Below are 57,671 nucleotides of genomic sequence, written 5' to 3' on the forward strand. Positions count from 1 at the left end.
TCAGGCCATCCATGCTGCACGTTCTGCGTGATAGGAAGTACAATAACAGCCAATACGATGTTGAGCTGTGGATCATTGTCAGACGCTTGTCTTTAAAATAAAAATCAGCACTAATGATATACAGGCACTCAATGCAATAAATGCCGCATAAGCACCCAGATTGAAGAAAGTACCGTCAGCCGAACTGACTGTGAGATGGCAAGATATTATACATTGTAATAAGCCATATACCGACTCAATTATACCCGCCACAGCGATTGCATAAAGCACAAACAAGTAATGCCGCCAATTGCACCTGCGTAGTACCAGATAAAAAGCCGCTAAGCTTATCAGCTCGATCATCCGGATAGATAAGCTCCCTTACTGCGGAGAAAGATATAAATGACGAGTAAAGTGAAAACAGGTCGATCCGCGAATAGCTTCCATATGTGTTTGTCGGAGATCAACCATATTGCACTTCCGATCACCAGCAACAGCTAACGCCTTCTACGAAAAGAAGGTCTTGGAGACTGTTACACACCATTTGAAGGGCTGTATATTTTGTAAAGGGGTCAGGACGAACAATGATAACAATACAATATCCCGCACCACCCTACATAAGTTGGCAGTTTGCTTTGCGTATCATAGAATAGTTTTAAACAGACGGTTCCATAAAAACCCTTTTTCATTATAAGAGTAAAGAGAAGGCAACCTTTCCTACATCTTCCTTTCGGGGATAAGTCCCAGATACCTTGAATCTTCTGAGTAAGGCTTATTATCTCCCATCATGAAATAGTAATTATCTTTAAACACATAGCTTTCCGGTGTGTTATTACATTCCCAAGTTCGATGGTATTACTGTACAAAGCAGCATCAGAACGGTCCATCCTTTATAAGGAATCGTCAATGGACCAAGGTTTGTAATGGTCCATATATCAGGCGGAAATAGGCGTTTTTTCCCGCTAATAGTTTTATTCTGTAAGCGGGTAATCTGCAAGGCATGCTGCGGCAGATCTCTTTGTGTAATATTGGCAACCAATATATTTGAATCGATATTCCCGAATCTATTGCAGATCGCGGGATAGATGAAAGATATCCTCTCAGACCGGCATGGTCACTAATTTTAAAAGATACTGACTCTGGTGATATGGCGAGAAAGGCGCAAAGCGGTTATTTATAATGCCGTATCATTACTGATCTTTAAGTTATCTCCGGGTAATCCGGCACATCTCTTCACCACAAAGTAAGCAGGAAAGAGTTCGTAGATAAAAACATCATTTCTTCTGATATGCTATAACCACTCTTTCTGTTGATAAAGGACAGGTTTCATCCTGCGGGATATTACGCCGGAACAGCTTCACCCATGAGATGCTGTTTGCATGTCAATTTCCTGCGGACCGTAAGCCAGTTTATTAATGAACAGCACATCTCCTTTTATCAGCGCGCCCTCCATCGAGCTGCTATTGACCTGATAGATGTCAAAACATAAAGTTTGCAGATAATCGTATATACGATCAACAGAAGGCTTTAAACCAGTATTGACGACAGACTGAAACTGCCCTTTCAGGAATCTGCGGGAGAGATACAAACCTGTCAGTACAGAAGAAAAGGAATAATCAGCAACACAGATAGCCAGCCCATGCCAAACGCAATCGGGATCAACATGCCGGTCAGCAGTAGCAGATAGTAACGGTGGGTTAAAAACAACATTTTCATTTTACATTATTACATCGTTATATATCCATAAAGATCTGCACCCATGATGAAGTCAATCTGAACCGGGGCAGGATATCCATCATCGATTTTTTATACTGCTTATTATCAACGGGAACACTTCTTCCCTGCTCAGGAAGTTTCAGGCTCTCCGGCGTAACAGGTTGGCGATCTACGCGCTTTGCAAATATTGTAATATGCTCGTGTGGAAGGGCTACACCCAATATCATTCCCGGGAGACCGTTAAAAGACTCGGGACCACCTCTGGCAGGGATTTCTTCTGCATAATAAGCAACAATATAAATAGAGTCCGACAGCAACGCGTTAGCCCTGCGACATTGAAAACCGGCTATTTCCCGTGTTTCTTCTGTCAGCTTCCAGCGAATATTCCGGATAGTATCTTTAATAAAGAAGGTTTGATCGAATGCCTGTTTTAACGCAAGCGCTTCATGCGATGTCAGGTTATTCAATACTTTATTGTTGTATGATACAGCACCGATGTATGCTGTTCTGGCACTTATGTCGGCTTGTTGTGGTTTGTACAAGGTATACGTACTATCGAAATATAACTCGAAATCATCCGTCCAGAACTGTGGATTATCATTCCGGTAACTCAGCATATAAGCATACACCTGCGAAGCAGGTATGATATTCGCTTCCTTTACAAATCGCTCAGTCACCGCATAAGTATTCACCCTTCTCTCAAATACGATCTTACCGCTATTAACGAAAGTGGCCTGCTGTGCAGACAATACATGAGAAAAGACCATCATTGACAGTAAAAAGGATAATCTCTTCATTTGCTATTCTTTTATAGTTCTGAATCTGGTAAAATTCCATGTCGCACCCAACATAAAAAATCGTCTGATGGTCGTATATCTGTTCTCTGAAAAGAAGTTATTATTGGCAGTACGGGAATAGCCATTATTCTGGTTCAGGATATCATTGCAGGACACCTTGATGGTCAACTGATCCTGCCTGAGAAAAGTCCGGCCTAACCACGCATTCCAGATCACACGGCTGAAATCGTCACTAAACGCCTGAGACTTCTGTTGCCAGAGATAATTGGCATCTGTATGTATTTCAAACTTCTTAAGAAAATAAATCGCCAGACTCGGTTTGATTTCAATGAATGGAAAGTTATTCTTAATAGCTGGTTGCAGAGAAGACTTATTATGTTATATCCTGCTTTTACCAGCAGATAAGTACTGTATTTTTTTTGTCTGGATTTATACGTTTCCAGTCCTGCGCCATATGTATGATATGTCAGTTTATTCACATTATCATCTGTCAGATTGAAAGACTTTCCACCACTGGTATTCAGGGCAGCAATCATCTGTATATTAAATGGCAGCTGGCGACCATAATAAGCCATCAGATCGTAGTTCATGTTGGTATAGCCTGACATATTCACAAACCTGTAAATATACTTACCGGCAGCCGTCACATTAATAGCCTGCGCAATCGGGTTAGTAATAAAAGTTACACTTCCGTTACCACCGGTATATACGTTTGAAACGACTTTCGCCGTGTTGTAATCACCACTTATCTTATGACTGAAACTATTATCAAGGTCAGGATTAGCCAGATAAGTAACAAGCTGACCATTGTTAAACTTCAACGGCAATAACTGTGTTCTCTCCGGATTGATACTGTTACCGGTATAGTTTAGCTGAAGTACTGAATACTGCTTCACGGTATATTGTATACCGCCACTGGGATTCCAGTTCAGAAAATTCCTTTTTAACTTGTAGTTATCAAGCTCACTTTCGAGATCCATCGCTATCGAGCGGACATTATTACCTGCTTTCAGCACAAATTTTGGCGCCACATAATTAATAGCAAGGCCTCCCTGATTCGACCAGATATTACTATTCATCTTACTGCTAAACGCCCCATCCTGATCTTTTCCTGCCGGGTTTTCTACCAGATTATAAGATCGCTTATCATCGTGACTGAGATTATTCTCCACCTGATAGTTAACGATCAGCGAGAGTTTTCCCGATATCCGCTCTGTGTAAATCACTTTCAGCGTATTGGTACGCCAGTCGTCATTCGTTCGTCTGCCCAGATACAAAATGGCAGTACTGTCTTGTCTGCCGGTTGAATCATAATAGTCACTGCGTGACAGATTTCCCCTGATGAATGATCATTTGAAAAGTTATTATTCAGATAGAGTGACACCGTACGACCGGGCTTTTTCAGACGTTTTTCCCACGCAAGGTTTACATTATAGGATCTGAGGTGATAGTCATTATGATCGCTGGATTCGTTGTTATATATCATACTGCTATCTCCCCGTAAATTCTGTGCGTTTCCGTAACTGGCAGTCTTGTTATCAGTAACTGCCCCATCTGCATATGCTGTAATTGTAGCAGTTGTATCTACTTTGAAAATGTACTTTCCGTTGGCTGACTGACGGGTATTCCGGTTATCAAATCTGTTCGTGGAATTACCGAGTATCAGGCCTCCGGGAAGGTTATTCTGAGATACGACGATATCTTCACCATTCAGATTCATTGTATTGAACTTGTAATTGCCATTAAAAGACTGCTGATCGTTATTCCACTTATTATCATAATGTGCACCTGCGCTAACGACGCTGGAATACCTTTACCATCATAATTCTCAGTACATCATTATCGGTGCCTATCTTTTGTCTGTCTGCAGCGCCCAGACCTGTACGGCAATATTACCGGTGGTACCGTACACCGATAATCGGCGTTTCCCCTTAAAAGCATTCAGCATGCCCTGCGCATTATAATGTTCATCTGTACCGCCACCCAGTTCGACCTTACCAAAGACGCCATGATTTTTATCCTGCCTGATCTTCAGATTAATGGTCTTATCTTTCACACCGTCATCTATACCGGTGAAGACAGCGGCATCCGACTTCTTATCATACACTTGTACTTTATCGATCATATCGGCACGCAGATTACGGGTCACCAGTGTAGGATCATCACCAAAGAACTCTTCTCCATCCACCAATACTTTTTTTACTTTCTTTCCCTGAACAGTGATATTGCCATACTGATCTACCTGCAGACCCGGAAGCTGTTTCAGCAGGTCTTCAACAGATGCATTCGCCTCCACCTTAAAACTATCCGCTGTAAATTCTGTTGTATCTCCTTTTATTTTGATAATAGCTGTCTGAGACTTTACGATCACTTCCTTCAGCAGTTTCTCTTTCAATAGCAGGCCTACCGTTCCATATCCAATACGCCATTTACAGGTTTCTCCGTAGTGATCTTATGAGAATAGGCTGCGTAACCCGGATAGGAGAAAAACAGGATATAGCTGGCGGTATCGGCAAGGTGGTTAAATACAAAACGACCTTCTTTATCGGCACGGGTATCTGCAACGATAAAAGAATCACGTGCCTGCAACAACACAACGGAGCCCTTATAAAGCGGGAGCTGTATATTCGTATCCTTCAGCACTCCTTCAGGTAAAGGACTGCGCGAAGGAAGTCGTATGACAGAGTAAAGTTATGATCAAAACTATTACGCACCTGCGCATCTTTATACCAATTTATCTTACGCCAAAACTAAATGTACCTGTACCTAAATATCCTGTTCCACTCACGCCTTCTGCCACACCCAGAAATCCACTTCGTATATCGGAACAGAAAAACGGATCGTAGCTTCTCCCGTTCGTCTGTTACTATCAGGGATTCCAGTAAAGGGCGTTGCGTGTATCGCTCATCCGTTTGTCTTCTTTTCATAGTCCGGAGAGTAGAAGGGAGCATGCTGATAGAAGCCTTTGGTAATAACCATTTTAAACTTCTTCAACAGTTCTTCTTCCGTATATTTCGGATAGTGATAAGGTTCCTTTTTCATGTCATTTGCACCGAAGGAAAAGGGGTGACTGCCTACCTGACTTCTTTTGGGTTCTATGAGTTCTGAGTACGCTACCCCTTCAATTGGCCGGGTGCCACTTCCACAGGCCGGACAATTCAGCCAGCCACACTGACCTACATAATCCATATTGCCTTCAACCGGGCTATGCTGTCCAGATATCCCAGATAGCGATCGCCGAAGCCACGGCCTTTACTTTGTACAATCACCTCTTTGAGCATATTGCCGTATTGCAGCCTGTTACTATCTATCCCTTTTTCTTCAATACAATGTTCCTTTCACTTAACATATTCACCGTATGCTGTCCGGCCTCCACGTACTAATAGATTTAAACGGATCTGTCACATTAATACTGTGTTCTTTTTCAGAAAAATATTTAATAAAAAGCGTTGGCCAATGGAAAGATTTTCGGCACTAAGATAAAAGGTACCCTCACTGTCTGTTATCCCTATCTGATTAACGCTCTTGCTGTAATCAAAGAACATCAGGGATATCGGGTTCTTCTTTTTACCGGACTTATTAATTGCAGTAACTGTTGCTTTCAGGCTATCCGCCAGCACCATTTTCTTAGCGGTATAATCCAGTCTCATTCTGTCGTCGCCCAGATTGTACTGGTCAGCTTTGTGTGTCAGCAGCAAAATATCCAGTGCTTCCCTCCTGTCGCTATGGGTACTATCAAAGTAAAAAGACGGATCATAAAGCGTATCACTTAACTGGGTAGTTAACTGATAATAGTTGACGATATCACGCGTATGCTTACGATTGCCAAACAGGCGATCATACACCCGCAGACTAAGTGCTGCCGTACTGGTTGCCCCTGCTCGTCTGTAGTACTGATTTTAAGGGTTACCTGCTCTTTCGGGGCATATGTTTCTTTTAATTGGCTGAAGCGCACATAGAGCTTCTTATCATGATGCACATATACCAGCGGGAAGCCAATATCCCTTGTTGTTCATTGAACAGTGTGACCTCTGCGACTCCGGAGGGCAGCTCTGCAATAGGTATCTTCATCAGCAGACTATCTTTTAACACTCCGGCGGCAATCACCTGCACCGCCCCTCTTACCTGTATTCTCAGCAGGACCTGTTGTTCTTTGGGTCGGGGAGAACTGAGTTTAAACAGTAAACTATCCCCCTGATTGCGCACAAGATGCAAGCCGATACCATCCTTTGCGATGGGTGGCAATTTAAAGTCTTTACCTTCATGCCGGAGCACATAAGCTCCATCTGCTTCAGGAGTAAACCGGATGATGCCCATACCACCATGCTGCGTCTCTACAGCTGACACCGGCTTACCATCCTTATATAACTGCCCTTTGAGGTCAACAGGTTCATTATCTTTATTAAGTGCTTTAAACGCGACAGTGTTTGCGATACCGGCTATCAGTACATTTCCTTCCGGAAAGAACTCCAGCCGTAATGGCTCACCCTGACGAAGAGACCTTGACTGGGCAAGTTGCCAGTTATTCCTGATAGCACGCGGATCCTGCACAATCTGTATGGGCGCTACTGCAAAAAATGGGGTTGCAGGGAAAAAAGGAATGCGCTGTATAAGCTTTTAAAAGATATCTGCCCTCTTCCAGAGTTTGCGGAAGATATACGTGTCCGGCAGAGATACCATGTGTAACCGGTACATTTCCTTCCAGATAGCCGTGTCACTTCCTTCTTTTTTAGTTGCAGGTATAAGATACTTTCCTGTTCTGCCAATCCGAAAGTTTGCTGATCCAGTACGAAAGCATTGTACCACAGATCTTCTCCTGCTATATAAATTTCCTTGTTGCTGGCCAGATAAACGCTTGTTCCTCCCGTTTTAGAATAGGGTTCCATGCGGTGGGCCAGACTATCAATCAGCGCGCGTCCCGGCTGGGAAAATGAGCTGATTGCCGTACAAAGCAGGCTAATGACAAAGAAGATGCGTATGGTACAATTCATTCGTGGATATTTACTTATTCAATTTGTGTCTTCAACAACTGAAAAGCCTGTCCGTTTGCTGGTGACTGAAACTGGTGCTGGACAGCTTTTCCTTTTTCGAGCTGCACAATACAGGGATAAATAGTATTGTTGGTTGGAATATCAAAGAAGCCTTGTTTATCGATATAGACATTGCCGCGGCTGTGCAACTCTTTGCCTATTTTCTGCTCCAGCATCTTCAGGGACTGCACCTTGGTCAAAACAAACAGAATATGCGGTTTATCGATGTAGTCCCGCATGAAGGCTTCCGCTTCCTGAATACAACCTCTGCAGCCGAGCCCGGGTAAAATGACCAGCCAATTGTATTCCGGCTTCAATTTAATCTCTTTTATGCCTTCTTCAATAACAGTATCTTCCTTATTTCCTTCAGTTTGTTCGCAAGATAATGCAATCATAGACAGTATGAGACAACACAAAATAATTCTTGATTTCATTATAACAAGTTTTAAATGTCTTTTAATCTGAAGATCCTGAACGTGAGGAATTTCTCTTCTACATCGTTTGGCGCTACGTATTCCACATTCAGGCCTTCTTTGGTGACGAATGAATTGTCAGGATAAAACTCGTTCAGGTCGCCCAGCTCTGTTTCTCCCAGATATTTGAAGTCTTTATCCATTACGACTACGGCTACCTTTTTATTCTCCCAACGGAGCCGCACACCTTTTTCGGGAAGCGCTTTTCTCAGGAAGCGGTAATAAACATCTCTGTATTTATCGTAAAGGATACCACCATAAAGATCGCTGGTACAGGCCTTCTGATAAATGTATTCATTAGGAGCTGCGGACTTCTTTTTAAACTTATCTGCATCAAGCGATGTGATACTGGCAGCTTCGTTACTACCACCATATACAGTCGTTTCTTTATCTGCATCAAGATCAGATATAACAAGATCATGAGATACCGGGAAACTGTATACCATCTTTTTGTTGTCAGGCATTATATCATAGTATACGCCGGTAAACATCGGTTCATCCCAAAGGTATCCGTGACCATATATGTTATAAGGGTATTTATGCACATAGTTCACTTTGTTACTATTGACATCAATAAGTGAGGTGAACCTGAACTGTTGTGCGATCGTATCCGGAAGTGTCCAGATAAATTGTCCGGGAAAGACCAGTTTTCCTTCATGTTCAATAATCGCATTCACGCCATGCGGCACATACTGCGGATATCTGTTGGTCCAGGACAGATCCTTCATATTCTCATTATTGATCAATGAGACTTTTGAAACGATCTCGGATTTATTGTTCAGCAGAATCATCTCCATCATTTTATCATTATAGACATAGATGGAATCCATATTTCTGATATGGAAAGCCAGTGGCATCTGTACGGTACTGATAGGTATCTGGTTGACAGGATTATTAGCCGAATCGTAATTATATATGAAGATGTTCTTTGAGTATCCGCTCAACATGGCAAGATATTCGTTTCCGTTGGCATCGTTGTAAAGCTGTATATAAGGGGGACGGGGAGCAGACAGACTATCCAGTGAAAATTTCTTATCACCGTTCAGCGCTAACATCTTTGCCGCTTTCAGGCTTCCGCGTTTATCATTTTTTATTTCAATGCCGGCACTATTTTTACAGGATATAAAGCAACAGATGATAATGGCATATGCAATACTGTGTAGTATTAAAGGCATTCTGAGAGACATAAGGCGCTTTTTTCATACATTTTTAAATAGATAGTTGTATCAGGTAAGGGCTACCTGCCCCGGATACTGCCATAGCCAATGCAGATCCGGTCAGATAGCCCTGTTTACTTAAAATCAGCAATTACCTTTTGTAGAATCGCAGTTATTATTAGAACCACCAGCATCAGGGTAACAGTTACCTGTTAATGAGCTACAACGGCCATTGTTGATAGGGGTACTGCAACATTCTGCGTTTGCAGCGTTGATTTTAAATAAGCTGAACAACGTGGTATCAGATGCTGAACTTGAAGTGTTAGTAGTGAGAAATGCAGCCAATGCGATTGCCGCTACGCCGAGCGCGCCATAGATTTTTTTCTTCATGGTTAACGATTTAAAATGTGGAAAATTGGTTAATTGCATGCGATGGTCTTTACTGAGGGATATGATCGCTACATACCTCAGATACCCGGCTAACAAAGTACCTATTCATTACATTTACGTAATGACCTCAATTATTTTATCCTTTATGCATTAATGGATTTTAAAAATCAGGACATTTTCTTTCGCTGTTTTTTTAAATGTTCAGGAGATACTCCTGCTGGTAAGTGATTTAATGGGTATGACCATCAGAATGTCGTGTCCGTTTGGGATTCCGTGGAACTGCATGGACTTCTCTTTAGCACATCTGGTCTTAAAAAATCAATGGTATCGTTTACGTTGGAAAGGGGCTATGCTTTCCACAGGGTTTTAAAATCAGATTAAAAGTAGGTAACTAATTTTAATTAAACAAGTAGATAATTTATATTTTTTGAGCAATTTTGTCTCTAACCACGTAGAACATATGAAAGGCTGATATTTTTTTTTCTCACAAATAAAAAAATATCAGCCTTTCATTTCACCCTTTACAATACCTGAAATGAAAAAGACACTCGCGTTTGTTTACTTACTATGCTGCACGCTGACGCTATCTGCCCAATCTAAAATGGCACGTTATTCAGGCTCCATCAAAGGATACAATCCGGACATGGGATTTAAAAGTGTGCAGTTAGCTGTTAATAATGCTGTTACCGGACTGTATAACAGCTATTTTATCAATATAGCCCCCGATGGAAAGTTCACCATCGACATCCCTTTAGCAAGAGAACAGGAAGTATGGGTCAGCTTTCCATTCTTTCACAGTCCTATCTATATTGAACCGGGCAAAGAACTGATACAGGATTTTGATATCACCAGTATGCCTGATGTAAAGTCTGTTTTTAAGGGCACCCGGCCACGGTCAATAATGACATCAACAAAGTCAGGGATATACTGATGGAGTTTGATTGGGACGCGATTGATCAGGCGATATATGGCATGACGCCGGAACAGTACAAAGCATATTTTCAGCAGATGCAATCCCGTAAATTGTCCCGGATTGATAGCATAGCGAAGAAAGGCACATTCGATAAAACAGCATATGACCTCGCTCAACGGAATATAAATATAGTACAACAGATCTGTTGATATTCTATAAATATATGATGGAGTCTGCTTACCGCCATGTCAATAACTTATCCTTCGAAAACAAGAAACCTTTATCAAAACCTGTTAAACCCGACAGCAGTTATTATACTTTTCTCAAGGACTTAAAATATAGTGATCCGCTGGCATTGAGGTCTTATAATTACGCGATACTCATCAACCGGTTGATGTATATGGACCTGTATATGATCAGGCGCGCAAAGAAGGTGTAGACTATGAAAAAGAACTCGCACTGCTCAAAACAAAGGATACTTCCGATCCGGCCATTAAAAATACCATCAACCATTATCAGGATATGCTTGACCATAATGCAACGGTGCCCGGTGCACTGGAAAAAGCAAGGCCACTGGTATTACAACGTTTATTATCCGGTGCTTCCATGGAAGCTGATATCATGTACCTGCAATCAATAGCGCATGAGCTGGATGTCAATAAAGATACTTTGTCAGCAGAAAAACTGGCGACCATCAAATCAAACATCAAAAATCCTTTTCTCTTATCAGATATATATGCATTGGAGAACAGTATTAAAGAAAACATCCGGACTGCCAAAACACAAAAAGGTTATACCTACATCAGTTAGCTGCAACAACAACAACTGACAGTACACTTGTATCGATATTGGAGAAATATAAGGGCAAAGTTGTTTTATAGACTTCTGGGCAACATGGTGTGCACCTTGTATGGATGCCATTAAAAAAATTGCACCATTAAAGAAGAACTGGCTAATGACAAAAACATCGTTTTCTATACATCACAAATACCTCTTCTCCGGAGAAAACTTATGAAGTCGTTATGCCCGGTATCAAAGGAGAACATTATCGCTTAAGCACGGATCAGTTTAATCAGTTGTCCGCCATGTTTAAGATAGTAGGTATTCCCCACTATGCCATCGTAGATAAACACGGAGTAATCGTCAACAGCAACTTTGGCTGGACGCAAAATGATCAGGTGAAAGAACAACTGCTCCGTCTGGAAAATGAATAAAACAGTGTTCAGTTGTTATTGAGCGACATACCGGGTAAGTCTGCCAGTAAGGAGTTTTTCTTAAAGAAACGCTGAAATGCGGATGATTGCCGCAGCAATACCATCATACTTATTTCTGTCTTGCTCATATCCTGATTGCACAGTTTAAGGCTCTGATCTGTGCCCGGTAGTAAGATGCCTGTTTATTGAGTACCTGCAGGTTCTTCGTAAATGAAGGATACCCTGATAACTGCTCCTTTAGTATATTGACGTTTATAAAGTAATCGCTATCTGTCCGGATTTTCCGACAGATAGGCGTAACTGATTTACAGACTGCCGCAATTCCTGTGAGAAGAAAGGAAGTGTGCAGCTGCCTGCAAGGTATCAAGATAACTATCATAACTATGCGTTATCTCTCCGGTGACAGTAATTGGTTTTTCGGAGAACGTTCTGAACACATCATCTTTCAATACCAGCATCAAAGATGCGATGTGCAGCTGCGGCATCCACTTTCATCAGCTCTTTCGCATACGCTGTTCATCAACGATCAGCCTGTTCAGCGAACGCAGGATCCTTTTCTGAAGCAGATCATCCACCCTGCGGATCTTTTGCTGTATATGCGTATCATATTTATAAAGCAGGTGATTGTCCTGTGCAAACGAAGGGCTTGCCAGCATAGACAGTATCAGGAATAAAAGCTTTTCAAACATATGCGGTTATCGGGATACCTGTTTCGGTATACTGTAGGTGTAAACTGTAGATTGGTCTGTTTCCGGGATGGTTGCTGGGTTAATTGGGTTAGATATCTAACAGCTGATCGTCCGATAATGTTTTAGACAGGCGGTTTATATGAAAAAGGATTAACAGCAGGTAATAAGAGCGAAGGGAGCAGGCCTCGAACCTGCATGCCCGACGAATCGGGTCGGTACTTCCAATTGAGCTATCCCTTCGATGTGATAAATAAAGATGATACTATTATAAAGTTGGACCGAGGTCAATCTGTGGAGGAGCACATGTGATGCACAGGGAGATGATAAGACCCGAAATTATTTTCCCTCGTTGCAGGAGGGCGTCGTTCCAGATTCGACCACATCTCAACCTGAGCAGGGCAAAATAGATTAATAAAATTATATATCAATCCTTATATCTTACCTGAGAGGGATATCCATAGTCTTCAGTTATCAGGAAACAAAATCCATAGATTCATCTATAGCCTATGATATTATTATTCCTCTCCATAATCAGCCGACATGCGCTAATATTGCCTTAAATCATCAGACCATGGACAATTCGAAGCAGCAAGAACCAACAATATAGCAGCCCTCGAAGGCTTTCTACTCCTGAACAGATCAATGCCAAAGACTCCCGTGGCTCTACAGCCCTGACATTGCCAATATACAACACGCAGCGGCGTAGCGCCTGTTGGCTGCAGGCGCCAATACAGAGATACAGGATACAATGGGAAATACAGCGCTGATGGGTGTCTGTTTCAAAGGCTATACTGAAATCGCTAAAATACTGTTGGAGCACGGTGCCGCAGTGGATGCTGAAAATGGTAACGGAGCTACGGCACTGACATTCGCGGCCACTTTCGGCAGAAACGAATTGATACCGCTACTACTGAGCCATGGTGCATCGCCGCTCAAGAAAGACAAATTTGGTAGAAATCCGATTGACTATGCCCTGCTGCAGGAAAATCCTGCAGGGTATGAAACATTGGTTGCCGCCACCAGACAATAAACAAAGCTGCATTTATTGGCAACCATTTTACACTTTTTGATATTCCCTTTTTGGGGACTATCAGGAACTTTGCAGCCACGGGGATCGTATTATTTCCCGGTAAATGACAGATCATATATGACCATCGTTCAATTTGAATATATCGTTGCCGTAGATACCTACCGCAGCTTTAACCTTGCAGCAAAGAACTGCTATGTTACACAACCTACGCTGAGTATGCAGATCCAGAAACTGGAAGACTCACTCGGCGTAAAAATATTCAACCGTAGTAAATCGCCGGTTACACCGACGGAAGTAGGGATAGAAGTCATCGCGCAGGCGCGTGTATTGCTGGCAGAATATCAAAAGATACAGGATCTTGTTTCCGACAGGAATAAAGAACTTTCCGGCGAACTGAAGATAGTATCATTCCTACTGTTGCTCCCTACATCGTTCCGAAGATCATAACCCGCTTCATAGAAAAATATCCGGCTGTCAAACTGCTGGTATGGGAACAGAATACAGAACAGATTACACAGCAGTTAAAATTGGGTTTAATCGACTGTGGTATCGTATCGACACCGCTGCATGACCCGCAATTGAAAGAGACTACCCTGTTCTACGAGAATTTTGTCGCGTACGTATCTGAAGAGAGTCAGCTGGCCAAAAAGAAGAAACTCAAACCGGAAGATATCAATGTGGAAGAACTGTGGATACTCAATGACGGTCACTGTATGCGCGATCAGGTATTGAATATCTGTCAGCACAGAAAGACCACCCGTGGTTCTCAACACTATGAATACAACACCGGTAGTATAGAGACGCTTAAACGTATGGTAGACGAAACAATGGCGCTACGATTCTTCCGGAACTCGCGCTGGATGATCTGAGTGAGGAACAACAACAAAAGTTAAGGTACTTTCAGTCACCCGAACCTGCAAGGGAAATTGGTCTGATTACCATGAAGAACTTTGCGAAGAGAAGAATGATCGAGGCCTTAAAAACAGAAGTCACTTCATTGGTACCTCCAGATTAAGAGCAAGACGAAGAAGGAACTCATAGAGGCTTAATAAAGTATTTTAAACATATTAAGTATATTAAAGCCCGCATTATCAATGCCGGGCTTTTTACTATCCTGCGACCATAGTCTTCATCACATTTATAAAAATGTTCAGCATCGTTGTTGAATAGCCGGGGTTGCATCTTTTAGTGTATCTGCCAGATTACTGATCAGGTCTGCTCTCTCCCATTCTTCAATGAACGGTAACGCTCTCCGGCCTGCTGATAGTTGTTCGTGCGGTCAATACTCTGCCGTACGATCCTTGCTGCCGCATAACTCGGCTCATATACTACTTCCGTCTGTGGCGCTTCCTGTAAACCATTCAGACTGGAAGGCTCATAGTTCACATGCGATTCACACCAACCGGAGATCTACCTGATATGTCATATTACCATCCCGTTGATTCGTACCATGTGTTTTTGCAGCATTGATCGGTAACTGCAGATAGTTCGTACCTACACGGTAACGTTGTGTATCAGAATAAGAGAATGTACGTCCGATCAACATCTTGTCATCAGAAAAATCAAGTCCGTCCACCAGTACACCCGGTCCGAATGCAGACTGTTCTACTTCTGCGAATAATTATCCGGATTTTTATTTAACGTCATTTTACCTACCGGTAGCCACGGGAATTGTTCCGCCGGCCAGATCTTCGTATCATCCAAAGGATCAAAGTTCAGTTCAGGATGCGCATCATCACTCATGATCTGTACAAGCATCATCACTCATGTTCAGGATGCGCATCATCACTCATGATCTGTACAAAAATTCCCACTGTGGATAGTTACCTGCTTCAATCGCTTCATATAGGTCCTGTGTAGCATGATTAAAGTTTCTGCTTCCTGCCGGTCAGATTTCTGACACCTGCCACAGGCTCCCAGTGATATTTTACCAACACGGCCTCTCCTGCCTTATTCACCCATTTATAAGTGTTCACACCTGAGCCTTGCATCTGACGGTAGTTAGCCGGAATCCCCCATGGAGAGAACAACCACGTGATCATGTGCATTACTTCGGTGAATTGCTGAAGAAGTCCATTACACGACCTCCGTCCTGACGGTGATGTACAGGATCTGGTTTCAGTGCATGAATAAAATCGGGGAACTTTATAGCATCACGGATAAAAAAGATCTTCAGATTGTTACCTACGAGATCCCAGTTACCGTCTTCCGTATAAAACTTCACGGCAAAACCTCTTGGGTCTCTAAGGGTTTCTGGTGAATGTCCGCCGTGAATCACGGTAGAGAATCTTACAAACCGGTGTCTGTTTTCCTTTCTCCTGAAATAACTTTGCACGGGTGTACTTTGAGGCAGGGTCATTACCTACGGTGCCATACGCTTCAAATACACCATGCGCACCGGCTCCACGTGCATGCACCACTCTTTCAGGTACCCGTTCACGATCAAAGTGAGCGATCTTTTCGAGGAACTGATAGTTTTCCATTACTGCAGGGCCACGATTGCCCAGTGTCCGCATACTTTGGTTGTTGTGTACCGGTTGGCCCTGACGCGTGGTAAGGTTGTGGTTTGCACCTGCCTGTCCATTGTTCTTTGCTTGCTGATCCTGATTCATAAAGCGCTTTTTTGTGTGATTATTTTTAGACAAAAGTATCCCGGCCCATACATGTGGGAAGGGAATAAAGAAATAAGATCACCAATAGATTGTCTCTATCAAGACGGCATTTGTGCGGTTACCAGAGCGGGAATGAGATTGTAACACATCTCTTTGGATAAAGATAGTTGTTTCAATGTAAAACTGATTCAACATCATACACCTTTATAGAAATAAATCCCAATAGACAAAATCTATCGGCTATGATATTAATTTATAAGATGTAAATACATCCATATAATGAATAATATTGCAATCCGATAGCATTACCAAAGGGTTCAAATGTCGCTTTAGCCTTGCTTATTAATGGTTATGCTATAGTCTGACTATAGTCAACCTACGTTAATCTTACGCTCAAAAGGTAGCATTAACGTATGATCACTATAGTCAGACTATACCCGGACTGATTATAATCAACTGAAAAGATTTGTTATGATGATAGACGTATTCGAAGCAGCCAGAACTAATAACGTATCTCTCCTGAAGGAGTTTGTAGCAGACGGATTGCTGAATGCAAGAGATGACAGGGCATCGACCCCACTCATCATTGCCGCCTATTACATCACAGCGAAGCAGTCGCTTATTTGTTGAAAGCAGGGGCTAAAATTGAATCAACAGACAATCTCGGACATACTGCATTGATGGGCGCCTGCTTCAAAGGACATGCTGACATTGTAAAGCTATTGTTGAAAAAAGGCGCATCTGTAGCGACGGAAACAGACCACGGAGCAACGGCATTAACATATGCTGCCACTTTCGGACATCAGCACATTGTAGATCTTTTACTCGACAATGGCGCTAATCCGCTTAAGAAGAAATTTAGTATGAAAATAAAAATGGTCATGGGATTGTTCTCCCGTATGTTATCTCCGAAAAAGACGGCCATCCCCAAACCTTATTAATGCTCACAAGGACACAGGACACAGAAACATAGGACAAAAAAACCAGGACACAACTAAAAAGGCGTTGCTACTCAGGCAGCGCCTTTTACCTGTTCCCCCATCTTATTAGTTGTATAAAAACTTTTATACCCTGCTATGAAATGCACAGACTCCTTATTATATTAGTGTGTGCAAACCCGCCCCGTAGCTCGCAATAGCTGAAAACTATCTCTACCCATTCCACTACAAGTTCAGGTTATTTCACGTTCAGTACTCATGTAAGCAAAAGCAAAACCCAAATTAATTCCATCATGAAAAAGAAAATCCTTTACACGCTACTTGTCGTATGCCTGCCCGTGTTATTTTCACAGGCACAGACACTACGTGTACCCGGCAGCCCCTATCCGTTATCTGCTGTACCCGACAGTGTATTTCTCACTTCTGAGAACTATTCCGTATCCGAACGGGTCGCACTGCAAACCCTTCAGGGTGTGACTGCACAAACGAAGCCCGCTATCCTGCGCGATCTTTCAGGCCATCGTGCTCTGATAGAGAAAGCAGGTGTTAAAGTCAATGATTCTTATTACAACAACTTCCCCGGATTACTTGGTTTCTTCGCCAACAGACTTTCCGGCTACATTCTCTGTAATCAGAAAGACCGCTCCACCAATGTGGCCATTTCTCTCGCAGGTGTGATGAATGCGGTAGCTATTCCTGCGGATATTGAGCAGACAGCTATTAACGCCGGACTCACAAGGTTACTGGATGCCAGAGCCAGAGATGAGGCATGGGCACTCGCTAACTATGGCACCCTGTTTAGTAAACAGATAGCCACCTATCAGCAAAGCTCAGATGACCGCGTATCATTTATGGGTGATTACAGCGCCTTTACAAAAGCTTTCCAGTTCTGGGACAGCTCTCCTTCCGGTACTATCGCTACCAGCGCGTATAATCGCATGAACAAGGGAGCTACCTTCTTCGGCTGGGGACCGGAAGAATATGGCACCGTAGAACAGCTTTCCCTGAAATCTATGTCCATCATTCCTTCTGACTGGGCAGCCAACCTGTCTACGCTCAGTAACATCCCGGCAAAGACGAAAGTCTTCAAACAGAAAGAACCTGTCAAACCATTCGAAGTAAAAACAGGTGTACACACCGTCTGCTTCGTAATCACTGATGGTGACAACGTACAATGGTTGCTGGGCTCCCACGACAATATCAACAACTGGAATAACCCCGCCCGTGCACATGTCAATCTGGGATGGACGATCTCCCCTTCCCTTGCAGAACTGGCGCCAACGGTTTATGAAAAGTATGTAGATAACTGTCTCACTACACCAGATGGCAGAAACGTACTCATTGCCGGCCCCTCCGGAAAGAGTTATTTCTTTCCCGGTCGTATGCCGGATGCTGACCTTGAAACGGAATCTAAACTGCTGAACAGCTATATGAAAAAAGCAGACCTCCGTATTGTCAATATCATCGATGCTGACGACAGCGACAATGATCCTTCTTCTTATCTTAAACAGGATAATATCGACGCATTATTTACTACAGTTATGGTGCAAACTATACCGGTCGTCACGGACAGATAGACTGGTACAATGACAAACCTTCTATTGGTGGCAGATATACTCTCTGGGGCACTTTATCTTCTCCTCAGTCACTTGCCAATCAGCTGAATCAGGCTTCTACCAACATTAACTCCGCTGATGGTTATAGTCTGGTATCAGTACATATCTGGTCAAGAGATGTGGATGATGTACAGGACTGTATCAATCGCCTTGGTCCTAATGTGCGCGTGGTAGCACCCGATGAATTTGTATGGCTTATCCGTAAAAACCTCAGAAACCTGCCTGTGGGTACAGGTAACGGATTGAAAGCGGAATACTATGCAGGCTATCATAAAGATGTGCTCAAGTATACACAGACAGATGGAAATGTGGATTTCGACTGGGGTACCGGTTCTCCTGATCAGGCACAGCTGGGCGTTAATCAGTTCTCTGTAAAATGGTCCGGACAGGTACAAGCATTGTATTCTGAACCTTATACCTTCCATGTTTATTCAGATGATGGTGTAAAACTGACGGTCAACGGACAAACCCTGATCAACGATTACGAGACACAAGGTGCTTACACCCGTACAGGAACGATCAACCTGACAGCAGGACAAAAATACAATATTGAATTAGAGTATGGCGAAGGTAATGGTGATGCATTCTGCCACCTGCAATGGTCCAGTACGTCGCAGATGCGGCAGGCGATTCCCAAAGCACAGCTATACAGCAGACCAGATACCAGCAACGGTCCGGTAACCGTATATGAACATGCTCAATACGGCGGCTTTCACACCGGCTTACCTATCGGCGCCTACAAACTGGCCGGACTGCAATTGAAAGGTGTACAGAATGATGAGATATCGTCCATCAAAGTAGCAGAAGGTTACAAAGTAGTGCTCTTCGAACACGAGAACTTTGCAGGTGATTCCATTGTACTGACGGCCAGCAGTCCTGCGCTGGGCAGTAACTGGGATGAGAAAGCCAGCTCTGTCAAAGTACTGGCTAATGGTAACACTGGTCTTGCCGGTTCTTATACCATCAGAAACGCAGCCAGTAATTTATTCCTTGATGTACGTGGCGGCTTAGGAGGTACAGGCGATGGAGTCGCTATACAATTGTGGCATGGCACCAATGCCGCTAACCAGACCTTTACACTGAAACACCTCGGAGACGGACGTTATACTATCACAGCTTATCATAGCGCGAAATGTCTTGATATTCCACAATCCAGCACGGACGACGATGTAAGTCTCTGGCAATGGACGGCACAGGAAGCCAGCAATCAGCAGTTTATTGCAGTAGCAGCTGATAGCGGCTATTATAAATTCATCTCTGTACGCAGTGGTCAAGTACTGACTACTTTAAATAACAGCACCGCACCGGAAGCGAAAGTGGTACAGCATACCGGTAATGGTCAGACGGGTGCCAGATGGCAGCTATTGTCAGTACCGACTGTCGGTAATGGAAATGGTCTCAGCGGTAACTATTACAATGGCAAAAACTTCGAGACCTTCGTCTTCAACCGTATTGATAAAACCATCGATTTTGACTGGGGAGAAGGTGCGCCGAGTACGGGCATTACCAATGACAGTTACAGCATCAGATGGACAGGTAAAGTAGAGCCGAGATATACGGGCACTTACACCTTTTATATGACCAGTGATAATGGTCGTCGCCTCTGGGTCAATAATCAGCTGATCATCGACAAATGGCTCAATGACTGGGATATTGAATACTCTGGTACGATCAACCTTGTAGCAGGGCAACAATACGATATTAAGTAGAATACTTTGAGGACTTTGGCGGCGCCAATTGCAGACTGTCATGGTCAGGTCCGAATCAGGCTAAAGAGATCATCCCAAAGAATCAGCTCTATGCCACTGCTGCTACACTTGCTGCTGCGAATCTGGCCCTTATGGGAAAAGATGCCCATACTATGGGAAAAAATATCCTTCTTTATCCTAACCCGGCACAAAGCAGCATCCGGTTCCAATTCAGTGCACAACAGGCAAGGATGAGCATCTTTGATGCAGTCGGTCGTCAGGTAGTACCAGCAAGCGTTATATATGCCGGACAGGCAATTGATATCAGTCAGCTGCCTACAGGCGTCTACCTGATACAACTTGATATCAACGGTAAGAAAACGGTCAAACACCTGCTTAAAACCGCTGAGTAAGCTGCAGCTATCTGATTTTATAGTTGACTGCTTTGTATTTATCAGTGCCTGCCCCTAATTTGCATCATCTTTGTAGAAACTGATTGATCAACAATACTGAAGAATATGCAACCATACGTTATTTGTCATATGCTCTGCTCTATCGATGGACGCATCATTACAGAAAACTGGAAACCTTTTAAAGGAGTGGAATATTACGAACAGACCGGCAAACAGGAAAAAGCGGATGCATGGTTTTGTGGAAGAGTCACCATGGAGCAACACTTTGCTACTGAAAAACCAGACGTATCCGGTTTTGAAAAGGTAGCGGACAAAGCGGACTATATTGCCGATACACAGGCAAAGTCTTATGTTGTGGCGCTTGACGCAGGCGGCAAACTGGGCTGGGATTCCAATGATCTGGATGGGGACCGGCTTATTGTAGTACTGACTGAAAAAGTCGAAGCGGAATATCTTGGTTATCTGCGCTCCAAACAGATATCCTATCTCTTTGGAGGTGCTGAGCAGGTTGATCTGGCAGCTATTCTGCAAAAGCTGCAACAGCATTTTAATATCAATAAGCTCCTGCTGGAAGGAGGTGGTGGTGTGAACGGATCATTTCATGCGGCTGGTCTGATCGATGAATTCAGCATACTCTATTATCCGGTTGCAGATGGTACTGCTACGGCCACCATTACGGATACGGGTCTGACATCCGCAGAAAGCATTCCTCACAAGCATCTGAAACTGCTGAAAGTAGAACAGCTCGGGGATGATGTTGTATGGATGAAATACAAAGTACAGCGATAATAAAAGGCCGCGTCAAAAATGGCGCGGCCTTTCTTCGAAACATTCGTGCTATTAAAAAAACATCACTCTTCTAATATCCATCATTCTGCCTCAGATTCGGATTATTTGCGATCTGTGTATTTGGAATAGGACAGACCTCTTTATTTACATCGTTTGTTGACGTATGATCCCGCGCTGATGTAAAGCTTCTTCCAATAGCGTTGGTATAAACTTTAATGCAACAGTATCATCCCCTTCAGCGGAGGAGAACAGTAAAAATCATCTGCTGTATCTGGTGGCCTCATTTAAAACGTAAAATTATACATCCGGCTTCCCGGTACACGTTAAAATTATTAACTACTGCGAACGGCCTACAGATGCGACACTATATCAGGGATAACACCGTTCGTCATCTCGCAGGTATAACAGCAGCGCATACCTGCCTGCAGAGTCTTTATCCAAAGATTGACATTCTTCAATAAATATTTCGTCATACGAGTACAAAATATTTATTTTTACTATAGAAATGAAGCAACCAGAACTTTCCCGGCGCATCAGTCTTTTACAGGCGACTGCTATTAATATGACAGATATGGTGGGCATCGGCCCATTTATAGTATTGAGCATAGTGGCAACCACTATGCATGGACCGGGTTTTCTTTATGCCTGGGTAGCGGGCGCGGTGCTGTCTTTTATTGATGCAATGGTATGGAGTGAACTGGGTGCAACCTTCCCTATGGCGGGAGGTAGCTATAACTTCCTGAAAGAAGGGTTTGGTCCGCGGACAGGTAAGCTGATGAGCTTTCTCTTTGTGTGGCAGACCATGATACAGGCTCCCCTCGTGATTGCTTCTGCTGCTATTGGCTTTGCCCACTATGCAGGATATATTGTTCCATTAGGTGTCTGGGGCACCAAAGCCGTCAGTGGGGAATGGTATTATTGATCGTCTTCATGCTCTACCGGAAAATAGAAACCATCGGCCGTATCAGCGTATTTCTCTGGATGGGCGTACTGGTTACCATGGCCTGGATCATCGGTGGTGGTATTGCGCATGGTCAGTTCATGGAGCCTATCAGACATGTAAATGACGGTCTGCAACTCAATTATGCCTTTGCAACGGCATTGGGTATGGCCAGCGTGAAAACCGTATATAGTTATCTGGGATACTATAATGTCTGCCATCTGGGTGGTGAAATCACCCGCCCGGAGAAGAACATTCCACGTAGTATGCTAATCTCCATTGCCGGCATCTCCGTATTATACCTTTGTATGAATATCAGTGTCGCCTCCGTGTTGCCACAAGACCAGATAGAACAAAGCAGTTTTGTAGTAAGCGAATTCATAGAAGCCCTCATGGGCAGTACAGCCGCCAAAATAGGCACTGTATTAATACTATGGGTGGCATTTGCGTCTGTTTTCTCTGCTACATTAGGTTATAGCCGTATTCCTTACGCCGCGGCCAAAGACGGAGCTTTCTTCTCCGTTTTCGCACGTCTGCATCCCACCAAGAACTTTCCGCATGTATCCCTGCTGGTGCTGGGTGGCGTCGCATTTGTATTCAGTCTGCTGTTCAAAATAAAGGAAGTCATCGACGCCATACTCGCCATGCGTATTATGATACAGTTCATTGCACAGGCAATAGGTCTGATCCTGCTCAGCAAAAGAAACGGCCGGAGCTTTCTGAAATGGCACATGCCGCTCTACCCTATCCCCGTGATCCTCGCGATCCTTATCTGGGCCTGTATATTTATTTCAACTGGTCCGCATATGATGCTGGCCGGACTGACCGTAACCATTGCTGGTGTCATCGTTTATGTGATCAAATCAAGATTACCCGTCCGGAATCTCTGATATCCGTCCTTTTTACTGTTTCTGCCGGAACCTCTACCGGTAACACTGGTTATTATCTTCCAAAATGCTTATTTTTATAAGGCAAGAGGAACGTATCAACCAAAATAGCAGCATGAAAGCAGTAAAAACCACCATCACTGCTTCGCCAACAGTATCTCCACAGGAGGAAGTATGGAACCAGTTCCGGCAAGGTAGCCGTGACGCTTTTGCCCTGATCTATCAGGAGCATGCAGACCATCTTTATCATTATGGCTGTCATTTCTGCGGAGACGTAGAACTGGTCAGAGATGCCATGCAGGAACTCTTTCACGACCTCTGGCAGACCAGAGAACATCTTGCCGATCAGATCCAGAATATCCGGTATTATCTGCTCAGCAGCCTTCGACGACGCTTATTACGGACTTTAGAGAAGAACAGGCGATTGCTCTCCACAGCAGCGGATCTCGCCGGAGATTTCGAACTTATTCCCAGTAAAGAACACCTGATCATACAGGATGAACGTCAGCAGGAACAGCTGAAACAATTGTATGCTGCGCTGAATGCTTTACCTCGCAGACAACGGGAAGCGATTTATCTGCGCTTCTTCCATGAACTGTCTTATCAGGAAATAGCAGGCATGATGTCTATGAAGGTGGATTCAGTGTATAATATTATTTCAAAGGCGATAGGCATGTTGAAGAAGATGCTGCCACCGGCGGTATTGGTATTATTGCTATATCCGGGGAGATGACCCACCCTGTGATTCCCTGCCTTTAAAAATTATTTCAAAAATATTTCCCCAAAACCGATGAGATTCCCCTCCTCCCCGTCTCTCTATAATAAAACACCCTTTTGAACCAATACCATCTCTACACTGTACGCGACTTTGCGCTGGATGAATACTTCCAGGAGTGGGTCCTGCGTCCGGATGTCAAAAACACCTGGTACTGGGAAAACTGGCAGAAAGAACACCCGGAGAAAAAAGACATCATAGCCGCCGCTATCACATTGGTAAAATCTATTCAGTTCCGTGACTATGCCATGCCTCCGGCGGAAAAAGAAGCGCTCTGGGACAACATCTGGGATAGTATTGCGGCAGAAAGCGACAATGAAACAACAATGCCCGCCAATGTCCGCCGGCGCTTCCCGTGGAAATACGCCGCTGCTGCTGCCATCCTCCTTTTAGCAGGTGCGTTCTGGTTCATGAGAAAACAACCAGCCTTTGCCCCGGTGACGGCCAGTATGGCCACACAGACAGGGCAGACAAACACTTCCTGCTGCCGGACAGCTCGGAAGTATGGCTCAACGCGGCCTCGAAATTACAATATACACAGAAAGATATCGGTGTACGTGAAGTATGGCTGGATGGAGAAGCATGGTTCCATGTAAGACATACAGCGGAGAACAGCCGCTTTATTGTACATACCTATGATAAACTCTCTGTGGAAGTACTCGGTACACAATTCAATGTCAATAATGTTGGGGATAAGATAGCAGTAGTATTACAAGAAGGAAGTGTAAAACTGAATATCACAGAACAACAGGGACAAACACCCACACAGCTATATCTGCGGCCGGGAGAGGCATTACGTTACAATAAGACAGATGGCGCATATACAAAGAGTAAAACCGATGCGGAAAAAGCAGCTGCGTGGACCCGCGGACAACTGATCATGGAAGACTACACCGTAGCAGATGCCATACAGTTTATGCAACAGGTATTTGACAGACATATAACAGTTAAAGACAAAAAGACGCTGCGATACAGTATTTCAGGATCGATGCCCATTAGTTATAACGCAGACACAATGCTTATACAATTTGAAAAAGCCTTTAACACACGCTTTTTCCGACAGGATAAATAAACCACGAAGAAAGACTGATACCCGACATTTTTATTAACCAAAATTAGATCGCACATGAAAAAACATTTACGTGTGCTGCTGATGCATACCCTTGCGTCAGGCGCCCTATGCTCTCAGGCATTGGCTGAAAAGCCGGTAACAGCAACAGTTTATCTGTCTGCCGCCAGCGATACCCAGCAGGATGATGTTCCCCTGAAACAGTTATTCCGGCAAACGGAAACAAAGTTCGGCGTCTCCATTGCCTATAAAACCGAACTGGTCACCGATCAGAAAGCAAGCGTAGATGTCGCTGCCTGTAAGTCACCGGAAGAAGCACTGGAAAAAGCGTTGGCACACTTTAATCTTGCTTTCGAAAAAGTGCGCGAGAAGTTTTATGTGATAAGAGCAAAGGAAGCCCCTCCCGCACCAGTCATCACCACCGCACAACGCCCCATACGTGGTAAGGTGACAGATGCAAAAGGCGCTGCACTACCGGGCGTGACCGTTCGCATTAAAGGTACTTCAACCGGAGCCGTTACCGCTGCAGATGGTACCTATACACTCAATATCCCCGGTAATGGTAATGAGGTACTCGAAGTAACATTCGTCGGTTATCAGTCGCAGGAAATCACCATCGGCACACAACAGGAAATCAATATCACACTTGCTGAAAATACCAGCACACTCAATGAAGTGATCGTAACAGGTTATACGGCACAACGTAAAAAAGACCTGACAGGTGCTGTGACGGTCATTGATATCAGCGAAATGACCAAACAGCCATCCGGACAGGTCACCAGTCAGTTACAGGGGCAGGCATCCGGTGTGACGGTGATTGGTTCCGGTCAACCGGGACAGGAACCCGTAGTGCGTATCCGTGGTGTGAATACCTTTGACAACAATACGCCACTTTATGTCGTGGATGGTGTGCCGACACAAAGTATCAATGACCTCAATCCCAATGATGTCTCTTCCATGCAGGTATTAAAAGATGCAGGTGCTGCATCGATCTACGGTTCCCGTGCATCCAATGGTGTTATTATTATTACTACGAAGAAAGGCAACGGTAAAGTAAAAATCAAATACGATGCATTTTATGGCCGGCAGTATCCTAAAGGCGGAAACGTATGGCATACGCTCAATTCGCAGGAAATGGCCAATCTGCGCTGGCTGCGTTATAAGAATACAGGTGAGCCGCTCAGCGATACACTATACGGCACCGGCGCTACTCCGCGTCTGCCGGATTATATACAACCTGTCGGTTTAATGGAAGGCGATCCACGTGTAAATCCGGATCTCTATTATGTCAATCCCAACTACACCGATCAGGACGACTACAACAGCTTCTACTATATCACCAAAGCCAACAAGGCAGGTACCGACTGGTTTCACGAAATATTTAATCCGGCTTCCATGACCAGTCATAACCTATCTGTCAGCGGTGGTACAGATAAAGGGAGTTATCTCTTTTCCCTGAATTATTACAATCAACAAGGCACGCTGATGAATACCTATCTTAAAAGATATATCATCCGTTCCAATAGCCAGTTCAGCCTCAGTAAACATATCAGAATAGGCGAAAACCTGTCTTTCTCCGTTACAGACAATCCAACGGTAGACCTGCTTACTGCCAGTGGCGCAGTAGGCATGGCTCTCCGTGAACAACCTATCATTCCGGTGTATGATATCAAAGGTAATTTCGGTGGATCAAATGGTCTTGGACTCGGTGATGCCATGAACCCGGTAGCCATGCAATATCGTACAAGAAATGACCGCGGACAGGTAAACAGAGTGTTTGGTAACATCTATGCAGATATCGACTTTCTGGATCATTTTACTTTCCATACCAGTTTCGGTGGTGAAGTAAATTCAGGATGGAGACATAACTTCACGTATCCACAGTACGAGAACAAGGAAAATGCCGGTGTCAACTCCTATACAGAGTCCAGCGACTTCGCACACAACTGGACATGGACAAACACACTGACCTATCATAATACCTTCAATAAAGTACATACACTAAATATCCTTGCCGGTACAGAAGCTTATGATGAACGCTCCCGCAGCCAGATCGGTACCACACAGGATTACTTTTCCTTTGATCCCGATTATGTAGATAATGGTACGGGTGCCGGCGGACAAGTCATTGCTGCTTCCCGTTACTCCGCAGGATTATTATCACTCATCGGTCGTATCGATTACAGCTTCCGCGATAAATACCTGTTGAGCGCTACCTTACGTCGCGATGGTTCCTCCAAGTTTGGCGTGAATAACCGTTATGGTCTCTTCCCTGCCGCCAGCGCAGGATGGCGTATTTCACAAGAATCATTTATGAAAGATATCAGCTGGCTGACTGACCTGAAAATACGCGGCGGATGGGGTATCATGGGTAATCAGCTGAGTCTCACACCGGGCAACGCCTACACATTGTATGGTGGCAATAAAAACACTTCCTACTATGATCTGCTTGGTACCAATAATAGTATTGTACTGGGCTTCCAACAGATTCAGATCGGTAATCCGGATGCGAAATGGGAAAGTGATATCAATACCAATATCGGTTTTGATGCAACCATCCTTGGTGGTGCGATTGAAATATCGGCTGACTATTACCAGAAAAACATCAAAGATCTATTATATAACAGTGAATTACCCGGCACCTTTGGAACCGCACCAGCGCCTTATTCCAATGTTGCCAACATGAAAAATAAAGGCGTAGATATCTCCCTCTCCACACATGCCAACCTTGCAAAAGATCTGAAGTTTGATGCGACTGTAACCTTTACATCCTTCAAAAACAGGATCGTGAAAATAGCGCAGGGTGTAGATTACTTTGACAGTCAGCCGCGCAACTTCAGTGAAAGCATTATCCGCAATGCAGTCGGACAACCCATCTCCAGTTTTTACGGATATCAGATCGCTGGTTTCTGGAACAGTCAGAGTGATATAGATAAAGCTGATCAGGGTGCGCAGTCGGCTACTAACGATCCTTCCGCCAGTTTTCAGGAAGACGCTGCTCCGGGGCGTTTCCGCTATGCAGATCTGAACCATGATGGTGTGATCAATGCAGATGATCGCACCTTCCTTGGTAATCCCAATCCTAAGATATCTTATGGTGTCAATCTGGGGCTTACCTACAAACAATTTGATTGCAGTATGTTCCTGTTTGGCGTACAAGGCAATCAGATCTGGAATCAGGTAAAATGGTGGACAGACTTCGCGTCTTCTTTTGATGGCGCTAAAAGTAAAACTGCGCTGTATGATTCATGGTTGCCCGAACGCATGAATGCAAAGGCTCCGATACAGGAAGGAGAAGGCTCTTTCAGTACCAATGCAGTGCCTAACTCTTATTATGTGGAAAACGGCGCATATCTGCGGTGTAAGAACATCCAACTGGGCTACACGTTCCCTGCAGGACTGGGCAGCAGATTACATATTGAAAGACTCCGCATCTATGTGCAGGCTGCGAACTTGTTTACCATTACGAAATACAGTGGCATAGATCCGGAAATAGGCGGCAGCGATGTAAGAAGTTTCGGTATTGATGAAGGCACTTACCCAAGTCAACGCCAGTTCCTCGCCGGTCTCAATCTTACCTTCTGATGTTAAATCTGAAAACCATGAAACTGTATCAATCACTCTCTATAGTATTCTTTACAGGTATAAGCCTGAGCCTTTCTTCCTGTAGTAAATTCCTCGACAGGGTACCACCTTCCTCATTAAAAGAAGAGCTGGTGGCTAATAAAAAAGGGATTAATGCATTACTCGTCGGCGCCTATGGTGCACTTGACGGACAAGACTTCACCGATGGTGATATGACCAATCTTTCAGGAGGCAGTGGTTATGCCGTATCGCCTGACAACTGGATCTATGGCAGCGTATGTGGTGGTGATGCACACAAAGGCAGCGATCACTTTGATTCTCCCCCTACATTGGATCTGGCGCGTTTCAGTGCCGGTGCAACCAATAGTTTTCTGAATGACAAATGGCGGGTGAATTACGAAGGTATCACACGTTGTAATACGGTGCTGAAGCTATTACCGGAGGCCACCGATATGTCAGCAGATGAGAAGACCGAAATAGCGGCTGAAGCACATTTCTTACGCGGACATTATTACAGCGATCTGAAAAAGTTGTTCAACATGGTGCCATGGATCGATGAAACCACCACCGACATGAAGACACCCAACAATCAGGATATCTGGCCAGACATCGAAGCCGATTTTAAATTCGCTATGGACAATCTTGCATTGACACAAAGCGAAGTGGGAAGACCCAACAAGTGGGCCGCAGCATCCTATCTCGCAAAGACGTATATGTACGAACACAAGTACAATGACGCAAAACCTCTGTTTGATCTGATCACAACAACAGGTGTGACATCAAAAGGCGATCGTTATGCATTGAGAAACCGCTTCGAAGACAACTTTGATGCCGCTACAGAGAATACTTCCGAATCTGTTTTCGCCATTCAATACGATGCCAATGACAACTCAGGTACTTCTGCCAATGCCAATCAGGGGCAGATGCTGAACTATCCTTATAATGGGCCTTTCAGTTGCTGCGGATTCTTTCAGCCCACACAGGATCTTGTGAATTCTTATATCACGGATGCGCAGGGATTACCTATTCCGGATGGTTATAATACGCATAATGTGAATACAGAAACAGTTGATCCGCGGCTTGACTGGACTGTCGGACGTCAAGGCATTCCTTATCTTGACTGGGGGGTACATCCCGGTGATACATGGATCAGGGAAGCGTCTACCGCAGGCCACTATTCTCCTAAGAAAAATGTATACTGGCAGGCAACACAGGACGAGTACTACGATCCGCGTGGCTGGGCGCCCGGTAATGCCATTAACTATAACGTAATAAGATATGCAGATATACTGCTGATGGCAGCAGAATGTGAAGCCCAGCTAGGTAATGCTGATGCCGCAGAACGCTATGTAAATATTGTACGTGCGCGGGCCGCCAGACCCGAAAGCGCGGTGTATAAGTATGAAGACGACAGCGAACCTATGGATGGTTTTTCAGATAAACCGGCTGCTAATTATAAAGTGTCACCTTATCCTGCAGGCACCTTCTCTGCTAAAGGAAAAGACTATGCATTGAAAGCAATTTATTTCGAACGAAAACTGGAACTGGCGATGGAAGGTCATCGTTTCTTTGATCTGGTACGCTGGGGTATTGCCGACCAGACAATGAATGCATTCTTTGCTTTTGAAGGCGCTACTACGCTGGACATACAAGGCGCAAGCTTTATAAAAGGAACGAATGAATACTTTGCTATTCCACAAAGACAAATAGATCTTTCTACGAATGGAGGTAAGATAACATTACAACAAAACAACGGATACCATTGATAATGGGTGGTTAGTAAAAAAAGAGCAACATTTAACACGGAAGGGTATACCAGCTTGCTGATATACCCTTCTTTTTTATCAGCTATTTCTGATGATCTCCCAGAATACAATCGGACGTCTGTATTTAAATCCCAGCAACTCATATACTTTCCTCGCTCTTTCATTGCTGTTGACGAAATGTAAGTACAAGGCATTACCCGCAGAGATATTGGTAGCCATGATATGCGTCACCAGCTGTTGTGCATATCCTCTGCCGGTAAACGACGGATGCGTACACACGGCACTCACTTCTATCATGCCTGTTACCTTTGTACGTTCACCAGCCACCGCCACCAGCTGCCCTTCCTGCCGGATGCCATAGTACTGTCCAAGTAAGGGAGTACCTTCAAAAAAGAAACCCGGTTGTACCAGCCCCGTCAGGGCCAGCATGTCGGGAATATCATTTTCATTCAATGCAATCACTTCTTCTTTTTCTGCAACAGGCAAAGCCGCTTCACAGGTCATCTGTATACAATCCAGCTGGCGTACCAGCTGCCAGTTATCAGGTAATACCGGCAATTCACCGATGATGATCAACTTCTCTCCTACACTTGTCCATGGCAATAGCTCATTGATATCGGCAGTCGCCGGATCAGCACATCCCATGAATTGTAAAACACCTGCAGGATATCTTTGTACCTGTGGTGTTCCTTGTGCAAATGACCGGTGTACTGTCTGTAAAGCCTGCCAGACCGGATTATCCAGCATTTCGTAATGTTTAAGCATAGCACGGTATTTTTAGAAGGCGGGTATGTATCTAAAAGTTTCGATTGGTACACATTAAAAAAAGCAATGATGTGCTTTAATTTATCACTGCCTACACAGTGAAGATAGAAAGGTATTTTATATACTCTGCAAAGATCTCTTTGTTGAGCTTGTATTTGGCATTACGCCCTTCCTTTTCTGCAATCAGCAGGTCAGCGTCTACCAGTTGTTTGATATGATGGGACACGGTGGATTGTGCGAGGTCGAGCATTTCAAGCAATACGGTGCATTGCGTCCAATCCTGCTCTTTTTTTATGGCTTCAACAATCTTGATACGATATGGGTCACCCAATGCTTTGGAAATTCTTTCAATTCTTTTAATGTCTAATTTCTTATTCATTATTGCAAATTTATCGATTCCTGCCCGATGGCAATTGAATGACAATTCCTCAATTTGTCATTTAATTGTCACATGTCGATATATTAATAAAATCAATCATCTTCAGTTGTAACGCATATAATTTTTTTTACCGGATACTAACAATTTATACGAGTCTACTATCAGGTCGTTCCTGAAAGGCCTTTTATCAGGGCGGTGTCAGGAAGGTTAGTCATAGATAAGCTGTAGATAACCCGTATATAAGCCGTAGATAAGCCGTTCCTATAGGAATGGAGTATCTACGGCTTATATACGGCTTATCTACGGGTCATCTCCGAAAAATCTTCCTGATGCAAACGGGATAAAAACGACCTGTTTTACTAGAAACAGACCGCAGATATTAGCAGTTTCACCTATCAGGAAATCAAGTTTTTGAACGAAAGTCATTAAAACAAAAACCCCGGACCGAGTTAACCGGTCCGGGGTCAGATATAAAAAAAATTGATCTACTACTTCGTAGCCGTTGTCGCAGGCGTCAGAATATGACTATCCGTCATCCAGTTGGTGAGCAGCGGCGGCCATGCCTTAATGGATTGCAGGTTAGAACGGTACCCCATATTGAAGGCATGGTTGCCGTTAGCAAAAATATGCGCCTCTACCGGCACCTTTGCCTGCCGGTAACGTTCCAGCAGCTGCACTATTGGTACAGAGCAACATTCATCATCATTAGCGGCGATAAGGAAAGCTTTAGGGGCATCTGCAGGCACTTTTTCGGGAATGCCCAATGGTCCGGGATATACCAGTATCTGGAAGTCAGGTTTACCATTCAGGCGGTCAATCGGGTCTTTGGCAGCCGGATCGCCATATCCGGGTGTATAAGCCACCTGTGATACCACTTCGCCACCGGCAGAAAAGCCCCAGATCCCAACCCTGTTGGTATCAATATTCCATTCCGTCGCATGACTCCGTACAAAACGCATGGCGCGGTAAGCATCCTGACGGATCTCTTTTTCGAGTGTATACGGAGAGTTTTCCTCGCGGAACAGGCGGTATTTCAGGATGATCGCCGCAACGCCTATACTATTCAGGAAGCGGGCGGGTGCCAGTCCTTCGGAAGTATATACCAGCAAACGGAAACCTCCTCCGGGACAGATCACAACGGCTGCGCCGGTTGCTTTTTCCTTTGGCGGAAGATAAATAGTAACAGATGGATTGTGGATATTCTTTACGTAGTAATCTTTGGCCTCTTCCGGCTCGTTTTTCCTGCTTTCATAACCGGGTGCACCATTGGGCCACAAATAAAAGGTTTTGGCCGTATCCTGGGCTAAAAGCGTGGAAATTGACATCAGGCAGAACAATGTCAGTAAAACAGACCTGCGTTGCATAGTGATTCTGGTTTACTTACAATATAGATCATACAGGCCGTATTTTCCAATAGTATGGAAGATACGGCCTGTACAAAGCTGCTGATAGGCGAATATTATAAAGTAGAGGTATCTGTGAGATCCCAGTCCCGCACATTCATGAAACGTCTCAGCCAGTTCAGGGCCAGATGACGTTCAAAAGAAGCAGGAACATGCACATCTGCCGTGCTTCTGCGGCCGGCAAACAGGCTATCTCTGTAATGCGTCGTGGTCAGTTCGTAAAAGATATTTTCGTCGTAGATCTCTTCCGGATTACGGAAATACAGGCGGTCCAGAAAGTCTCCCAGCTTATCCCCCAACGCGGGCAGACTGTCAATCAGTTCACTGATCTGATCTTCACTGAGCTCCTGACCGGGTATAGGTCTTTCCCTTACCAGATTCAGTGACCAGGCCAGAATATAAGCGGCTTCTATTCTCCAGCACAGGGCCGTCAGCGTATCATCGCTCACAGTACCACCATTCAGGTAGATAGCTTCCTTTTCGCTCACATAAGACCAGATGTTCTCATTCTTGAGCCAGTTCACAATGCCGAATTTCTTCGAATTGTCCTGTATCGTGTAGGCAATTGCAAGCAAAATCATTACTCTGCACCCTACTTCCCGCGGAGTCGCAAATAGTTGGTGATCAAAATTCAGGTATTCGGGATACGCGATCTGATAATTGTTGATTCCATGTTGCGCGAGTCTCTCCTCAATTCTTGTAATTCGTGCTGCTAACATTTATCTAATTAGGCTTCTACTATATATTTATTCACAGGATATTATGCTATAAACATACAATTCCTGCCAAGATATAACTTTTTACAGAAAGCAACCCTATTTCCTGTAAAAATAACGGCAGATGGATTCAATCCGTGACAATGTTCATTTGCCGGTTCATATTCAAAAAATTTCTGGTGTACGGACACCTGTCGTCCTTCTAAACCAACCTTCACATGATAAACCGGCGGATTTTTTAACAACTCTTTTAACACCCTATTAATAACTTGTTTTGGTTCAGGGCGCTATATTGCGGACCTGATAGGCATGCGGAAGCATGTCTCTTCATAACGTGAGATATAACAGCTGGATAATCCTGTCCAGCTCTTTCTTCCAATATCTCCCGGATGCCCTCTCCGCCATTACACACAATAAAAATACCGGGCAGATGTCCACCCGGTATCAGCTGTTATCTTCAATATCGTTATGCTACTTTCAGACGCTTCACACCATCCACCGGATGACGAACAGCCCTGCAATGTGCGATTGTCTGACTGTATACTAATTATTACTTAAACGCGGCGTATTGACACCTGACTGTCTTACAGGGCTGGTAGCAATCACCTTTCGCTGCTGCAGATCAAAACGCTGTCCTCTTCCCAGAAAATAGAAAGGCCCATCCGTATTGTACTCTCCTGTAGGACTTTTCTCCTTTCCATTAATATGTGCAATATCATAGACCGCTACATAGGAGTTACCAATCACTTCGAATGTATCCTTCTGTACGACTATGGCGGTGCTTTCATCTATACCGATACCCAACAACTCAGGATGCGCTTTAATTACACCAATGAGATCGAATTGCCTGTTGCGGCGCAGGATGTGCTGATCAATAGCCACCTTATGAATAAGATCCAGTCCCTGTACATGATCTCCTTCCAGTATACCATTCCCCTTTGTATCTCCGCGAAGCAGGAAAGAGCCCTGTATCGTCGCACCGGCAGAAGTACCGCCGATCACGCCACCTCGTGTCAGCACTGCTTTAATCTCCTTTTCTGCCAGTGTATGCAGATATGCATCGGCTATCTTCCATTGTCTCCCCCCGGGAAACCAGATGGCAGTCGCCTTTTTAAGCGGTGCTACAAAACTCTCCGTATTGGCTACTTTCGGATCACGCGTATGTAATACCGTCACATTCGCAACACCCAGATCCTGTAATAATTCCTTTTCAAAAGACTTACCTGTTGCCAGCGCAGAGTCTTCTCCAGCGGTAGGAATTACAACGATATTGGCGTTAGGACCACCCGCCAGTTCAACAAAGCGTGCCCATATCTCAGGTCCTACCTTACCACCGCCTACAATTATCAGTGCACCTTTCTGCGGACCGACAGATGCGTCACTATGCTGTTGCGCCAGACCTGTACCGGCTATTGACAACAGAGTAAAAACAACTACAAACAAGCGTTTCATAGAAATCATTTTAATGAATGTATAAGCATGTATTAATATCCCGGATTAGGCTCAAGGGATTTATCTGCCAGCAGTTCGTCAGCAGGAATAGGAAATACCTGACGGTTCTTATCAGTTACGCCTAACACAGTTGCCACTCTTCCCGTACGTACAAGATCAAACCAACGATCACCTTCAAATGCAAACTCAAGTCTTCTCTCCTGCTCCACTGCCAGTATTATTGCTGCCTGTGTTGCTTCAGTAAATGTAGCAAGACCGGCTCTATCCCTGATAGCATTCAGATCTTCCAGGGCAGTTGTCAATGCACCTGCCCTCGCTCTTGCTTCCGCTCGTATCAGATACAGCTCTGCAATGCGGATCAGATAAGCCGGATCTGTACCAGTTGGTGTACGATAGTACAATTTACCATACCAGAGATTGCCCGGAGGAGCCGTCTGTCCGATCAATGCATTTCTGTTACCTCCAACAGCCGGATCATTTAACTGACTTACCAGTTGTGCATTCGGCGCCCATTCTCTTCTGCCGCCAAGCGCAGGTGGTAACCACCAGTTGTAGTGACCATTTTTAAAGGAAACACTATAGGCAATTTCCAATACGGATTCCGTTGTCGCTACTGCATTATTTGCAAAGAATGCGCTGTAAGGTTTAGCCAGTTTATAGTTAGCTGCATCATCTATTACCTTCGTCGCGTACACTGCTGCCGAATCCCATTGTGTGCGGTATAAAAAATAACGTGCCTTTAAAGCCCATGCAGTTTTACGCGTTGCACGGTTCCGGTTGGTTGAAAGTGGTAACAACTGCTCTGCTTTATTCAGATCACTCAGGACCTGTGCGTAAGTATCCGTCAGACTGCTTCTTTTAATGCCGCTATGGTCACCGGGTAAACGGGTAGGTGTCAATATCAGCTGTACGCCTCCCCAGCCGCGTGCCAGATCAAAATAACCCAGTGCGCGTACAAAATAGGCTTCTCCTGTCAACTGATCCTTCTTCGCCTGTGTAAACAAAGGGTCGGACAAAGGAGGAATCGCATCAATGATATAGTTCGCTGAGAGGATCGTACGATAGATCGCGGCCCATGAACTGGCCACATTGCCGTTATCTGCACTCAGCTGACGATTGGCGATCTGCTGTGGAGCAGACTGTGAACCCGTCCACTGTATATCACCTCCGGAGAGATAAGAAAGTGCCTGAAAATTTGATCCGTAATAACCATCATTACCCAGCAGGTTATACAATCCGTTCACGGCTGTTTCTGCACTGGCTGCATTTGTGATGGCCTGCGAATCATCCACCTGTTGCTCCGGCTGTACATCCAGAAATTTACTGCAGGACGCAGTAGTCAATAGCACAGCTGTTAATAGCGTATATGTTGATCTCATGTTGTAAGCAGATTAAAGCGTAAGATTTAAACCAAATTGCACGGTGCGTGGCTGCGGAGGTGTACCCAGATCATACCCTTGTACATTAGGGTCAGATGTCACATTTACCTCCGGATCTGGTCCTTTGTATTTTTTCAGCAGCCATAGATTACTACCGCTGAAGTAAATGCGGATATTGCTTGCATGGATACGATCGGCCACTCTTCCGGGCACGGTATATCCCAATGTCAGAGAACTGAGTCGCAGGAAAGATCCATCTTCCAGAAAACGACTGACAGGATTCAGCGCATAGTTATTACCGATGGTAGTGATCCTCGGTACATCCGTTATATCTCCCGGTTGCTGCCACCTGTTTAACTGGTTTTTATTGATAGCCCTGCGATCATCTCTCGTACCACCTGATTCATGAAAGAAGCGGTTACTATTATATACTTTGTTGCCATACTGGAAGTTGAAAAATACTGATGCATCAAAACCTTTGTAGCTAAAAGTGTTATTCAGTCCACCGAAAAACTTCGGCGTAGCCTGTCCCAGCATCTGTCTGTCTGCCGCTGTGATTTTACCATCTTTTGTTACATCTTCATACACTGCATCACCCGTTTTCTCATCTACATACAACTGCTTATACACAAAGAAGGAATGCATCGGGAATCCCTGTGCCATTCTCTCCACAGAGTAAGATGCATCAATCGGAATGTTCAGTTTCTCAATACGGTTGATGTTACGCGCAATATTAAAACCTGTCTGCCAGCTAAATTGCTTTGTACGGATATTGACTGTATTAATCCCTAATTCCAGTCCTTTATTGCTGATCTCTCCTGAGTTGCTGGCAATCGTTCTGAAACCACTGCTCACCGGCAAAGGCAGATTTAACAGCAGATCAGATGTATACTTATCATACCAGTTAAATTCCACATTAATGCGATCATCCAGTAAACCAAGATCCAGTCCGAAGTTCCATTGACGGGTTGTTTCCCAGCCTAACTGCGGATTGGCCAATTGCTGTGGAATGGTACCCGGATTATCCAGATAGTTAGCGCCCCCACCCCATAATCCTCTGGAGGCAAAGTTGCCAATACCATTCTGGTTACCCGTCAGCCCATAGTTTGCTCTCAGTTTCAGGTCACTGATGACATCTACGCTCTGCAGGAAATGTTCTTCTTTGGCCCTCCATGCAACACCCAATGAAGGAAAGTATCCCCATTGATTATCCTTACCGAATTTTGAAGAAGCATCTGCCCTGAAATTGACTTCTGCCAGATATTTCCCTTCATAATTATATTCCACACGGGAAAAGAAAGACACCTGTCTGTTTTCCGCACGGTTGGAAGAAGCAGTGGTTGTAGCAGCGGAAGCTACTTGTTTAAAGGCATCACTGGGAAAGTTGGTACCCTGTGCCCATGTTTGCTGCGCAATATTTCCCTGTATGGAATTGCCCACCAATACACCTATTGCATGCCGCTGGCTGTTGTTGCGATAAGACAATGTCTGTTCGTTGACCCAGACAGTATTTTTACTAACACTGGAAGTGGCCAGTCCTTTACTGGCACTACCTCTGTTTGTATAGCTGTTCCAATATTCAAATTCATCGTAATCGTTATAATCAAGACTCCAGCTGGTACGGAATTTCAGTTGTTTCAGGATGTCTGCTTCCGCATACAGATTACCGATATAACGGATACTGGTTGAATTCATATCTGTATACTTAATCAGTACATCCAGATTGTCAAAGCCGGCCCATTTGGCATAACTGCCATCATCATTAAATTTTGGCAGATAGGTAGGCGTATGTAATGCCGCCTGTAGTATACCTCCCTGCGGACCGTCTCCTACTCTCGCATTTGTGCGGCGGGAACGGGATAAGGAATTACTGCTACCAACACGGATCCGGTCTGTTATCTGCTGATCAAGATTTACTTTCAGACTGGCCCGCTGATAATCGTTTGTCTTGATACTGGCCAGTTGTTTATTGTAGCCAGCACTGAGATAATACCTTGTTTTTTCGTTTCCACCTGATAGAGATAAATCATAATTCTGTATACCTCCGGTACGGAATATATCATGCAGCCGATCATAGGTAGGCTGCTCTTCCGGTAATCCGCGGCCACCTGCTGACTTAGGCCGGAAGGGGCGTGTATCAAATGGCTTCCCATCGTTTACCCATGCTTCGTTGATGATAGTTGCGTGTTCCGGACCAGATACCAGCTCCCACAATTCGGGCGCCCATGCTAATCCCAGATAGGTATTGAAACCTACTTTAGGTCTGCTGTTGTAAGCGCCTCTTTTTGTAGTAATAAGCACTACACCATTAGCAGCTCTTGCACCATATATAGCCGTCGCTGTTGCATCTTTCAGAATAGAGATAGATTCAATATCTGCGGGATTAATATCTGCAAGCGGATTATTTCCCTGCCCCTGTGTAGTGACTTTTTGTAAAGACTGATTATTGATAAATACACCATCCACTACATACAAAGGATCATTCCCGGCATTGATGGAAGTCGTACCACGTATACGAAAAAAGATACCATCACCGGGTACTCCGGTATTGGCGCTTACCTGCACACCGGGCGCGCGGCCCTGTAATTGCTGGTCAAAACTGGCAACAGGTCTGTCTTTGATAGTTGCGGCCTTTATGCTGGTGACAGCGCCGATGACGGCTTTTCTGCTTTGTGCACCATATCCTACAACAATGACATCGCCGAGCGTGCGATTCATAGAAGAAGCAATAGTAGTGTCGGCCGACGGAGACGCAGGCGATTGTGCATTACTCAGTAATGGCCCCACCAGCATGCACAGGACAACAGGAGCATGTAAATGTTTTTTCACATCGAACAGTTTGGATAATAGTATGCCGTATCAACAGCATACTGTTGATAGTTATGGAAAGGTTGCTATTGTGTTACAGAAATGGGCCTTATTGTGCTGGTGGGATACAACGGGCTCAAAGATCAGTCGTTCAACATATTAAAGCTGACATATAGTTGGTCGATAGTTTAGTCTACTAATTATGTAGACAAATATAATTCAAAAAATCAGTTATCAAAATATCAGGAAGAATAATTACTGCCAATAACAAAACACCCGCATGGTTATACCATGCGGGTGCTACGTTTGCGGGCCAAAGAAAGGATTACAGAAATAATCCACCAGAGGCTTCTATACATTGTGCAGTGATCCATCTTGCTCTTTCGCTGCAAAGGAAGGCTACAATACCGCCTATATCATCCGGCACACCCATACGACCCAGCGCAGTTTGTCCTACCAGATGATCTTTTACACCGGGGATCTCAAAAGCGTTTCTGGTGAAATCAGTCTCAATAGGACCGGGTGCAACTACATTCGCAGTAATCCCTCTTTTACCAAGTTCTTTCGCGAGGTATTTTGTGAAGTTATATACAGCTGCTTTCATGGAAGAATAAGCTGCATAACCCGGTGTTACAAATCTTGCCAGACCAGTAGAGAAGTTCACGATACGACCGCCATCTGTGATGGTGTCCAGTAATGTTTGTGTAAGGAAATAAGCTCCTTTGAAGTGGGTATTCATTAACGCGTCAAAATCCTCTTCTGTTGTATCGGGGATCTGTGAATAGCGGTCTATTCCGGCATTGTTCACCAAAAAATCAATGTGACTGGTATTCCATTTCTCTTTTAATACCTGTTGCAATGCTGTTTTAAAAGCAGGAAATGATTTAACCTCTGCCACATCCAGTTGCAAAGCAACTGCTTCAACATTGAACTGCTGCACTGCTGCCACTACTTCCTGTGCTTCTTCTTTTTTACTATGATAGGTGAACACCACATGATGCCCGTCTTTTGCCAGTTCAAGTACTGTATTCTTTCCTAATCCGCGGCTACCGCCGGTTACCAATGCTATTTTCTGTGTTGCCATTTTTTTATGTTTTATTAACAAGACAAAGGTGAGACTTTGGGGAGGTGTGGTTATGGTGAAGAGTTAAGGAAAAATGGTACCCTCTTCAGTATTTGGGGACATCAGGCGTTCTGCTATCTTATAAATAAAAAAGCGCCTCCATACCAGAAGCGCTCTCTCCTATTGTTCTTAATTTTTAATTGTTCATGTTTAATTTTCTGTACTGTGTCGGCGTCATTCCTTCAAATGCCTTAAACCATTTCGTAAAATTAGAAGGATCATAAGTCAGCATTGCTGCAACATCTGCTACCGAATACTTGTTATCCATCAGCAGATCCTTTGCTACCTGCAACAGCTTCTCTTCATAAAAATAACAGGGATGGTAGCCGGTATGTTCTTTGATAACATTGCTAAAGTGTGTAGGATGAATGAACAGTGCTTCTGCGAAGTTCCTCAGTTCAAACATCTCTTCAACTTTTCCGGCCAGCAGCTCAGCAAGATGCTGATCTATCAGCCGGAGATAGCTTTGAAATATCTCCTCCTTACGGCTGACATATTTCTTTGGCACTTTGATCTTTTCCGCCTGTTCTTCTGATACTATCAGGGACACTACACTATTCCGGGCCGGACTTGACAACACTGTGATCATTGCGTTTACGGTTTTGTACACAAGTTTACGCTTTCCCCGGGACAAAAAATGGTGAGCATTTCAGTTTTTCTGGTAGTCTCATCAGTTTTTGTACAGGTTACGGTTCTTCATGCCGGAATCAACGAAATTCAGGCTGATCGACCTGTTGCATTGATTTGAAACAGTACATTTAATTCACAAATACCTTGTTTATGCCCAAAACAATAGCTGCTCAAATAGTAGAACAACTGATAGCCGCCGGAGTAAAAAGAGTACACGGCGTGGTTGGCGACTCTCTAAACAGTATTACTGACGAGATACGCCAGCACAAAGAACTGGAATGGATCCATTACAGGCATGAAGAGGCCGCTGCTTTTGCCGCAGGAGCAGAAGCGCAACTGACAGGTCAGCTGGCAGTATGTGCAGGTAGCTGCGGCCCCGGCAATATGCACCTGATCAACGGACTTTATGATGCCCACCGGAGTATGGCACCCGTACTGGCAATCGCCGCCCAGATACCCAGCACCGAAATAGGTACCTCCTATTTTCAGGAAACAAGACCGGAAGCCCTCTTCCGGGAATGTAGTCACTATTGTGAAACGATCGCTTCCGCACGACAAATGCCCCGGGTACTGCAGACAGCCATGCAGCATGCCATCGGTTTAGGGGGTGTGGCCGTAATTGCCCTTTCAGGAGACGTTGCCACACAGACAGTAGAGAGTAACGGACTGGAACATCCCCTGCTGGTCAGCCGGCCTGCTATCCGTCCATCCGATAAAGAACTGCATAAGCTGGCTGATCTGATCAATACCGCTGAAAAAGTCACCCTCCTCTGCGGACGTGGTTGTGCCGGCGCGCATGATGAACTGATCGCTTTTGGTGAAAAGATCTTCTCTCCGATGGTACATGCCCTGAGAGGAAAGGAATTTGTGGAATATGATAACCCTTTTGACGTAGGTATGACCGGATTGATCGGATTCTCTTCCGGTTACCATGCCATGGAACGAAGTGACCTCGTGATCATGCTGGGGACCGATTTTCCTTATAAAGACTGGTTCCCCTCCAAAGCAAAGATTGTACAGGTAGACATCCGGGCAGAACGCCTTGGCAGACGCTGTGCTATTTCCCTCGGGCTTGTGGGAGATGTAAAGGACACACTCTATTGTCTGCTCCCCTTACTGAAACAGAGGACGGACAGATCCTTTCTGGATAAATGTATCACACACTATCATAACAGCCGGGAATCACTCGAAAATCATGCAATTGGCAAAGCAGATGCCACGCCCATTCATCCGGAGTACCTCACACATATCATCAACGAACTGGCCGATCCGGATGCCATCTTTACGGCAGATGTGGGTGAACCTACCGTATGGGCGGCCCGGTACCTGAGAATGAAAAAAGGCCAACGCCTGCTGGGCTCATTCAACCATGGCTCTATGGCCAGTGCAATGCCACAAGCAATAGGTGCACAGCTCACTCATCCCGGCAGACAGGTGATTTCTCTCTCGGGTGATGGTGGTTTTTCTATGCTGATGGGAGATATTCTGACGATTGTTCAGTACAACCTGCCGGTTAAGATTGTCGTGTTTAATAACAGTTCGCTGGGCTTCGTGGCCATGGAAATGAAAGTCGCCGGTCTGCCACCTTACGGCACAGACCTGAAAAATCCTGATTTTGCCCGGATGGCAGAAGCCATCGGCATAAAAGGTATACGCGTGGAGAATCCGGCCAATGTACGTACCGCCCTGCAAAAGGCGTTCGAACATGACGGTCCGGTATTGATAGATGCTGTCGTGAATCCATCTGTACTGGTCATGCCCCCCAAGATCGAATTCTCTCAGGCGAAAGGTTTTGGTATGTATGCCCTCAAACAGGTATTCAACGGTAATGGCAAGGAAGTGTGGGATACGCTGACCTCCAATTTTCTCGATTAGGTCAGGCCACTACCGCTTCTTTATTGTATTTATTCCGGTAGTCAATAGGCGACAATCCAGTGATCTTTTTGAACACTGTCCTGAAAGACTTGGTATCGTTATAGCCTACCTCGTACATAACTTCATTCACATTCTTGTGGCTGTTTTCCAGCCATTTCTTTGCGGCCTCAATCTTCACCCGTTGAATATATTCAGCGGGTGTATTGTTGGTCGCCTTTTTAAAGCGGCGATCGAAATGCCTTCTTCCGATGGCAAAACGGGATGCCAGATCATCCACAGAAATCCTTTCTGTCAGGTTACACTCGATAAATTCCTGCGCCTTTTTAATAGGTTCATCCTCGTGTTTTTTTTGTCCGTTGAACATGACAAAAGGAGATTGTGTTTTCCTGTCTATTTCCAGCGCAAACAGTTTTGCAATCCTGATGGCCAGTTCACGGTCAGTCATCTTCTCTACCAGATGTAACAGCAGGTTCCAGTAAGAGGTTGCCCCTCCGCTGGAATATAAGCCCTGCTCCTCCGTAATGATCCTGCCATCTATCAGATCCACCTCCGGAAACATAGCTCTGAACTCTGCCGCCGACGCCCAGTGACTGGAACATTCCCTTCCGTTCAACAAGCCTGTTGCCGCCAGCATAAAGGAACCAATACACAGACTGGCTACCTCCGCTCCCTGATGATAATGATCGATGATCCATGGAAGAAATGCCTTATTTCTTTCAAGCGTTGCTTTAAGATTCCCACTCAAAGGCGGAATGACAATCAGGTCTGTTTGGGACACGTCTCCTATCAGCACATCCGGGTGGATCGAGAAAAGGCCCTGATTGAACCTTACTTCTCCGCCTAATCCCACCAGTTGTACACGGAACATGGGAGATTTGCCATCAGCCTCCAGAAACTCGTTGAGTGTCATGAACATGTAGCGTGTATCAGCAATTGTACCTAATACAGCCTCATCCGGCACGAGGATTGAAATGTGTTTCATCGGGAATTTGATTTAAACAGGTTGCCCGACAAAAATAAGGAAATTTGCATGTCAGAAACAACCCCGCCACAAGTCCGGAACACGCCCCCTCCAACCTATCCGGTGACTGTACCTTTGATATTGAGCAATTCTTATGGAATGAGAAAGATAATTGTATCTATGAATGTTACGCTGGACGGATTCATGGCGGGCATCGATGGTGAACTGGACTGGCATTTCCCACTCTGGAACGAGGAGATGTCGCTCTACTTCTGTCATCAGCTGGGAAAAACGGATACTATCCTGCTGGGCAGGCGTAGCTATGAACGGATGGCCCGTTACTGGCCTGTCAGGACCTTCACAGGGGTGGAACTGGAATATGCAGCATTAATGAATAACCATACAAAAGTCGTATTCTCTCATACACTGGAAAGCGCCAGCTGGCAGAATACCCGGCTGGTAAAAGGTAATATCAGTGAAGAAGTACAGAAACTGAAACAATCTCCCGGGAAAGATATGATCATCTATGGCAGCAGCAGTATCGTACAATCATTTATCCGGCAGGGACTGATCGATGAATTCCAGATCTGGGTGCATCCGGTATTTATCCAGACCGGCGTGCCGATGTTCAGGGATATGGAGGAGAAAGTGAGGTTGGAGTTTATGCGGACAAGAACCTTCAGCAGTGGAGTGGTAATACTATACTATCGTATGATGAATAATTAAAAATCAGGTATTAACAATTAAGAATTGAAGCGATGCTTTCACACCAGAACCCCAATTCTTAATTATTTATTCTTCAGATCAGTCTTTCATAGACCACGCTCCTGCTGCTCCCAGCAAAATTGCGTCTTCACCCAATGTAGACACTACAAACTGTACGTCTGGCAACTGTTCTTCCAAACCACTAAAGAACAGGTGAAACGCCTGTGCAATATTCCCTCCCAATACGATCAGCGAAGGGATTGGCTGCTGTTCTTTCAGAAAGGCAGCGAGGTTATGACCAAATTCTTCAAATATACTTTTTGCATATCCGGGTTCATATGCCATCAAGGCCAGTTCTTTTACGCTGCTGATCTTTTCACCGCTCAATACTTCATATCTGCGCAAAAACCATCTGGTAGAAAAGTATTCTTCCGCTGTTGTTTCCCGGAAAGGCGTTTTCCAGAAGGTCCCTTCCTGCGCGGTACCATTTTCTGCGAAGGAAGATCCGAAGCCGGTGCCTAATGTCAGTCCGAGAGCAGATTGTGCGCCTTCTGCAACTCCGGCAAACAGCTCTCCCTGTAAGAAACAGGATGCGTCATTCGTAAACCGGATCGCATCCGGACTGATATGCAGTCTTTCTGCCAGTAGCTTCTTTACATTCAGACCATATAACGACTCATATTTATGCAGACCTGTTATCAGACTGATACCGGCTTCATAATCAAAAGGACCGGGCATAGCGATCCCGATATGGGTAGCACCATTCGTATTGCCCAAAGACTGTTGCATCACGTCTACCCATCCACTGATAATGTCTTCTGCACTGCCATTTGAATTGATATGCGCACGCCATAAAGAGCGGGGCAATAATGCCCTTTGCTGCATATCTACCAGCGCCGTTGTAATATGAGATCCGCCGATATCCACCGCTAATACCAGTCCGTTCATTATGCTGTCTTTTTGATTGAATTTTTCCAATACTGTTCTATCTGTTCAAATGACTGTCCCTTGGTTTCCGGCAATAAGCGGTATACCGCTATAAATGCCCCCAGACAAAATACGGCGAAAAACCAGAATGTCTGTGCCGTACCCAGATTACGTAAAAGTATGGGTGTAAGCTGGCCGACAATCGTATCTGATACCCACATCACCATGATGCTGAGGGACAAGGCCTTTGCACGGATGTTATCAGGAAAGATCTCTGCTGCTATCACAAACTTCAGAGGACCGATAGAGAAAGCGAAGAAAGCGAGGAAAGCCAAAACCGACAGTAACAAAGGAATACCGGTAGCCACGTTCTGATAGAAACAGAGTCCTGTCAGAATAAGACTGATGGTAGCTCCTGCCGTTCCCCAAAGGTATAAAGGTCTTCTGCCCAGACTATCTACTTTCCAGATCGCAAATATGGTAAAGAAGACATTCGCAGCACCAAAGATGATCTGGCTGACGAAGGAGTTACTGAGTGTAATACCTGCATTATTAAGTATCGTCGGACCGTAGTAGATGATCGCATTAATACCGCTGAATTGCGAGAATAAAGGCAGTAGGATGCCAATCAGCAGTGCCCTGCGCATAGCAGGTACAAACAGAGGTCCATAGCCTGCAGTCTCTTTTTCTTTTCCCTGTTGCATCAGCCAGCGGGGACTCTCCGGTACCCATATCAGTCCGAAAAGGAACAAAGCTGCCGGTATCATACCAATACCAAACATGCCCCGCCATACTTCCTGTACAAAAAGGAAGTGTAACAGACTACCGCTATTCTCCGCCTTATGTGCTTCTGCATAAGTTAATAATCTGGCGTTACTGCAATAAGCCACCAGAATCCCAATCGTTACGGCCAGCTGGTAATAAGTGACCAATCTGCCTCTTTTATCATCAGGCGCAATTTCAGACAGATACAGCGGCACTATGCTTGAGGCAATACCCACAGCCACCCCACCACCGATACGCGCGGCAATGACCCAGAAAAGGGTAGAAAAGAAGGCACAACCCAACGCTGCTAAAAGGAAAAGAGAGGCTGCCATGTAAAGCAGTTTTTTCCTGCCCAATCTGTCGCTGAGATTACCGGAAAAAATAACACCGATAATACACCCCACCAATGCTGAGGAGACAAACCATCCTTCCTGAAAAGAGGATAACGTGAACTGCTCCTTTACAAAAGGCAGTATGCCCGATACAACGGCCATATCAAAACCAAACAGGAAGCCGCCCAACGAAGCGACCATAGTGGTCATTAAAAGTAAGCTAGATTGTTTTTTCATAACTGATAATGCTGAATACGGGATGGTCCTCTTTCAGAAATGCCTGTACTACTTTTGCTGTTCCCGGACCTTTGTTAATGAGTGTATAATGTTCAGCAGCAGCGGGTATCACAAATGTTTCCGCATACTGATACAATGTCTCTTTTCCATTGGCTGTTTTTACGGCCACCGAAGTACCTTCAACCAGCATCAATATCAGACAGCGGCCTGCCGTGTCAAAAGATACGGCAGTTTCCAGTTCTATGCGCGCTACATCATAAAAATGTTGCTCATGGGTAGGTAAATGCCACAATTGCCAGTCAGCCCCTTTTTGTGTTAATGCCGGTGCAGATATCAGCTCCTGCTGTACCCGTTCTCCCTTCCTGCTGAATATCAGGTTTTTAAATGCATGGTCGATGTTGATAGGTCTCGGCTGACCATCCAATCCCAGTCGCAGCCAGTCATACATCTTGAAAGTAAAGATGTAAGGCGTTGCACTGATCTCAAGCACAAGATTATCAGCACCCGCACTATGCACGGTACCATTAGGTATCAGAAACAGGTCATGTTTTTTTGCTTCGTGACGTTGTACATAGTCTGTTATCGCTACGGGCTGATTATGTTGCTGACTGTATTCCAATATAGCTTTGAACTGCTCCGGATCTATGTTCTCCGTAAACCCAAGATACACACCAGCGCCTTCTTTGCAATCTAAAATATAATAGGTTTCATCCTGTGTAAAAGTCTCACCAAACTGCTCACGGATGTATTCCATGGAGGGATGGCACTGGATAGACAGATTCCCACCATCAAATGTATCCAGAAAGTCAAAGCGTATCGGGAATTCATAACCAAATATCTCCGCGTGTCTGCCCATAATAGCTTTATGCTGCAGGAACATCAGCCATTCAAACGGAATCTCAAAAAGATAGCGGTCACTTTCAAATAACACCCCGTTCTCCGGGACGATCATTTCAAAAGACCACGCCAGATTGACTTCTTCCTGCGGCAGACCAGCAATATGTTGTTTCATCCATTGTCCGCCCCATGCGCCCGCTTCAAACCACGGTCTTACCCTGAAGGTATCCTGACTGATATGTTGTATACCAGCTCTCAGGTCTGCTGCCTGTATCCATGTAAGGGTTTGTCCCCATTGAGAATCGGCAAACACACTGATATCATTTGCGATCGATGCCTTGTGTGCATTCAATACTACCCAGTCTACAAAGTACGCGCGTTTGTACATCTCTGACTGTTTATCCGTCGTCTGCGTACCCAGATTACCGGCTGCACCTGCACGCATACGATATTGCAGTTCATTCTTCGGCATATCCATGTAAATCAATGGCGCCTTCCATGCTGTCAATGCGGCACCGGTGCCAATGACGATATTCACATCATAGGTTGTATCCGCCTGTATTGCTGCCAGCTTTTGTTTGTCAAAGAAGTCTTCCAGTTGCAGGCTGGTACGGGTGCCCCATACAGCGCCATGCTCACCGGTAAACGGTGCTACCAGTTGATCTACAGTTGCGGTATCCTTTAGTGCATCTGTTGTATAGTGCCATTTTACGCGTATTCCTTTTTCGGTGAATATGGCTGCCAGTGCTTCCTGTATTTCTTCCCAGAACACGCCTGTATAACCATCTATCAATACCTCCGGATGACCAGCCATCCATGCTGCCAGAGTCTCGTATCCTGCCTTTATTTTTCCCGTACCCAGAGGATGTGCCGGGTAGATGTTATAGCCTTCCGGTAAAGATGGCTGCTGCAAAGGCAGTAAGGGCTGACCCGAGCTACGCCAGTTGTCAGTAGTTTGTGCAGATCCTTGCTGCGTAGTGATATATTTTTCAGTGTTCAACATGACCAATCTGATTATTGTTATTTGTATTCCACACGTACCATCATAATACCTTTCGGAGGTATTGTAACGATGTTCTCTAATAGTTGCTTGTATTCTTCCAGCATATTGGTGCTTGTGATCCGTAGTTTTGTTGCGGGATCCTTTGCCTTAAAGAAAACACCTGTCCCGGACGCCGCTGTATTCACCAGCCATACGATTACCCCTTTTCCATCCGCTGCAGGTTTCAGACTCTCTACATAGATCGTTTTGGAATTGATGGTAAATGGCAGGGATTCTGTTGCCGGACCACTGGCAGGAGCTGCAATCAGCGGACGATGATTAGCCAGTCCCTGTTGATTCGCAGCATAGACATCATAGCTATGATGTACGGTCAGATAATAACGGAATGTGGTCGGTCCTTCCTGTGCATGCCGGAAATTGGTATGCCACAGATTATTCATTACCCATGAATATATGGCAGGATGCTGTTCTGTAAAGCTGATCCATTTAGGAGAATCATGTAATCCACCTGTGAGGTCTGCTGTTGTTGTGTACCTATTTCAAACAAAGGTGCATCCGGTGTTGACCATGTCACCCCATAATCCTTATTGGATACATCGACCCAGTTTTGTACGGTATACCAATTCCGGTTGGCATATTGTAACTGGTCAGCCTCCACATTGATACTGCCCCATGGAATGCTATATCTGACCTGTGCACCGGGTACATTGAAAGGGAATCCGAAGTGAACACCTTCTTCTCTGTGATCGCTTTTTTATCGATATTGTTGGTGATCTGTACACGATCCACGCCTGCCACCAATGTGATCTCAGAACTGAGTGTATTAGCGCCGGGTGCGGCAGATGTTACGACCACACTGACTACCAGCGGACCGTTCTCTTTTATTGTAATTTTGCAGGACCTGCATATTGTATATGCTCTAATGAATCGCCCGGCAGATAGGAATAACGGTTCAAGCCACCGGAATCCGCGAGGTTATGAGGAATACCACTACGTTCAAGTTTTTCGATATTACCCGTCTGTGCATTCAGTGTTACTTTATACAGCTCATTTTGCAGGGTGGTATTGCTGACAACAGATTTCGTATTGGCATATGCCTTACCGGCATAGATGGTAAACCGCTGTTTGACATATGGATCGATATGCTGCACCAGTATGGCCAGTTCGCCGGTACTGAGACGCTGGGAAGGTACTTTCTTTCCATTGGCATCTTTCACCAGATCACCGGCTGTACTTTGTGCTGCCGGTACACGTACCAATTCTGTACGTGCTTCACCAATCGTATTATACACATCAATAGCATTGGCAATAGCCGCTCCATCAGTTGCTGATTGCAGCATCGCAGCTGATTGTGCATGACCTTTCAGCGCGAATGACTGCTTATACCCCCATTGTGCAATTGCTTTTGGATCTTCCGGATTGGAGATGCTGTTATAAGCACCCCAGGTATGTTCATTAAACAGCAGAATATTATTCCATATAGAATCTATTGCTGTTGCCGGATAGTCTGCTTTTCCACGCAATGCCCATACTGCATCGGCCTGTTGTAAGGTAGCTGACGCATTCCTGTTGTAGCCCGTTTCTCTTGCTGCGGAAGCAATACCATCTGTCCAGAACTCGGTGTAATCACCGGAAACAACTGGTATTTTATCTGCATATGCCTTTTCGAAATCATTAAAGAACTGTTTCACAGAAGTAATGATCAGTCTTGGTGAAGCATAACGTTCATTCCATTCTTTTACTGCTTCCGGCAGTTCAGGATCAATAGGTGCATTGTCACTCATTGCCCATGTCATGATGGTCATATTGTATGGAAACTTCTTCTTATCTAATGCCGCGAGGTATTCGAAGAGATAAGGATTGAGGAAATTCTCAGAAGGATGACCTGTGTAATAAGGTACAGGATCTTCTACGGTAAAGAAGTTAGGGATTTTACTGCCTTTCAGTCTGTAACCGATAGAATAAGGTTCGCTTTGCCAGTAGAGTATTTTGCTGACCCGGGGATTTCCAGTAAAAAGGCCGGTCTCTCCATCCGGGTGACTGACCGATGCGGTCATCTGCATTGGGAGCTCCCCAGAAATAGCGGATACCTGTTATCCACGACTGACTGGCCAGTCCCCACGAAGCACCCGGTACATCACCCTGAAACATGGTATTAATATCCAGACCATGTTCTTTGGCTGTCTTTACAGCGGTATGAAACATCTGCATCAGCTGACGGGAGTCGGTCACGCTGGTATTGATATTAGCATAGGCGCCATCAATATTGATCCAACCCTTTTTAACGGCCTCCCAGAAGGCTTCTTTCTTTGCTTCATCCGCAGCAGCCAGATAGTGGTCTACTACCCAGAAAGCTTCCGTATTCCATTTATAACGGGCATCTGGCGGATAGCTTTGTGTACGCTCCGCAGTTTTGATAGCCTCGTCAATATTGTTCATATGCAGCTGCAGCACTTTTTCCTGTACATTGGTATAACCGATATCCACATGTGAATGCGGCAGCAGATATACCTTCCATTCCGGCGCCGGTGCTACAACACAACGGGCAGTATATTCCCTGCCGCCTGTTTCAACTTTTACCACCAGTTGTGTTTCCCGTTTCACGGGATCACCGGGTAAAGGCAATTCAATTATCCCGATGCCTTTTTCAGTCGCTGGCAGGGGTATACTATCAGATTCCCCATTAAAATACATATGGGCTACAGCAGGCGCGTAACTGTTTCCACCGTGAAATAAGAGTCTGACCATTCTGGCTGAACGCCCCTCGTGCTTCAGGTAGGCAACAGTAGGTTGAAGTTCGATAGACGTAAAGGCAGGGTTTTGCTGTGCACGGGCTATGCTGACTGTCATAACAGCCAGCAGCAACAGACAGTATTTGTCTGTATACCATCGTTTTAGCCTATTCATAATATGTATATACATATACAATTGATATTATAGTATTAGTAGTTCGGTAAGGGAATTATTACTGTAAATAAACGACTTATATCATTCTTATATGTACAAACATATAAAACATTGTTCATAGAAAGCAAATTTATTTTGTCTCTTTTTTAGACATAGTCTTTTACTTTTGATATTTTCGACCCGTATGATGCATCTTTCTATTGACCATAACAGCCATGTGCCGCTTCATATTCAGGCGGAGGAATTATTGAGGAAAATGATTGAAGACCCGCAATTCCGCAACGGGAAGTTTCTGCCTAACGAAGTAGAGTTATCGAAACAACTGCAGATCTCCCGTACCACCCTGCGTCAGGCACTGAACAAACTGGTGTATGAGGGCCTGCTGGTACGTAAGAAAGGGATCGGAACAAAGGTGTCTGAAAAAACGGTCAGTTCAAAGTCGATGAACTGGAAAAGCTTTTCTCAGGAGATGGCTGCGCGGGGTATTCCTATCCGGAATTTTGAACTGCATATCAGCTGGGTTAAACCACAGGAAGAACTGGTGCATTTTTTCGATATCAAACCAGAGCAAAAGGTGTTGAAACTGGAGCGACTGCGGGGACGTCCGGAAGGGCCATTTGTGTTCTTTGTATCCTACTTTCATCCGGCTATAGGATTGACGGGAGAGGAAGATTTCAAACGTCCTTTGTATGAAATATTGGAACAGGATTATAAGGTGACTGCCACTTTATCCAAAGAAGAGATCAGCGCCAAAGCTGCGGATGGTTTTATAGCGGGGAAACTGGAAATAGATGCGGCCAGTCCTATATTATTCCGGAAACGTTTTGTGTATGATCAGGATGAGAAACCTATCGAACTGAATATGGGATATTACAAGTCTGACAGTTTTATCTACACCGTGGAAAGCAGGAGGTAAAATTGGGCCTGTATTGCTTCAGTACTTAGTTTGATAATACTAGTCTTACGTTAATGCTACGTTTATAACGGAAGATTAGCGTAAGATGAGTATAGTCAGACTATAGAATAAGCCTTCAATTAACATAAAAATGCGTCCGTTAATAGCGGACGCATTTGTTTTTATCTTTCGTTCAGGAGGAATTTGTTTGAAATAACCTTGAATGAAATTTTTCTGTCGGTAGAACGGATAACCAGTCCTTCCCTTTCTACTGTCTTTCCCTGCGGACTCAGTACTGACGCTCCATCTGCAATGGTCAGCATTTCATCCAGTGTATCAGGTAAGGTGTAATTCAGGTCCAGAATAGGTACTGTCTGCAATCCAAGCGATGTTATCAAGGCATTGAATTCTTCCAGTCCGAAGTACCTGTAAGCATCGATATCAAAAGCATTGAAGAAGCGCACGGTTTGTCCGCGGAGACCGTATGCATTCCCTTGCACGCCTTCACCTATCAGCTCTCCCTGTATAGCGATGTTCTTACCAAGGGCAGCGAGTTTTGCAGCGATATTCTCCTTTGCTGCCACCTTCCAGAAACTGTTATCTGCAGATTCTTCGAGATCCAGATTACGGGAACATACACCAAACAGGCCTTCGTTCATATAGTATGTGACAGAAGAGCCATCCAGTTTTTCCGTTACATAAAAGTTATGCTGTTTGTATGATTCAAACTCTTTGCTGAGGTTCTGGATTCTTTCTTCATCTGTTTTAGGGATAAATGAAGGGAAGTTTCCTTTGGCAATACCTCCCAATGCGGCTGGCATTGGTGGTTCGTATTTCACCACACCGAGGCGTGCGGAAACATCCTCACCCAACTGGTATGTATAGCCGTCCAGCAATCTGATAGGTAATAACAGCCCCTGAGAGATCTGTCCTCTCATTCTCATTGTTTTGAGCCTGAAGCCCTCTTGCTCTCCCATTCTGCGGAAAGAGCTCTTTCTCAGGAATTCAAATTCCTCCTTCACCGGCAGGAAAGAATCAATTTCGCAATAGACTGCGTGATCACCTATAATGAATTCGCCTTTTTTAATAACGAGTTTCCACCCTTTTACGGTAGCTACTTCGATAAGGTCCGCACCCTCAATTGGTTGTACGTCATCAATGACAACCGGGGACACTAATTTCCTTTCCATTGTTGTACTTCTGAATTTTTGAAGTCTTTTTAGGGTTACAAAATGTTGTTTGGTTTTATCTATAGCCAGGTTCATAGATAAGGGATGCAAATATACAAATTTTTATACACTTATAAGATAATTACAATTTGTTCATATTGAACGGGAGCTGATCCGGCCCGCTTATTGATGCCATTTCTGAATCACCAAAACATCATATTTATGTTCAGGCATACAAAAGCATTCAGCGGATTTTCTGTCAATGATATCGGTAAAGCAAGGAGTTTTTATGCAGATACACTGGGACTTGATGTAGAAGACCTTATGGAAGGTATGTTACAGCTGAACATTAATGGCGGCGGACATATCATCGTTTATGAGAAACCCAATCACTCTGCGGCCAGCTACACAGTGCTCAATTTTCCTGTTAAAGATATTGATGAGGCGGTAGACGGACTGACCGCAAGAGGCATTCGATTCCTGCAATATGATGAACCTATCAAAACGGATGAGAAAGGCATCTGCCGGCAGGGATGGCCGTTAATCGCCTGGTTTGAAGATCCTGCAGGGAATATACTGTCTGTGTTGCAACCGGAAGAAAGTTAGTGCTGATATTCTATATTTGCGGGCAAATTATACACACAAGAAACAGGAATTAAGAAGCAGGAATTGATCCCAGACGCGCTCAACACTCATTCTTAATTCCTGATTCCTAATTGAAAATAATGTCAGCACCGAAATCTACACACGCCCTCTGGTATCCTTATACACAGATGAGACAGATCAGTGAATTGCCCCGGATGATTGCGGGAGAAGGAGTGATCATGCATCTGGAAGACGGTCGTTCATTGATAGATGGCATTTCCTCATGGTGGGCAGTCATCCATGGTTATAATCATCCTGTACTGAATACGGCATTGCTTACGCAGGTCAATAAATTTGCGCATGTGATGCTGGGTGGTATGACACATCATCCGGCGCTCGATCTGGCAGAGAAACTGGTTCGTATTACGCCTGAAGGACTTAATCATGTTTTCTTTTCTGACAGCGGATCCATTGGTGTGGAAGTAGCGCTCAAAATGAGTATTCAGTACTGGCGGAACCTCGGGTATACAGGTAAAAATAAGATTATCTCCCTGAGAAATGGTTACCATGGTGATACCTTCAAAGCGATGGAGGTCAGTGATGATTCCGACTTTACCAGAGCCTTCGCAGATGTGCTGAACAGGGGTTTTATACTCGATATTCCCGCAGGCGGATTTGATGCGGATGCCACCATGGTACAACAGGCTGCAGATCAGCTGGAGGCATTGTTAATACGATCGCATGCTGATATTGCCGCTTTTATTGTTGAACCACTCGTACAATGTGCGGGGGGCTTTCATATTTATTCTCCCTTATATCTGAAGTTAGCCAAAGAACTATGTACAAAATACAATGTACTGCTGGTGTTTGACGAAGTAGCGACTGGTTTTGGCCGTACAGGAAAACTGTTTGCGGCAGATCATGTGGGCATCACACCAGACCTGATGATCTTAGGAAAAGCATTGACAGCCGGTTATATGGGGCATGCGGCTACATTGGCTACGACAGCCGTCTTTGATAGCTTTCTGGGAGATAACTACGAAAAGGCACTGATGCACGGGCCTACATTTATGGCGAATCCGCTTGCCTGTGCCGTTGCCCTGCAAAGCATTGAAATCATAGCGGATGAAAATTATCTGGAAAAGATAGCCAATATCCAACGCATTATCCGGGAACAGTTTGATAGCATTCATACACCTGCGGTTATCCACAAGCGGAGCATCGGAGCCATTGGTGCACTGGAAATGAAAGATGCACAATGTCTGGCTGGCTTCAAAGAATTCGCACAACAGCATGGCGTCTGGCTGCGTCCTATAGGCAATGTACTCTACCTGATGCCTCCCTATATCATCAGTGAAAAAGAGCTGTTGACGGTACTGCACACCATGAAGGCATGGATTGAGCAGATAAAATAAAGGCATCCCCAAACCCGGGGATATGGCCCGCTCCATCTATATCTGGCATTATTGTTGCCGTTTTGTGAGCCATGCTGCCTACAATTGGAACTACTTTACGTTCGAAATGTAACCATACTTTTTAAACCTAAACTCACTAAAACGACAAGACAAAACCATGAAAAGATTAATCTTCTGTTGCGCTATTGCTGTTGCATTATTTTCTGCATGTAGTAAAGACAAAGACGGTTCTGACCAGGTACCGGAAAACACATTCAGCCTTAACAGCGGCAATCCTATTGAAACTCCATACGGTTTCCGTATCCAATGGAGTACAGAGGAAGGCGGCAGAATGCTGATATCAAATGCGAATGTGAATAACCTTTCTTTTTCCGGTAAAGTAACCGGTATACAGGTCGAGATAGATACATTTGTAAATGGACAGACCTATATGTACATGCCGAGAGAGTCTGCTTCATTTGACAAAAAGAAAAACTTCAGTATTGCAACGACAGGGCTGGATGCTGATTTCAGCAACGGTAATATCGTAAGTGGTACCGGAACACAATTATCTGAGCTCCGCTCTGGTAGTATAAAGATCGAAAAAGACCCTTCTGAAACCTATCGTATAACTTATGTGCTGGATTATACAGAAGCTGTTATACAGGGGAATTTCAGAGGGCTGATGCCAGTCGTGAATAACTAAAAAATATAAAGGGAATTACATGATGTAATTCCCTTTTTTTATGCAATAGGATGCAGATATTGTTCAGGCATTATACACTGACCCGATAATTTCGATTTAGATTCAGATATCATCCGTATTGACGGGACGAAGGTCTGTAGAAAGAAGCGGGTAGCATATCCCCGAATGTGGGGATATCGGCAACAGTATATCATTATTTATTTAAACATATGCACGAGAGATAAGCCCACTGCACCATCCTGATAAGTGGGTGTCACAACAGTTGCTCCATTATCTTTTGAACCGGTAAAGATCCGTTTCATCTTCGGATAGAGGAAATAAGCCAGGTCAGTTGAGAGGATACCCACACCGGCGCCTGCCACTACATCTCCAAACCAATGTCTGTTATTATACATGCGCATATATCCTGTGGTAGCAGCCATTGCATAACCGGCAACACCGTACCAGACAGATCTGTCCTGATATTCTCTTCTCATAAATTCTGCGGCAGCAAAAGCAGTAGCTGTATGTCCGGAAGGGAAAGACATCTGATTAGACCCATCCGGTCTCCATTCACGGGTAAAATGTTTAGTCGTCATCACAGTGGCTCCTAAGATCGCGTTGGAGATACCATAGATCATCGTACGATCAATAAAATTATTCTTTCCTTTCACACCCGCGAGATTCAATCCATACACCATTACTGCCGGCGCGTACTGCAGATAATTATCAAAATGTAAAGGCTTGTGACGGCTCTCAAGGAAGATCTCATTGTTCATATGCGTGTTCAGCTTTTTGAGATCACCCAGTTTTAATGAAGCTGCACCATACGCGATAAATGTAACTGGTATAGCGATTAAACGGCCATCAAGATTTTTGGAAGGCGGCTGTACATAAGCATATACAGAGTCATTTTCAGTGATGGTTAATGTTCTTGTTGGTAATTCCTGTGCCATTGACAATTGTGGGCATAGGACAATAGCAGGCAGCAAAAAGCTGAACACTTTTTTAAGCATAATCTTAACAGTTGTAGGTCCGTAAATCTTTTGTTGATGTTATCAGTTGCTGGTATAGGACATTCTCATAACATGCTGATTAGTCATAGGTAAAGTTAAATGGCAAATCTGTAGACAATCCAAAGAAAGTGCCTTCAAACAGATCTGTTCTCTAATTTCTTTTCAATATATAAAATATTATTAAATTTTCCACTATCTAATTTTTTTTGACAGTAAGTCGTAAAGAAATGATGGGCCTTCAATAACCGCAATGCCCC

Annotated in this window: 60 protein-coding genes, 1 tRNA gene and 3 pseudogenes (1 of these 64 running past the window's edge); 25 read left to right on the plus strand and 39 right to left on the minus strand. The window is 44.5% G+C overall.

Annotated elements, in window-relative coordinates; all coding sequences use genetic code 11:
* Window positions 1-696 precede the first annotated feature (696 nt).
* The 15 genes from FEF09_RS34735 to FEF09_RS12135 all read right to left on the minus strand — a co-directional run bounded on the left by FEF09_RS34735 (window position 697) and on the right by FEF09_RS12135 (window position 9,542).
* Window positions 697-792, minus strand: coding sequence for a S26 family signal peptidase (locus FEF09_RS34735; protein WP_146305351.1), 96 nt, complete (start codon window positions 790-792; stop codon window positions 697-699).
* Window positions 793-1,336: 544 nt separating this feature from the next.
* The gene (locus FEF09_RS12090) at window positions 1,337-1,567 is read right to left on the minus strand and encodes a S26 family signal peptidase (protein WP_146305352.1); all 231 of its coding nucleotides are present in this window, start codon (window positions 1,565-1,567) and stop codon (window positions 1,337-1,339) included.
* Window positions 1,568-1,712: 145 nt separating this feature from the next.
* On the minus strand, window positions 1,713-2,492 hold the full coding sequence (locus tag FEF09_RS12095; protein ID WP_146305353.1) for a GLPGLI family protein: 780 nt from the start codon (window positions 2,490-2,492) through the stop codon (window positions 1,713-1,715).
* 3 nt (window positions 2,493-2,495) lie between these two features.
* Window positions 2,496-2,822, minus strand: coding sequence for an outer membrane beta-barrel protein (locus FEF09_RS32900; RefSeq protein ID WP_315898161.1), 327 nt, complete (start codon window positions 2,820-2,822; stop codon window positions 2,496-2,498).
* Window positions 2,705-3,769: a hypothetical protein gene (locus FEF09_RS32905; RefSeq protein WP_261387438.1), complete on the minus strand. Its 1,065-nt coding sequence runs from the start codon at window positions 3,767-3,769 to the stop codon at window positions 2,705-2,707. The genes FEF09_RS32900 and FEF09_RS32905 overlap by 118 nt, the downstream gene beginning before the upstream one ends.
* Complete coding sequence (locus tag FEF09_RS32910) at window positions 3,721-4,212, minus strand: hypothetical protein (RefSeq protein WP_261387439.1); 492 nt, start codon at window positions 4,210-4,212, stop codon at window positions 3,721-3,723. Before FEF09_RS32910 ends, FEF09_RS32905 begins: the two co-directional genes overlap by 49 nt.
* Window positions 4,213-4,341: 129 nt before the next feature.
* A complete protein-coding gene (locus FEF09_RS32915; protein WP_261387440.1) occupies window positions 4,342-4,887 on the minus strand; it encodes a hypothetical protein in 546 nt (181 codons plus the stop codon).
* Window positions 4,888-4,895: 8 nt separating this feature from the next.
* Complete coding sequence (locus FEF09_RS32920) at window positions 4,896-5,135, minus strand: hypothetical protein (protein WP_261387441.1); 240 nt, start codon at window positions 5,133-5,135, stop codon at window positions 4,896-4,898.
* 261 nt (window positions 5,136-5,396) lie between these two features.
* Window positions 5,397-5,681, minus strand: coding sequence for a hypothetical protein (locus FEF09_RS12105; protein ID WP_146305354.1), 285 nt, complete (start codon window positions 5,679-5,681; stop codon window positions 5,397-5,399).
* Window positions 5,682-5,893: 212 nt separating this feature from the next.
* On the minus strand, window positions 5,894-6,337 hold the full coding sequence (locus tag FEF09_RS12110) for a hypothetical protein (RefSeq protein WP_146305355.1): 444 nt from the start codon (window positions 6,335-6,337) through the stop codon (window positions 5,894-5,896).
* A 91-nt stretch (window positions 6,338-6,428) separates the two neighbouring features.
* Window positions 6,429-7,043 (minus strand): hypothetical protein, encoded by a 615-nt coding sequence (locus FEF09_RS12115; RefSeq protein ID WP_146305356.1) that lies wholly within the window; start codon window positions 7,041-7,043, stop codon window positions 6,429-6,431.
* Window positions 7,044-7,057: 14 nt separating this feature from the next.
* Window positions 7,058-7,483, minus strand: a complete 426-nt coding sequence (locus FEF09_RS12120) for a hypothetical protein (RefSeq protein ID WP_146305357.1) — start codon at window positions 7,481-7,483, stop codon at window positions 7,058-7,060.
* 14 nt (window positions 7,484-7,497) lie between these two features.
* Window positions 7,498-7,956: a hypothetical protein gene (locus tag FEF09_RS12125; RefSeq protein ID WP_146305358.1), complete on the minus strand. Its 459-nt coding sequence runs from the start codon at window positions 7,954-7,956 to the stop codon at window positions 7,498-7,500.
* 11 nt (window positions 7,957-7,967) lie between these two features.
* A complete protein-coding gene (locus FEF09_RS12130; protein ID WP_146305359.1) occupies window positions 7,968-9,182 on the minus strand; it encodes a DUF4221 domain-containing protein in 1,215 nt (404 codons plus the stop codon).
* 114 nt (window positions 9,183-9,296) lie between these two features.
* A complete protein-coding gene (locus FEF09_RS12135) occupies window positions 9,297-9,542 on the minus strand; it encodes a hypothetical protein (RefSeq protein ID WP_146305360.1) in 246 nt (81 codons plus the stop codon).
* Between the two features lie 535 nt (window positions 9,543-10,077).
* On the opposite strand from FEF09_RS12135, the gene FEF09_RS12140 reads away from it, so the two are divergent.
* From FEF09_RS12140 to FEF09_RS12155, 4 genes are all read left to right on the plus strand, one after another.
* Entirely contained in the window at window positions 10,078-10,473 is a 396-nt protein-coding gene (locus FEF09_RS12140) for a hypothetical protein (RefSeq protein ID WP_146305361.1), read from the plus strand.
* A complete protein-coding gene (locus tag FEF09_RS12145) occupies window positions 10,473-10,664 on the plus strand; it encodes a hypothetical protein (RefSeq protein ID WP_146305362.1) in 192 nt (63 codons plus the stop codon). The genes FEF09_RS12140 and FEF09_RS12145 overlap by 1 nt, the downstream gene beginning before the upstream one ends.
* A 313-nt stretch (window positions 10,665-10,977) precedes the next feature.
* A complete protein-coding gene (locus FEF09_RS12150; protein WP_146305363.1) occupies window positions 10,978-11,265 on the plus strand; it encodes a hypothetical protein in 288 nt (95 codons plus the stop codon).
* A 212-nt stretch (window positions 11,266-11,477) separates the two neighbouring features.
* Window positions 11,478-11,669 (plus strand): TlpA family protein disulfide reductase, encoded by a 192-nt coding sequence (locus FEF09_RS12155; RefSeq protein WP_146305364.1) that lies wholly within the window; start codon window positions 11,478-11,480, stop codon window positions 11,667-11,669.
* Window positions 11,670-11,974: 305 nt separating this feature from the next.
* Here the strand turns inward: FEF09_RS12155 and FEF09_RS12160 are convergent, their stop codons facing one another.
* The 3 genes from FEF09_RS12160 to FEF09_RS30720 form a co-directional block, all read right to left on the minus strand.
* Window positions 11,975-12,154, minus strand: a complete 180-nt coding sequence (locus tag FEF09_RS12160) for a hypothetical protein (protein WP_146305365.1) — start codon at window positions 12,152-12,154, stop codon at window positions 11,975-11,977.
* Between the two features lie 9 nt (window positions 12,155-12,163).
* A complete protein-coding gene (locus tag FEF09_RS12165) occupies window positions 12,164-12,358 on the minus strand; it encodes a hypothetical protein (protein WP_146305366.1) in 195 nt (64 codons plus the stop codon).
* A 170-nt stretch (window positions 12,359-12,528) separates the two neighbouring features.
* A tRNA-OTHER gene (locus FEF09_RS30720) sits at window positions 12,529-12,598 on the minus strand.
* Window positions 12,599-13,106: 508 nt separating this feature from the next.
* On the opposite strand from FEF09_RS30720, the gene FEF09_RS12170 reads away from it, so the two are divergent.
* The 3 genes from FEF09_RS12170 (at window position 13,107) to FEF09_RS32930 (ending at window position 14,257) form a co-directional block, all read left to right on the plus strand.
* Window positions 13,107-13,388, plus strand: a complete 282-nt coding sequence (locus FEF09_RS12170; protein ID WP_261387442.1) for an ankyrin repeat domain-containing protein — start codon at window positions 13,107-13,109, stop codon at window positions 13,386-13,388.
* A 117-nt stretch (window positions 13,389-13,505) separates the two neighbouring features.
* A complete protein-coding gene (locus FEF09_RS32925; RefSeq protein WP_261387443.1) occupies window positions 13,506-13,835 on the plus strand; it encodes a LysR family transcriptional regulator in 330 nt (109 codons plus the stop codon).
* An 8-nt stretch (window positions 13,836-13,843) separates the two neighbouring features.
* Window positions 13,844-14,257 carry a LysR substrate-binding domain-containing protein gene (locus FEF09_RS32930; protein ID WP_261387460.1) on the plus strand — a complete coding sequence of 138 codons (414 nt, stop codon included), beginning with the start codon at window positions 13,844-13,846 and terminating at the stop codon, window positions 14,255-14,257.
* Between the two features lie 340 nt (window positions 14,258-14,597).
* Here the strand turns inward: FEF09_RS32930 and FEF09_RS34495 are convergent, their stop codons facing one another.
* The 3 genes and pseudogenes from FEF09_RS34495 to FEF09_RS34745 all read right to left on the minus strand — a co-directional run bounded on the left by FEF09_RS34495 (window position 14,598) and on the right by FEF09_RS34745 (window position 16,000).
* The gene (locus tag FEF09_RS34495; protein ID WP_315898155.1) at window positions 14,598-14,774 is read right to left on the minus strand and encodes a hypothetical protein; all 177 of its coding nucleotides are present in this window, start codon (window positions 14,772-14,774) and stop codon (window positions 14,598-14,600) included.
* A 7-nt stretch (window positions 14,775-14,781) separates the two neighbouring features.
* Window positions 14,782-15,149, minus strand: a pseudogene (locus FEF09_RS34740) (catalase).
* Between the two features lie 104 nt (window positions 15,150-15,253).
* Window positions 15,254-16,000 (minus strand): annotated as a pseudogene (locus FEF09_RS34745) (catalase).
* A gap of 471 nt (window positions 16,001-16,471) precedes the next feature.
* On the opposite strand from FEF09_RS34745, the gene FEF09_RS30725 reads away from it, so the two are divergent.
* From FEF09_RS30725 to FEF09_RS12235, 12 genes and pseudogenes are all read left to right on the plus strand, one after another.
* On the plus strand, window positions 16,472-16,630 hold the full coding sequence (locus tag FEF09_RS30725) for a hypothetical protein (RefSeq protein WP_186774309.1): 159 nt from the start codon (window positions 16,472-16,474) through the stop codon (window positions 16,628-16,630).
* A complete protein-coding gene (locus tag FEF09_RS12185; protein ID WP_186774310.1) occupies window positions 16,624-16,941 on the plus strand; it encodes an ankyrin repeat domain-containing protein in 318 nt (105 codons plus the stop codon). The genes FEF09_RS30725 and FEF09_RS12185 overlap by 7 nt, the downstream gene beginning before the upstream one ends.
* 617 nt (window positions 16,942-17,558) lie before the next feature.
* Window positions 17,559-20,260: pseudogene (locus FEF09_RS34750) on the plus strand (hypothetical protein); the annotation flags it as partial.
* Window positions 20,261-20,415: 155 nt separating this feature from the next.
* On the plus strand, window positions 20,416-20,655 hold the full coding sequence (locus tag FEF09_RS12200) for a T9SS type A sorting domain-containing protein (protein WP_186774311.1): 240 nt from the start codon (window positions 20,416-20,418) through the stop codon (window positions 20,653-20,655).
* Between the two features lie 105 nt (window positions 20,656-20,760).
* Entirely contained in the window at window positions 20,761-21,444 is a 684-nt protein-coding gene (locus FEF09_RS12205; RefSeq protein WP_146305371.1) for a RibD family protein, read from the plus strand.
* A gap of 505 nt (window positions 21,445-21,949) precedes the next feature.
* Window positions 21,950-22,366, plus strand: coding sequence for an amino acid permease (locus FEF09_RS32935; RefSeq protein WP_261387444.1), 417 nt, complete (start codon window positions 21,950-21,952; stop codon window positions 22,364-22,366).
* Window positions 22,354-23,274 (plus strand): APC family permease, encoded by a 921-nt coding sequence (locus FEF09_RS12215; protein WP_261387445.1) that lies wholly within the window; start codon window positions 22,354-22,356, stop codon window positions 23,272-23,274. The genes FEF09_RS32935 and FEF09_RS12215 overlap by 13 nt, the downstream gene beginning before the upstream one ends.
* Window positions 23,275-23,386: 112 nt before the next feature.
* Entirely contained in the window at window positions 23,387-24,004 is a 618-nt protein-coding gene (locus FEF09_RS12220) for an RNA polymerase sigma factor (protein WP_186774312.1), read from the plus strand.
* 101 nt (window positions 24,005-24,105) lie between these two features.
* A complete protein-coding gene (locus FEF09_RS32940) occupies window positions 24,106-24,642 on the plus strand; it encodes a hypothetical protein (RefSeq protein WP_261387446.1) in 537 nt (178 codons plus the stop codon).
* A complete protein-coding gene (locus FEF09_RS12225) occupies window positions 24,531-25,118 on the plus strand; it encodes a FecR family protein (RefSeq protein WP_261387462.1) in 588 nt (195 codons plus the stop codon). The genes FEF09_RS32940 and FEF09_RS12225 overlap by 112 nt, the downstream gene beginning before the upstream one ends.
* A 54-nt stretch (window positions 25,119-25,172) precedes the next feature.
* Window positions 25,173-28,700, plus strand: coding sequence for a SusC/RagA family TonB-linked outer membrane protein (locus FEF09_RS12230; RefSeq protein WP_146305374.1), 3,528 nt, complete (start codon window positions 25,173-25,175; stop codon window positions 28,698-28,700).
* A 17-nt stretch (window positions 28,701-28,717) separates the two neighbouring features.
* Window positions 28,718-30,466: a RagB/SusD family nutrient uptake outer membrane protein gene (locus FEF09_RS12235; protein WP_261387447.1), complete on the plus strand. Its 1,749-nt coding sequence runs from the start codon at window positions 28,718-28,720 to the stop codon at window positions 30,464-30,466.
* Window positions 30,467-30,544: 78 nt separating this feature from the next.
* Here the strand turns inward: FEF09_RS12235 and FEF09_RS12240 are convergent, their stop codons facing one another.
* The 9 genes from FEF09_RS12240 to FEF09_RS12280 all read right to left on the minus strand — a co-directional run bounded on the left by FEF09_RS12240 (window position 30,545) and on the right by FEF09_RS12280 (window position 41,080).
* Window positions 30,545-31,231 carry a GNAT family N-acetyltransferase gene (locus FEF09_RS12240; RefSeq protein WP_146305376.1) on the minus strand — a complete coding sequence of 229 codons (687 nt, stop codon included), beginning with the start codon at window positions 31,229-31,231 and terminating at the stop codon, window positions 30,545-30,547.
* A gap of 91 nt (window positions 31,232-31,322) precedes the next feature.
* Entirely contained in the window at window positions 31,323-31,610 is a 288-nt protein-coding gene (locus FEF09_RS12245; RefSeq protein WP_012790099.1) for an ArsR/SmtB family transcription factor, read from the minus strand.
* A 488-nt stretch (window positions 31,611-32,098) separates the two neighbouring features.
* Window positions 32,099-32,974, minus strand: coding sequence for an alpha/beta hydrolase (locus FEF09_RS12250; protein ID WP_146305377.1), 876 nt, complete (start codon window positions 32,972-32,974; stop codon window positions 32,099-32,101).
* A 95-nt stretch (window positions 32,975-33,069) separates the two neighbouring features.
* Window positions 33,070-33,732 carry a DUF4272 domain-containing protein gene (locus FEF09_RS12255; protein ID WP_146305378.1) on the minus strand — a complete coding sequence of 221 codons (663 nt, stop codon included), beginning with the start codon at window positions 33,730-33,732 and terminating at the stop codon, window positions 33,070-33,072.
* Between the two features lie 540 nt (window positions 33,733-34,272).
* A complete protein-coding gene (locus tag FEF09_RS12260) occupies window positions 34,273-35,181 on the minus strand; it encodes a cyanophycinase (RefSeq protein WP_146305379.1) in 909 nt (302 codons plus the stop codon).
* A 32-nt stretch (window positions 35,182-35,213) separates the two neighbouring features.
* The gene (locus tag FEF09_RS12265) at window positions 35,214-36,560 is read right to left on the minus strand and encodes a RagB/SusD family nutrient uptake outer membrane protein (RefSeq protein WP_146305380.1); all 1,347 of its coding nucleotides are present in this window, start codon (window positions 36,558-36,560) and stop codon (window positions 35,214-35,216) included.
* 12 nt (window positions 36,561-36,572) lie between these two features.
* On the minus strand, window positions 36,573-39,389 hold the full coding sequence (locus tag FEF09_RS12270; RefSeq protein WP_222596952.1) for a SusC/RagA family TonB-linked outer membrane protein: 2,817 nt from the start codon (window positions 39,387-39,389) through the stop codon (window positions 36,573-36,575).
* A gap of 304 nt (window positions 39,390-39,693) precedes the next feature.
* Window positions 39,694-40,452, minus strand: coding sequence for an SDR family NAD(P)-dependent oxidoreductase (locus FEF09_RS12275; RefSeq protein ID WP_146305381.1), 759 nt, complete (start codon window positions 40,450-40,452; stop codon window positions 39,694-39,696).
* 175 nt (window positions 40,453-40,627) lie between these two features.
* The gene (locus FEF09_RS12280; RefSeq protein ID WP_146305382.1) at window positions 40,628-41,080 is read right to left on the minus strand and encodes a helix-turn-helix domain-containing protein; all 453 of its coding nucleotides are present in this window, start codon (window positions 41,078-41,080) and stop codon (window positions 40,628-40,630) included.
* Between the two features lie 191 nt (window positions 41,081-41,271).
* Here FEF09_RS12280 and poxB point away from each other — a divergent pair, with 191 nt between their 5' ends.
* On the plus strand, window positions 41,272-42,996 hold the full coding sequence (gene poxB / locus FEF09_RS12285) for a ubiquinone-dependent pyruvate dehydrogenase (protein ID WP_146305383.1): 1,725 nt from the start codon (window positions 41,272-41,274) through the stop codon (window positions 42,994-42,996).
* Between the two features lies 1 nt (window position 42,997).
* Here the strand turns inward: poxB and FEF09_RS12290 are convergent, their stop codons facing one another.
* Window positions 42,998-43,978 carry a GlxA family transcriptional regulator gene (locus FEF09_RS12290; RefSeq protein ID WP_146305384.1) on the minus strand — a complete coding sequence of 327 codons (981 nt, stop codon included), beginning with the start codon at window positions 43,976-43,978 and terminating at the stop codon, window positions 42,998-43,000.
* 138 nt (window positions 43,979-44,116) lie between these two features.
* Between FEF09_RS12290 and FEF09_RS12295 the strand changes: the two genes are divergently transcribed.
* Window positions 44,117-44,683: a dihydrofolate reductase family protein gene (locus FEF09_RS12295; RefSeq protein ID WP_146305385.1), complete on the plus strand. Its 567-nt coding sequence runs from the start codon at window positions 44,117-44,119 to the stop codon at window positions 44,681-44,683.
* Between the two features lie 78 nt (window positions 44,684-44,761).
* Here FEF09_RS12295 and FEF09_RS12300 read toward each other — a convergent pair whose 3' ends face one another.
* The 5 genes from FEF09_RS12300 to FEF09_RS32945 form a co-directional block, all read right to left on the minus strand.
* Window positions 44,762-45,610: an ROK family protein gene (locus FEF09_RS12300; protein WP_146305386.1), complete on the minus strand. Its 849-nt coding sequence runs from the start codon at window positions 45,608-45,610 to the stop codon at window positions 44,762-44,764.
* On the minus strand, window positions 45,610-46,923 hold the full coding sequence (locus FEF09_RS12305; RefSeq protein WP_146305387.1) for an MFS transporter: 1,314 nt from the start codon (window positions 46,921-46,923) through the stop codon (window positions 45,610-45,612). The genes FEF09_RS12300 and FEF09_RS12305 overlap by 1 nt, the downstream gene beginning before the upstream one ends.
* Window positions 46,907-48,763 carry a class I mannose-6-phosphate isomerase gene (locus FEF09_RS12310; RefSeq protein WP_146305388.1) on the minus strand — a complete coding sequence of 619 codons (1,857 nt, stop codon included), beginning with the start codon at window positions 48,761-48,763 and terminating at the stop codon, window positions 46,907-46,909. The genes FEF09_RS12305 and FEF09_RS12310 overlap by 17 nt, the downstream gene beginning before the upstream one ends.
* 17 nt (window positions 48,764-48,780) lie before the next feature.
* On the minus strand, window positions 48,781-49,203 hold the full coding sequence (locus tag FEF09_RS12315) for a hypothetical protein (protein ID WP_146305389.1): 423 nt from the start codon (window positions 49,201-49,203) through the stop codon (window positions 48,781-48,783).
* 1,492 nt (window positions 49,204-50,695) lie between these two features.
* Window positions 50,696-51,670 carry a hypothetical protein gene (locus FEF09_RS32945; RefSeq protein ID WP_261387448.1) on the minus strand — a complete coding sequence of 325 codons (975 nt, stop codon included), beginning with the start codon at window positions 51,668-51,670 and terminating at the stop codon, window positions 50,696-50,698.
* Window positions 51,671-51,854: 184 nt separating this feature from the next.
* Between FEF09_RS32945 and FEF09_RS12330 the strand changes: the two genes are divergently transcribed.
* On the plus strand, window positions 51,855-52,586 hold the full coding sequence (locus FEF09_RS12330) for a GntR family transcriptional regulator (protein WP_222596953.1): 732 nt from the start codon (window positions 51,855-51,857) through the stop codon (window positions 52,584-52,586).
* A 161-nt stretch (window positions 52,587-52,747) separates the two neighbouring features.
* Here FEF09_RS12330 and FEF09_RS12335 read toward each other — a convergent pair whose 3' ends face one another.
* Window positions 52,748-53,755: an RNA ligase (ATP) gene (locus FEF09_RS12335; protein ID WP_146305392.1), complete on the minus strand. Its 1,008-nt coding sequence runs from the start codon at window positions 53,753-53,755 to the stop codon at window positions 52,748-52,750.
* Window positions 53,756-53,956: 201 nt separating this feature from the next.
* On the opposite strand from FEF09_RS12335, the gene FEF09_RS12340 reads away from it, so the two are divergent.
* The 3 genes from FEF09_RS12340 to FEF09_RS12350 all read left to right on the plus strand — a co-directional run bounded on the left by FEF09_RS12340 (window position 53,957) and on the right by FEF09_RS12350 (window position 56,419).
* Window positions 53,957-54,340, plus strand: a complete 384-nt coding sequence (locus tag FEF09_RS12340) for a VOC family protein (protein ID WP_146305393.1) — start codon at window positions 53,957-53,959, stop codon at window positions 54,338-54,340.
* A gap of 119 nt (window positions 54,341-54,459) precedes the next feature.
* Window positions 54,460-55,734 (plus strand): adenosylmethionine--8-amino-7-oxononanoate transaminase, encoded by a 1,275-nt coding sequence (bioA, locus tag FEF09_RS12345; RefSeq protein ID WP_186774314.1) that lies wholly within the window; start codon window positions 54,460-54,462, stop codon window positions 55,732-55,734.
* Between the two features lie 157 nt (window positions 55,735-55,891).
* Window positions 55,892-56,419, plus strand: coding sequence for a hypothetical protein (locus FEF09_RS12350; protein ID WP_146305394.1), 528 nt, complete (start codon window positions 55,892-55,894; stop codon window positions 56,417-56,419).
* Between the two features lie 197 nt (window positions 56,420-56,616).
* On the opposite strand, the gene FEF09_RS12355 is transcribed toward FEF09_RS12350, so the two are convergent.
* Together FEF09_RS12355 and FEF09_RS12360 are read right to left on the minus strand one after the other, a co-directional pair.
* Window positions 56,617-57,414 carry a phosphatase PAP2 family protein gene (locus FEF09_RS12355; RefSeq protein ID WP_146305395.1) on the minus strand — a complete coding sequence of 266 codons (798 nt, stop codon included), beginning with the start codon at window positions 57,412-57,414 and terminating at the stop codon, window positions 56,617-56,619.
* 134 nt (window positions 57,415-57,548) lie between these two features.
* On the minus strand, window positions 57,549-57,671 hold the end of the coding sequence (locus tag FEF09_RS12360) for an HD domain-containing protein (protein WP_146305396.1). It continues 480 nt past the right edge of the window; the window shows 123 of its 603 coding nt (coding positions 481-603); its start codon lies off the right edge, out of view — the gene reads right to left on this strand; the stop codon is at window positions 57,549-57,551.

Source organism: Chitinophaga pinensis, from assembly GCF_007896845.1.
GTDB lineage: Bacteria > Bacteroidota > Bacteroidia > Chitinophagales > Chitinophagaceae > Chitinophaga > Chitinophaga pinensis_C.

Coding starts and splice junctions, on each gene's coding strand:
- FEF09_RS12095 (WP_146305353.1), bottom strand. CDS start 2,492: ATGAAGAGATTATCCTTTTTACTGTCAATGATGGTCTTTTCTCATGTA.
- FEF09_RS32910 (WP_261387439.1), bottom strand. CDS start 4,212: ATGAATCTGAATGGTGAAGATATCGTCGTATCTCAGAATAACCTTCCC.
- FEF09_RS12105 (WP_146305354.1), bottom strand. CDS start 5,681: ATGGATTATGTAGGTCAGTGTGGCTGGCTGAATTGTCCGGCCTGTGGA.
- FEF09_RS12120 (WP_146305357.1), bottom strand. CDS start 7,483: ATGAATTGTACCATACGCATCTTCTTTGTCATTAGCCTGCTTTGTACG.
- FEF09_RS12125 (WP_146305358.1), bottom strand. CDS start 7,956: ATGAAATCAAGAATTATTTTGTGTTGTCTCATACTGTCTATGATTGCA.
- FEF09_RS12130 (WP_146305359.1), bottom strand. CDS start 9,182: ATGTCTCTCAGAATGCCTTTAATACTACACAGTATTGCATATGCCATT.
- FEF09_RS12135 (WP_146305360.1), bottom strand. CDS start 9,542: ATGAAGAAAAAAATCTATGGCGCGCTCGGCGTAGCGGCAATCGCATTG.
- FEF09_RS12140 (WP_146305361.1), top strand. CDS start 10,078: ATGAAAAAGACACTCGCGTTTGTTTACTTACTATGCTGCACGCTGACG.
- FEF09_RS12145 (WP_146305362.1), top strand. CDS start 10,473: ATGGAGTTTGATTGGGACGCGATTGATCAGGCGATATATGGCATGACG.
- FEF09_RS12150 (WP_146305363.1), top strand. CDS start 10,978: ATGCTTGACCATAATGCAACGGTGCCCGGTGCACTGGAAAAAGCAAGG.
- FEF09_RS12155 (WP_146305364.1), top strand. CDS start 11,478: ATGCCCGGTATCAAAGGAGAACATTATCGCTTAAGCACGGATCAGTTT.
- FEF09_RS12160 (WP_146305365.1), bottom strand. CDS start 12,154: ATGCCGCAGCTGCACATCGCATCTTTGATGCTGGTATTGAAAGATGAT.
- FEF09_RS12165 (WP_146305366.1), bottom strand. CDS start 12,358: ATGTTTGAAAAGCTTTTATTCCTGATACTGTCTATGCTGGCAAGCCCT.
- FEF09_RS12170 (WP_261387442.1), top strand. CDS start 13,107: ATGGGAAATACAGCGCTGATGGGTGTCTGTTTCAAAGGCTATACTGAA.
- FEF09_RS32925 (WP_261387443.1), top strand. CDS start 13,506: ATGACCATCGTTCAATTTGAATATATCGTTGCCGTAGATACCTACCGC.
- FEF09_RS30725 (WP_186774309.1), top strand. CDS start 16,472: ATGATGATAGACGTATTCGAAGCAGCCAGAACTAATAACGTATCTCTC.
- FEF09_RS12200 (WP_186774311.1), top strand. CDS start 20,416: ATGGGAAAAAATATCCTTCTTTATCCTAACCCGGCACAAAGCAGCATC.
- FEF09_RS12205 (WP_146305371.1), top strand. CDS start 20,761: ATGCAACCATACGTTATTTGTCATATGCTCTGCTCTATCGATGGACGC.
- FEF09_RS32935 (WP_261387444.1), top strand. CDS start 21,950: ATGAAGCAACCAGAACTTTCCCGGCGCATCAGTCTTTTACAGGCGACT.
- FEF09_RS12215 (WP_261387445.1), top strand. CDS start 22,354: ATGGTATTATTGATCGTCTTCATGCTCTACCGGAAAATAGAAACCATC.
- FEF09_RS12220 (WP_186774312.1), top strand. CDS start 23,387: ATGAAAGCAGTAAAAACCACCATCACTGCTTCGCCAACAGTATCTCCA.
- FEF09_RS12230 (WP_146305374.1), top strand. CDS start 25,173: ATGAAAAAACATTTACGTGTGCTGCTGATGCATACCCTTGCGTCAGGC.
- FEF09_RS12235 (WP_261387447.1), top strand. CDS start 28,718: ATGAAACTGTATCAATCACTCTCTATAGTATTCTTTACAGGTATAAGC.
- FEF09_RS12240 (WP_146305376.1), bottom strand. CDS start 31,231: ATGCTTAAACATTACGAAATGCTGGATAATCCGGTCTGGCAGGCTTTA.
- FEF09_RS12245 (WP_012790099.1), bottom strand. CDS start 31,610: ATGAATAAGAAATTAGACATTAAAAGAATTGAAAGAATTTCCAAAGCA.
- FEF09_RS12250 (WP_146305377.1), bottom strand. CDS start 32,974: ATGCAACGCAGGTCTGTTTTACTGACATTGTTCTGCCTGATGTCAATT.
- FEF09_RS12255 (WP_146305378.1), bottom strand. CDS start 33,732: ATGTTAGCAGCACGAATTACAAGAATTGAGGAGAGACTCGCGCAACAT.
- FEF09_RS12260 (WP_146305379.1), bottom strand. CDS start 35,181: ATGAAACGCTTGTTTGTAGTTGTTTTTACTCTGTTGTCAATAGCCGGT.
- FEF09_RS12265 (WP_146305380.1), bottom strand. CDS start 36,560: ATGAGATCAACATATACGCTATTAACAGCTGTGCTATTGACTACTGCG.
- FEF09_RS12275 (WP_146305381.1), bottom strand. CDS start 40,452: ATGGCAACACAGAAAATAGCATTGGTAACCGGCGGTAGCCGCGGATTA.
- FEF09_RS12280 (WP_146305382.1), bottom strand. CDS start 41,080: ATGATCACAGTGTTGTCAAGTCCGGCCCGGAATAGTGTAGTGTCCCTG.
- poxB (WP_146305383.1), top strand. CDS start 41,272: ATGCCCAAAACAATAGCTGCTCAAATAGTAGAACAACTGATAGCCGCC.
- FEF09_RS12290 (WP_146305384.1), bottom strand. CDS start 43,978: ATGAAACACATTTCAATCCTCGTGCCGGATGAGGCTGTATTAGGTACA.
- FEF09_RS12295 (WP_146305385.1), top strand. CDS start 44,117: ATGAGAAAGATAATTGTATCTATGAATGTTACGCTGGACGGATTCATG.
- FEF09_RS12300 (WP_146305386.1), bottom strand. CDS start 45,610: ATGAACGGACTGGTATTAGCGGTGGATATCGGCGGATCTCATATTACA.
- FEF09_RS12305 (WP_146305387.1), bottom strand. CDS start 46,923: ATGAAAAAACAATCTAGCTTACTTTTAATGACCACTATGGTCGCTTCG.
- FEF09_RS12310 (WP_146305388.1), bottom strand. CDS start 48,763: ATGTTGAACACTGAAAAATATATCACTACGCAGCAAGGATCTGCACAA.
- FEF09_RS12315 (WP_146305389.1), bottom strand. CDS start 49,203: ATGAATAATCTGTGGCATACCAATTTCCGGCATGCACAGGAAGGACCG.
- FEF09_RS32945 (WP_261387448.1), bottom strand. CDS start 51,670: ATGAATAGGCTAAAACGATGGTATACAGACAAATACTGTCTGTTGCTG.
- FEF09_RS12330 (WP_222596953.1), top strand. CDS start 51,855: ATGATGCATCTTTCTATTGACCATAACAGCCATGTGCCGCTTCATATT.
- FEF09_RS12335 (WP_146305392.1), bottom strand. CDS start 53,755: ATGGAAAGGAAATTAGTGTCCCCGGTTGTCATTGATGACGTACAACCA.
- FEF09_RS12340 (WP_146305393.1), top strand. CDS start 53,957: ATGTTCAGGCATACAAAAGCATTCAGCGGATTTTCTGTCAATGATATC.
- bioA (WP_186774314.1), top strand. CDS start 54,460: ATGTCAGCACCGAAATCTACACACGCCCTCTGGTATCCTTATACACAG.
- FEF09_RS12350 (WP_146305394.1), top strand. CDS start 55,892: ATGAAAAGATTAATCTTCTGTTGCGCTATTGCTGTTGCATTATTTTCT.
- FEF09_RS12355 (WP_146305395.1), bottom strand. CDS start 57,414: ATGCTTAAAAAAGTGTTCAGCTTTTTGCTGCCTGCTATTGTCCTATGC.